Source organism: Flaviflexus huanghaiensis (assembly GCF_014118685.1).
In the GTDB taxonomy this organism is placed as follows: Bacteria; Actinomycetota; Actinomycetes; order Actinomycetales; family Actinomycetaceae; genus Flaviflexus; species Flaviflexus huanghaiensis.
The window spans coordinates 1-57,671 of the sequence record NZ_JACFAK010000013.1 but is presented as its reverse complement, the minus strand read 5'-3'; the positions used below and the strand labels follow the sequence as shown (position 1 = coordinate 57,671).

Genomic DNA, 57,671 nt, shown 5'->3' with positions numbered 1-57,671 from the left:
CCGGTCTGCGCCGCCCACGCGATGAGGACGGGCATGCAGCCTGCCGCTCCCCCCCAGATAATGTTCTGGTCCGTGCGACGTTTGAGGATGATCGTATAGAGGACGACGTAGAGGAGAATCGCGATGGCCGCGAGGGCACCCGCAAGCCAGTTCGTGAACACCCCAAAACCGATGATCGAGATGATGCCGAGCGCGGTGGCGAAGATCGTCGCCGCGCGAGCGGAAATCTCGCCAGTGACGAGCGGACGTTGCTTTGTCCTGTTCATGACGGCGTCGATGTCGCGGTCGAGGACCATGTTGTAGGCGTTCGCAGACCCTGCCGCGAGGTAACCGAAAACGATGCAGGACACGAGCACCTGCCAGCTCGGCCAGCCACCCGCCGCAAGGATGACGGTGGGGATCGTCGTCGTCAGAAGAAGTTCAATGATTCTCGGCTTTGTCAGCGCGATATACGCTGCAACTGTCGAGCGCTTCTTCGTGGTGGGATGGAGAGGCTTCGGAGGACTTTCCGTCGCTACCTCTGCCTTTTCCAGGCTGGACGTCGACCGCTCACTCACTCAAACCACCTTTTCGCGAACACTGGTGTCATACTCTATCGCATCGACACTGGCTACGGCCATACCAAAGGCCGCAGGGTAGAGGGTGGGACCTTGGCCCTGACAGATCTACGTGAGAACTACCCCAATCGCTGAATTTTCGAGATAAAAAGAAGGGCGCAGGTCAGGGCAGTCTAGACTGGCGGTAATCGCCCATAACGATCTGCATCACTAGGAGTCATAGTGGATTCTCATAACTTTACGTGGACCGACCTCGACCAGCGGGCAGTCAATACGACGCGAGCCCTTGCTGCTGATGCGGTCCAGAAGGTCGGAAACGGCCACCCGGGCACCGCCATCTCCCTGGCTCCCGCCGCCTACGTTCTGTTCAACAAGATCATGCGCCATGATCCGGCCGAACCTCGCTGGGTCGGCCGCGACCGGTTCATTCTGTCTGCTGGCCACTCGTCCCTCACCCACTACAACCAGCTCTTCCTCACCGGCTACGGCCTTGAAGTCGAGGACATCGCAGCGCTGCGCACGTGGGATTCACTGACGCCTGGCCACCCCGAATACGGCCACACGGACGGTATCGAGATCACGACCGGGCCGCTCGGTCAGGGTCTCGCCTCCTCGGTCGGCTTCGCCTATGCGACGCGCCGCGAGCACGGTCTGTTCGATCCTGAGACGCCGCTTGGAGAGTCCCCGTTCGACCACTTCGTCTATGTCATCGCTGGCGACGGCGACCTCCAGGAGGGTGTGACCTCCGAAGCTTCGTCGCTGGCGGGCACTCAGAAGCTCGGCAACCTCATCGTCATCTGGGACGATAACCGGATCTCAATCGAGGACGACACGAACATTGCGTTCAACGAGGACGTCCTCGCCCGCTACGCCGCCTACGGCTGGCACACCCAGCACGTCGATTGGACGAATGGCGGCGGTGAGTACAAGGAGGATCCGGAGGCTCTCTACAACGCGATTCTCGAGGCGCAGAAGGTCACCGATAAGCCGTCGATGATTCGCCTGTCGACGATTATTGCCTGGCCCTCCCCGACCGCTCAGGGCACCGGCGCCGCCCATGGCTCCGCCCTCGGTGCCGATGAGATCAGCGGACTCAAGGAGGCCATCGGCTTCGACACGGATAAGAACTTCCAGGTCGATGAGGACGTCATTTCCTACACGAGGGAGAACGCCAAGAAGCGCGCGGCCGAGGCTCGCAAGACGTGGGAGAAGAGCTTCGACGAGTGGCGTGAGGGCGCCGGCGAGCGTGCCGACCTTTTCGACCGACTCGTCAAGGGTGAGCTGCCGGCAGGCTGGGAAGAGTCCCTGCCCGTGTTCGGCCCCGATAAGGCTCTCGCAACACGCGCCGCATCCGGTGCTGTCCTCAACGCTCTCGCGCCCGTCCTCCCCGAGCTGTGGGGTGGCTCCGCCGACCTGGCCGGCTCGAACAACACGACGATGAAGGGTGAGCCGTCGTTCCTCCCCGAGGATCGACAGTCGGAAATGTTCGCAGGCAACCTCTTCGGCCGTACCCTTCACTTCGGCATTCGCGAGCATGCCATGGGCGCGATCGTCAACGGTATCGCCCTGCAGGGCATGACCCGTCCCTACGGCGGCACGTTCCTTGTCTTCTCCGACTACATGCGTCCCTCTGTCCGACTCGCCGCCCTCATGGGAGCACCGTCGACCTTCGTGTGGACGCATGACTCCATTGGTGTTGGCGAAGATGGGCCGACGCACCAGCCGATCGAGCACCTGTGGGCGCTCCGTGCAATCCCGGGCCTCGACGTCGTCCGTCCCGCTGACGCCAATGAGACGGCGTACGCGTGGCGCGGCATCCTCGAGCGCGGCGACCGGCCTGCCGGACTCATCCTCTCGCGTCAGGGTCTGCCCGTCTTTGACCGTGAAAAGCACGCATCGGCCGAAGGAGTCCTTAAGGGCGCCTACGTCCTGTCCGACTCCCCGACCGACAGTGTGGACGTTGTCCTCATCGCAACTGGCTCCGAAGTCCAGCTCGCGGTTAAGGCACAGGAGACCCTCGCGGCCGACGGAATCGGCGCCCGTGTCGTGTCCATGCCGTCGCTCGAGTGGTTCAACGAACAGGACGAGGAGTACCGGAACTCGGTCATCCCGACCGACGTCAAGGCCCGCGTGTCCGTCGAAGCTGGAACCACCTTCGGCTGGGCCGGCATCGTGGGCGATCACGGCCGCAGCGTCGGAATCGACCACTACGGTGCGTCGGCCGATGGCGCGCTCCTATTCGAGAAGTTCAACATCACCGCTGACGCCGTCGTTGCCGCTGCGCGCGAGTCGCTTGCGTCACTCTGAGGAGACAACATGACCAACCTGAAGAAGCTCTCGGATGAGGGAGTGTCGATCTGGCTCGATGACCTGTCACGGTCTCGGCTGACGACCGGTAACCTCCAGTCCCTCATCGACGAAAAGAACGTCGTCGGCGTCACGACGAACCCCTCCATCTTCCAGGCCGCTATCTCGGCCGGCGACGGCTACGAGGAGCAGCTCGCGTCCTTCAAGGGCGGCTCCGCCGAAGAAGCGGTCGAGGCGATGACGACGGATGACGTCCGTGCCGCGTGCGACCTGTTCGCCGAGATCTACTCGGCAACGGGTGGGGAGGACGGGCGTGTCTCGATCGAGGTTGACCCGCGGCTCGCGCGGGACACGGATGAGACCGTCAAGCAGGCGAAGAGGCTGTGGGAGATCGTCGATCGCCCAAACACTCTTATCAAGATTCCGGCGACGCCGGAGGGCCTGCCAGCGATCACGAAGACGATTGCTGCGGGAATCTCCGTCAACGTCACCCTCATCTTCTCCCTCGACCGCTACCGCGCTGTCGCTGAGGCCTACATTGATGGCCTTGAGCAGGCCGCCGAGGCTGGCATCGACCTGTCAACCATCTACTCGGTCGCCTCAGTCTTTATCTCCCGTATTGACGCGGAGGTTGACAAGAGGCTGGAGGAGGTCGGTGGCGATGCTCTCGAGTTGCGCGGCAAGGTCGCGCTCGCCAACGCACGGCTCATGTTCGAGGCGTACGAGGAGATTTTCTCCTCCCCGCGCTTTACCCAGTTGGCAGAGCAGGGCGCGAACAAGCAGCGCCCGCTGTGGGCGTCGACGGGAACGAAGAACCCCGACTACTCCCCTACCCTCTACGTCGACGAGCTCGTCACCCGCGGCGTTGTGAACACGATGCCGGAGGCAACTCTTAACTCCGCATTCGATGGCTCCGTCCTCGCAGGCGATACCGTTCGCGGCGGTTACGACGAGGCCCGCTCGGTCCTCGCGGACCTTGCTCGCACCGGCATTAGCCTCGCTGACGTGACCGACAAGCTCGAAGAGGAGGGTGTCGCCAAGTTCGAAGAGTCCTGGAACTCGCTTCTTGAGACCGTTACGGACAAACTGGACTCGTGACCAATCCACTTCGGCATGCTGAAGATCGCCGGTTACCGAAGATCGCTGGGCCCTCGGGTCTCGTGCTCTTCGGCATCACCGGCGATCTCTCGCAACGTAAAGTCCTGCCCGCTCTCTACGACCTCGCCTCACACGGGCTCCTGCCTCCGTCGTTCGCGATCACCGCGGTCGCGCGGAAGCTCCGTGAGCCCCTTGTCGATATCGTCGAGAGAGCGGTGCGGGAGAACGCGCAGACACCGTTCAACGAGCGGGTCTTCGCCCAGTTCATCTCCGGTCTCGATGCCGTCGAAGGCCAGTACGATGATCCGAACACCTTCGAAAGCCTTGCGAAGCGTCTGGACCATCTCGACCAGCATCACGGCACGGGCGCCAACTATGCGTTCTATCTCGCGGTCCCGCCAGACCTGTTCGACACTGTCCTCACGCAGCTCGGCCGTGCAGGCCTGGCTGATACGAGCAGTGGCTGGCGTCGCGTCGTCATCGAGAAGCCCTTTGGCCACAATCTCGAGTCATCGAGAGAGCTCAATGATCTCGTGACGAAGGTGTTCGATCCGAAAGATGTGTTCCGGATCGATCACTATCTAGGCAAAGAGACTGTCCAGAACCTCATGAGCCTGCGATTTTCCAATGAGCTGTATGAGCCGTTGTGGAACTCGGACCATATCGATCATGTCCAGATCACGATGGCTGAGAACATCGGAATCGGTAGCCGGGCTGGCTACTACGATGGGGTGGGCTCTGCGAAGGACGTGATCCAGAACCATCTCCTCCAACTTCTCGCGCTGACGGCGATGGAAGAGCCGGTGACATTTAGTCCGGACGACCTTCGTCAAGAGAAGGAGAAGGTCCTCGCGGCTCTCGACTTCTATGGCCCAATCGAGGAATCCGCCGTCCGGGCCCAGTACGCAGAGGGGTGGCAGGGCGGCAGGTTCGTCAAGGCCTACCTTGATGAGGCGAACATCGCTCCCGACTCGAAGACGGACACGTACGCCGCTCTCCGGCTCGCCGTTCGGACGAGGCGCTGGAACGGTGTCCCGTTCTATGTCCGCACCGGCAAGCGCCTTGCTCGCCGCGTGACCGAGATCGCGATCGTGTTCAAGAAGCCAAGTTTCCTGCCGTTCGAGCCGCGCGTGACCTCTGGCCAGGAGAACAACACTCTCGTTATCCGGATCCAGCCGGATGAGGGTGTGACGTTCAGGTTCGGGGTCAAGATTCCGGGCCAGGCGTTCAAGGTCCGCGACGTGACGATGGATTTCTCCTACGGCCACGCGTTCACCGAGTACACACCGGAGGCCTACGAGCGCCTTATTCTCGACGTGCTTCTCGGCGAGCCGCCGCTGTTCCCGCAGCAGAAGGAGGTTGAGGAGTCATGGAAGATCCTCGATCGGGCCTTCGAGTACTGGAACACGCTCGACACAATCGACACGTACCCGCCCGGCTCGTGGGGTCCCGCCTCGTCAGACGAGATGCTGGCCCGTGACGGTCGCACGTGGAGGAGGGCCTAAATGATTCTGCACCTGACATCAACGACATCTGCCGATGTCGCAGCAGAGCTCGACTCGCTCCGGGACATGTCCGGCTCTGTCGCACTCGGCAAGGTTCTCACCCTCATCGTCATCGCCCGGAACAACGAGTCGATCGAAGCAGCGCTTGACGCGGCGGATGGGGCATCACTGTCCCACCCGTGCCGCATCATCGCCTACCTGCCCGACCGCCAACCGGACGCGCATGAGGCGACCCTGTCGGCCGAGCTTCGGGTCGGCGGCGAAGCCGGCGTCTCCGAGGTCATTATCCTGCGACCCGAGGGCGGAGCTGGCACAGACCCCGCTTCTCTCCTCTTGCCGCTTCTGCTGCCTGACACGCCGGTAGTCGTGTGGTGGAGCGAAGACGCGCCGACAAACCCGGCGATGGACCCGATCGGTCAGCTCGCCCAGCGGAGGATCACGAACTCAATCGCCAACACGAACCCTGTTCCGGTGCTCAAAGAGCTGGCGACGAACTACACTCCCGGCGACACGGACATGAGCTGGGCCGGATGTACTCTGTGGCGGGGCTACCTCGCCGCTATGCTCGACGAGCCTCCCTACGAACAAGTTGAATCGGTCGAGGTTCAGGGGTCTCTCGAACACGCATCAACCTACCTCATCTCCGCGTGGCTCAGGCTGCGCCTGGATGTGCCGGTTTCTATCACGAACTCAGAGGGCTACGGACTGGAAAAGGTGACGATGAAGAGGGCCTCGGGTGACCTTGTCCTACATCGCGAAGTCGGCGAGACAGCTGCACTCCTACGCAGACCGGGCCGTGCCGACCAGCGAGTCAACCTTGAAACCCGCACGCAGGAGCATCGCCTCATCGAGGAGCTTCAGCGGCTCGACCCAGACGTCGCGTACGGCCACGTCCTTGAAGCCTTCGGCGACGGAATCGTCGACGGGTACTGACATCGGTGGACCCAGACTGGTCCGCCACGGACTGCGCTCCTCCGCCACCGACGATGTGAACGTCGCGGAGGACGCGTTGCACGTCTGTCCAGTCTCCTCACGTGTGGGTATGCCGTCGCTGTGAAGTGTGCTGTGTCCATCTTGTGAGTGCCCGTGTCGGCTTTCGCGCGTGGCCTGCACGCCGTGAGTGCAGCGTCGAACGAGCACGGACTGCCAGTTCCATGCCTGTATGGGCAATGAGTCTGCCCCCGGTCTTTGTTGACCGGGGGCAGACGATGCTCGCCTACGCGAACTTGACGATAAGACCGTAGAGGATGACGCACACACCCCACGTCACTGCGATGGCAACGGTGATGCGATTGAGATTGCGTTCAGCGACGCCCGACGAGCGCATAGCGGTCGACATACCGCCGCCGAACATGTCAGAAACGCCACCGCCCTTGCCCTTGTGGAGCAAGATGGAGAGCACAAGCAGGAGGGATGCGATCACCAGCAGTACGGTGACGATCGTTTTGATAATATCCACGATGTCCTTTCGGTCCGTCGTCCAGTGTAGACGAGCGGGTCGTGCGCGACCTAACCCTTGAAGCGGACGATTTTGGCGAACTCGTCAGCCTTGAGGGCAGCGCCCCCGACGAGCGCACCGTCGACATCCTTCTCAGACATGATGTCGGCGATATTCGACGACTTAACCGATCCACCGTAGAGGATGCGGACGGCGTCCGCGGTCTCCTGGTCGTACAGTTCGGCGACCTTCTCGCGTATTGCGCCGCAGACTTCCTGCGCGTCGGCCGGAGTGGCGACCTCGCCGGTGCCGATGGCCCAGACGGGCTCGTACGCAATGACAAGGTTTTCGACGTTCTCGGCCTTGATGTCCTTGAGAGCACCCTCGACCTGGGCGAGGGTGTAGGAGACCTGGTCGCCGGCCTTGCGGATGTCGAGGCCCTCACCGACGCACACGATAGGTGTGAGGCCCGCAGCGATCGCCTTCACGGTCTTCGCATTGACGAGCTCATCGGACTCGTCGTGGTATTCACGGCGCTCCGAGTGACCGATGATGACATACGTGCAACCGAGGGCGGTCAGCATCGATGCAGAGATTTCGCCAGTGTAGGCGCCTTCATCGTGAGCCGACATGTCCTGCGCTCCATAACCCATCTCGAGCTTGTCGGCGTCGACGACAGTCTGAACCGTGCGCAGGTCCGTGAACGGCGGGCAGACGACAACTTCGACGTCCGCGTAGTCGTGCTTCATGTCTTTCAGTGTCCAGGCCAGCTTCTGAACGAGCTGATTCGCCTCAAGGTGATTGAGGTTCATCTTCCAGTTGCCTGCCATGAGCGGTGTGCGTGCCATAATCAACCCTCCAGGATCGAGATGCCCGGCAGGTCCTTGCCCTCGAGGAACTCGAGGGAGGCGCCACCGCCGGTGGAAATGTGGGAGAAGGTCGCCTCATCGAAACCGAGAGTGCGAACCGCGGCCGCGGAGTCTCCGCCGCCGACAATCGTGTAGCCCTGAGCATCGGACATGGCCTGAGCGACGGCCTTCGTGCCGCCCGAGAATGCCTCGAACTCGAACACGCCCATGGGACCATTCCAGACGATCGTCTTCGCATCGGCGATCTTCGACGCGTAGAGCTCAGCCGACTTCGGGCCGATATCGAGACCCATCTGATCATCCGGGATCGCATCCGCATCCACGACAGTTGCAGGGGCATCCGCCTTGAATTCGGGGGCGACGACGACATCAATGGGGAGAACGATCTCGACACCGCGCTCTTCAGCGGTCTTGAGGTAGCCCTTGACGGTCTCGACCTGGTCCTCTTCAAGGAGCGACGAGCCCACGCCGTGGCCTTGAGCCTTGAGGAACGTGAATGCCATGCCGCCGCCGATGAGCAGGCGATCAGCCTTCTCGAGGAGGTTCTTAATGACACCGAGCTTGTCGGAGACCTTCGAGCCGCCAAGGATGACAACATACGGACGCTCCGGGTTGTCAGTGGCCTTCGAGAGGCTGTCAATTTCCTTGAACACGAGCTGGCCTGCCGCTGACGGCAGCTTTTCAGCGATGTCGTACACGGAGGCCTGCTTACGATGGACGACACCGAAGCCGTCCGACACGAACAGGTCGGCAAGGTTCGCATACTCATCTGCGAGTGCAGCGCGCTCGGCGTCGTCCTTCGACGTCTCGCGGGCATCGAAGCGAACATTTTCGACGAGGGCGATCTGACCATCTTTCAGCTCGGACGCAACCTTCTTCGCGCTCTCACCGACGGTGTCATCCGCGAGGACGACGTCGTGGCCGACGAGCTCACCCAGTCGCTTCGCAACGGGTGCAAGGGAGTATCTCGGGTCGGGTTCGCCCTTCGGACGGCCAAGATGAGCCATGACGAGAACCTTCGCACCTGCTTCAGCGAGCCGGGTCAGGGTCGGCAGGGCAGCGCGAATGCGTCCATCATCCGTGATGGTGTCGCCGTCGAGCGGAACATTGAAATCGGAGCGGACAAGGACAACCTTGCCGCGGACATCCCCTAGGGAGTCAAGAGTCTTCATTTTCGTCCTTCCAAGAAAGACGCCCGCGCCCCGTGTATGGGTGGCGCGGGCGTCAGTTCTTCACTACCTAGTGATCAGAGCTTCTCGCCGACGAGGACAGTGAGGTCGACAACGCGGTTGGCGTAGCCCCACTCGTTGTCGTACCAGGACACAACCTTGACCTGATCGCCGATGACCTTCGTGAGGCCGGCGTCGAAGATCGAGGAGGCCGGGTCACCGGCAATGTCCTGAGACACGATCGGATCCTCGGTGTAAACGAGGATGCCCTTGAGGTCCTCATCCTGCGAACGACGCTTGATGGCGGCGTTGACGGCCTCGACAGAGACCTCCTTCTCAGCGGTGAAGGTGAGGTCGGTGGCCGAGCCGGTCGGAACCGGGACGCGAAGGGCGTAACCGTCGAACTTGCCCTTGAGTTCGGGCAGAACGAGGGCGACAGCCTGGGCCGCACCGGTCGAGGTCGGAATAATGTTCATCGCGGCTGCGCGGGCGCGGCGGAGGTCCGAGTGCGGGCCGTCCTGGAGGTTCTGGTCAGCGGTGTAGGCGTGGACCGTCGTCATGAGGCCGCGAACAATGCCGAACTCTTCGTGGAGAACCTTCGCGAGCGGTGCGAGGCAGTTCGTCGTGCAGGAAGCGTTCGAGATGATGTTGTGCTTCTCGGGATCGTAATCCTTCTCGTTCACGCCGAGGACGAACGTCGCGTCGACGTTCTTGCCGGGAGCGGAGAGGATAACCTTCTTGGCGCCCGCCTCGATGTGGGCCTTGGCGGTGTTGCCGTCGGTGAAGCGGCCGGTCGACTCGATGACGACGTCGACACCCAGGTCGCCCCAGGGAAGGTTGGCGGGATCGCGCTCTTCAAGAGCCTTGAAGGTCATGTTACCGACGGTGATCGAGTCGCCGGAAACGGAGACGTCCTCCTTGAGGACGCCGAGGATCGAGTCATACTTGAGCAGGTGGGCAAGCGTGTCGTTGTCGGTCAGGTCATTGACGGCCACGATCTCAATGTCAGCGCCCGTCTCGAGCACCGCGCGTGTGAAGTTGCGGCCAATGCGGCCAAATCCATTAATACCAACGCGAATAGTCACTCTATTCCTCCTCATGCGCAACTGTTGAGCGCACATATTGTCATATAGGTCTGGGGAAGCGAACCGCTTCATCCTTCACGGTCGACGTAGGCCGGCCGATCCAGCCACCAGTATACAAGGATCGGGGTGTTTCCATACGGGACGAAGGTGATTGGTGAACTATTTCTCCCCCGGCGTAGACCGTCTGCGACGATGCTCGTTCACGGTGTCGACAGTCGTCGGAATCCCGAGTTCTGACGCCCTTTTATCGGCCATCGTGTTGAGCCTGCGGAGTCTGCCAGCGACCGCATCCTTCGTCGCAACGGGGCTCATTCGCTCGCCGAGCAAATTGAGGGAATCATCGGGGTATTGGATGCGGAACTCGCCAGCCTCGCGCAGGTTGTCCGGTACGTCGTCGCCGAGGATCTCAAAAGCTCGTTTGACGCGGATAACGGCGACGACCGCGGCGTCTGCGCTACGACGCATGTTCGCATCATCGAAGTTCGCGAGCCTATTGGCCGTTCCTGTCACTTCCCGCTCGGTTCGCAACTCCTCCCACCGGATGACAGCGTCATTCGCTCCCATTCGGGTGAGCATGGCAGCGATCGCGTCACCCTCCCGAATATCGACTCGATGAGCACCGCGCGACTCGCGGGCTCTGTAGGGGATGGCGAGACGGCGGGCGAGGCCGCCAAGAGCATAGGCGGACTCCAGGCCGGGACAGATGACTTCGAGGGCGGCGTTACGGCCCGGCTCGAGAAGTGCTCCGCGTGCGAGGAACGCGCCGCGCCATGCCGCGGCGGCATCGGCCTTGGATCCACCGACGATGGAGGGCGGCAGGCCGCGGACGGGGCGGCCGTATGTGTCGATGAGACCGATACGGCGGGAGACCCGCTCCCCTTCGCGGCCGATGCGAACGACGTAGTGGTGGGCGCCGCGGGATCCGCTCGCAACCGTATGGAGTTCAGGCTCGACACGGAACGCACGGCTGACGAGCTCGCGCAAGCGCCTGGCCGCTCCGGCATGGCCGAGTTCGGCCTGGAGAGCGACCCTCCCAGAGTTAATGTGGATGCCGCCGGCGAAGCGAAACAGCGTTGCGATCTCGGCGACGGCTGCAGACGCCATGCTGGCATCGACGGCAGCCAGCTCATCTTTGACGCTTGCGGTGAGTGCAGACATTCCGCTGGTTCATCCTTCGCTAGAGATGTAGACGCCCGGCAGGGCTCAGCCATCTTACCGCTTCTGTCGACCGCGCGGCGCGCCCACGTCATGCATCGTCCCCTCGAACGCGTCCCTGAGCGCTGCCGCGAAGCGGAGAGGATCATGGATGGCGGGGTTGTCAGCGGTGTGAACCTGGCGCAAGATGAGGCCCGCACCGATACCACCCACGGCCTCGTCGAGCGAACCTAGATCATCGATCGCTGTCGGGTCGGCGACGACGACGCTCGGCGACAGCCCGCGAGAGTGCTCGACAAAGCTCCTGATGTAATCCCCATGCTCCATGTCGGACGTCTCCGTGTCGGAGGTGAGGTTAAGAGCGAGAAGAATCTTCGCGGGGCTCTCAGCCAGGGCCTTCCGAATATCGGGAAGCATAAGGTGCGGGATCACGGACGTGTACCACGAGCCGGGCCCGAAGACAGCCCAGTCCGCATCAGCGATGGCGTCGAGGACGGCGGGATGTGCGGTGGCGCCTTGCGGGATGAGGCGAAGGTTCTCGAGCCTTCCGGGTGCGATCGCAACTTTCGACTGGCCGCGGACAATCTTCTTGTGCCCCGCTTCGTCAAATTCCGCTTCGATCTCCATCGGTTCGTCGCTCATGGGCAGGACTCGGCCGTGAACGCCAAGCAGCCTCCCAACGAAGTCGAGCCCTTCGGCATTGTCACCAAGCAAGCTCCAGACGGAGGCAATGAGAAGGTTGCCCGTGGCGTGGTTGTTGAGGGGTCCGTCGGTGACGTACCGGTGCTGGAGAACATCGCGCCACATCTGCCCCCACTCCCCGTCATCGCACAGCGCTGACAGTGCCATCCGCAGGTCCCCGGGGGGCAGGATTCCGAGCTCGGCCCGCAACCGCCCGGACGAGCCGCCATCGTCTGCGACCGTGACAACGGCGGTGAGGTTCCCTGTCACGTGACGAAGCGCAGACAGAGTCGCATACAGCCCGTGGCCGCCGCCGAAGGCGACGACGTGGGGACCGCGAGATCCAGTTGGCAACGCCATCACTCCCGTCCGAGGTCGCGGTGAACGGTGACGGCGCGCGAGCCACGGTTGCGCAACCCCTCGGCGATCCGTTCAGACAGCGCGACGCTACGGTGCTTTCCGCCCGTACAGCCCACCGCGATCGTGACGGTTGGCTTGAGCTCCCGTTCGTATCCCTCCATGATCGACGCGATGAGGTCAACGTACTTATCAACGAATTCCGCGACTCCGTCCTGAGAGAGGACATAGTCTTGGACGGCCTTATCATGGCCGGTCAGGTTACGTAGCTCCCCGATCCAGTACGGGTTGCTAATGAAACGGACATCGACGACGTGGTCCGCGTCGAGCGGAAGGCCGTACTTAAAGCCGAAAGACATGACGGTCACACGAGTTGCCAGCTCGCCTTCGGCGGCGACGAGAATGCGCACGTGCCGCGCCAGGTCGTGGACGGACTTGTCGGTCGTGTCGATGATCGTGTCTGCTCTACTGCGCAGCGCTTCCAACATCTTGCGCTCCGCGTGGACGGCGTCAAGGAGCCTCCCCTCATCCTGAAGCGGGTGGGGGCGCCGGACCGACTCGTAACGCTGGACGAGAATGTCATCATCGGCGTCGAGAAAGATGATGCGGTGTCCGATCCCGGAGGACTTGAGGCTATCGAGCACGCTCAGCAACTCAGCGAAAAACTCCCTGCCGCGCACATCGGCGACGACAGCGATCCGACGCACACCGCCGACCGGAGAGATGAGGCCGGTCAGGGCCTTGAGGAGCCGGGGAGGCAGGTTGTCGACAACGTACCAGTCGAGATCCTCCAACACTGCTGCCGTGCGGCTCTTACCCGCTCCCGACATGCCCGTGATAACGATAAGCTCGGGCGCCTGCGGCTCAGGAGCGACAGCTTCCGCCTCCGCACCGGGCACCCACGCGGGGAATGAATCCGTCTGGTCGATGTCTCTCATGGCCCTATCGTGCCAGGTTTGGTCCGGCTTCGGCAGGCTCACCGTGTCGAATCTGTGCCGTCCTCTTCGGAAGGATGGAAATGATCGTAGATGCGTTGTGCAAAAGCAGAGCCGATTCCGGGGGCTGTCGCGAGGTCCTCAACGGTAGCTGTCTTCATCGCAGCGACGGTCCCAAATCGATCGAGTAAGCCCTTCTGTTTGGCGGGTCCGAGTCCCGGTATGGCATCAAGTTGGGAGCGTGTCATCGCCTTCGACCGGCGCTTACGATGATGTGAAATCGCGAACCGGTGCGACTCATCGCGCACGTGCTGAAGAAGATGGAGGGCAGCCGAGCTCCGGGGAAAAATGACGGGAAAATCCTCACCGGGCACCCAGACCTCTTCGAGCCTTTTTGCTAACCCGATGACTGCGACATCAACACCGAGCTCGTCGACAACGGTTTGCGCGGCATTGACCTGAGGTAACCCGCCGTCAACGACAATGAGGTGGGGGCGGTAGGCGAACTTCTTCACCCGGCCAGTATCCGGGTCGATCGCGCCGGATACTGCGTCCTCATCGACATCCCGCGAGCCTTCGACGACGCGCGCAAGACGCCTGCGCAGCACTTCCGCCATCGCGGCCGTGTCATCACGTGCGCCCTCTCCGTTATCGCCGCGGATGATGAAGTGACGATAATCAGACTTGCGGGGCATGCCGTCCTCGAAGACGACCATGGAGGCAACCTGATGGGTGCCCTGGGTGTGCGACACGTCAAAGCACTCGATGCGGAGCGGCGCTGTCTCCATACCGAGCCCATCACGGAGATCTTCAAGAGCTTTGGCTCGCTGGGTGATGTCGCCCGAGCGCTTGATCTTCGCGCGCGCAAGGGCCTGTCGCGCGTTCTCGTGAACGGTCTCCGCGAGCCTGCGCTTGTCCCCGCGCTGGGCGAGGTGAAGATTGATCCGAGCGCCGCGACGCTCCTCCAGCCAGGCCAGCAATGCCTCCGCATCGTCAGGTAGGACCGGCACAATGATCTCGCGCGGAATCGCCGTCGTCGGCGTGTGAGTGCGGTCGTCGACCGAGCGGGCCTGCCCGGCTGGCAGGTCGCGAGACCCGCGCAAGAGCCTGTTCTCGCCCTGCTCGCCATAGACCTGCAGGAGTAGCGCCGTCATGAGGCCCGCATCATCAAGATTCTCGACCCGCTCCGTCACCCATCCGCGCTGGCCACGCACGCGGCCGCCACGGACGTGGAACACCTGGACGGAGGCTTCGAGCTCGTCGGCCACGAGGCCGAACACGTCGACGTCGGTGCGGTCAGGAAGGACGACGGCGTTTTGTTCGACGACGCGAGTGAGCGCTTCGACATCGTCACGTAACCGCGCGGCCCGCTCAAAGTCGAGGGCGGCAGCAGCCTCCTTCATGTCCTTTTCGCGGGCACGAATGTGGCGGCCCGTGTCCCCGTCGAGGAAGCTACAGAGCTCGAGGGCGAGCTCGCGGTGATCTTCGACGCTGATTCTTCCCACGCAGGGTGCGGAGCATTTATCGATGTAGCCGAGCAGGCAGGGCCTGCCGGATCTTTCGGCCTGCCGGAACACCCCGGGTGAGCACGTACGCACTGGGAAGGTGTGGAGCAGGGAGTCGAGAGTGTGGCGGATCGCCCACACCTGGGTGTAGGGGCCAAAGTAGCGGTTGCCACGCCGGTGCGCGTTGCGGGTAATCATCGCCCGCGGATATGTCTCCGCTGTCGTGACAGCGAGGTAGGGGTACGACTTATCATCGCGGTACATAACATTGAACCGCGGATCGAATTCCTTGATCCACTGGTATTCGAGTGTGAGCGCCTCAACCTCGGTGCTGAGCACGACCCACTCGACCCGGCTGGCCGACGTCACCATCTGGGCGGTCCGCGGATGAAGGTAGGCGACATCCTGGAAGTAGGACACGAGGCGCTGGCGAAGGTTCTTCGCCTTGCCGACGTAGATGACGCGATCGTCTTCGTCGATGAACCGGTAAACTCCCGGATCTGTCGGGATGTCCGACGTCTTGGGACGGTAGGTGGAGGGGTCAGCCATCGTCTACCTCAGAAGCGGCGCAAGGAACTGGCCAGTGTACGACTCCGGGACCTTCGCCACGTCCTCCGGAGTGCCAACGGCGATGACATCACCGCCACCGGCACCACCCTCGGGGCCCATGTCGATGACCCAATCCGCCGATTTGATGACGTCAAGGTTGTGTTCGATGACGATGACGGTGTTGCCCTTGTCCGCCAGTCCGTTGAGCACCTTGAGGAGCTTCGAAACGTCCTCAAAATGAAGGCCCGTTGTCGGCTCGTCAAGCACGTACACGCTTCGGCCGTTCGAGCGCCGCTGGAGCTCGGACGCGAGTTTGACCCGCTGTGCCTCACCGCCTGACAGTGTTGTCGCGGACTGGCCGAGACGAACGTACCCGAGGCCGACCGACTCGAGAGTCGACAGGTGGCGGGTGATCCCGGTGACGGGCCCAAAAAACTCGAGCGCTTCCGAGATTGTCATCTCGAGAACGTCTGAGACCGACTTGCCCTTGTACTTCACTTCGAGAGTGTCGCGGTTGTACCTCTTACCGCCACATACCTCGCACGGGACGTACACATCAGGCAGGAAGCTCATTTCGATCTTGATCGTGCCGTCGCCCTTGCATGATTCGCACCGTCCGCCCTTGACATTGAACGAGAATCTGCCGGGTCCGTAACCGCGTATCTTGGACTCGGGCACTTCCGCGAACAGCTTCCGGATCCGGTCCCAGACGCCCGTATACGTTGCCGGGTTCGACCGCGGGGTGCGGCCGATCGGAGACTGGTCGACGTGGATGACTTTGTCGAGGTCTTCCAAGCCCGTCACCGACGTGTGCCGGCCGGGCACGATCCGAGCGCGGTTGAGCTGGTTAGCAAGCGAGTTATACAGAATCGAGTTGACAAGCGTCGACTTACCCGAACCGGAGACGCCCGTGACCGCGACGAAGCACGCCCGTGGGAAGGCAACTGTCACGTTCTTCAAATTGTTTTCCCGGCCGCCGGTCACGACGATCTCCCGGTCCGGGTCGACAGTGCGGCGCTTCTTCGGCACGGGAATGCTGCGCCTGCCAGCCAGGTAGGCGCCAGTCAGAGAGTCGTCCTGCTTGAGCAGGCCGTCATAATTCCCCGTGTAGACGATCTCTCCCCCGTGCTCGCCCGCACCAGGGCCGATGTCGACGATGTAGTCGGCAGCTCGGATGGTGTCTTCATCGTGTTCGACGACGATGAGAGTGTTGCCGAGGTCGCGCAACTTTGTCAGCGTCTCAATCAGACGAGCGTTGTCGCGTTGATGAAGGCCGATCGACGGTTCGTCAAGGACATAGAGGACGCCGACGAGCGCGGCGCCAATTTGTGTGGCGAGCCGGATCCGCTGCGCCTCACCGCCGGAGAGGCCAGCTGCCCCTCGCGCAAGCGTGAGATAGGTAAGGCCAACGTCGATGAGGAAGCCGAGGCGGAACTGTGTCTCCTTGAGCACGGCGTCCGCCACCGCCCGTCGCTTCGCGTCGAGTTCGAGTTTCCCGAGGAACTCGGAGACCTCGAGGATCGACATATGCGTGAGCTCGGAGATCGACATACCGCCGACGGTGACGGCAAGAACTTCCGGCTTGAGCCGCGCTCCCTTGCAGACCGGGCACGGGATTTCTCGCATGTAGGCCTCGTAGCGGCCCTTCGACCACTCTGACTCCGTCTCTTCTCTCTTGCGCTTGACGAAGTCGAGCACGCCCTCAAACCCGGTCGAGTACGTGCGCTCACGGCCCCAGCGGTTCCGGTATTTCACCTCGACTTTGTAGTCGCGTCCGTAGAGGAGAATATCTCGCACGTCCTGCGACAATTCACCCCACGGGGTATCGATGGAGAACCCGACGTCTTTTCCGAGCGCGGTGAGCTGGCGGGTGAAATACGCCTTGTTACCGGCCCAGGGCAGAATCGCGCCGTCTCTCAACGACAGGGACTCGTCCGGCACAACAAGCTCCGGATCCACCTCGAGCTTCGCGCCAATGCCCGAACATTCGGGGCACGCACCGTATGGGGCATTGAAAGAGAATGTGCGGGGTTCGATTTCTTCGAGCGCGAGGACATGATCGTTCGGGCAGGCACGCTTCTCGGAGTAACGTCGTAGCCTCTCCTTATCGCCCTCGTCACGATCCATGCGCTCGACGACGACGAGACCGTCGGTCAGCCGAAGGGCCGTCTCGACCGAGTCGGACAGGCGCCGCGTCGAATCCTTGCGGACAAGCCTGTCGACGACAACGTCGATGTCGTGGCGGAGCTTCTTGTCGAGGACGGGCGGACTATCGAGTCGGATGAGCTGACCGTCGACCTTTGCGCGAGAGAAGCCCTGCTGTTGCAGGTCGGCAAACAGCTGGCTGTACTCACCCTTGCGGCCACGGACGACGGGAGCGAGGATCTGAAAGCGGGTCCCCTCGGGCAGCTCCATGATCCGATTCACGATTTGTTCGGCCGACTGGGAGCTCACCTCCTCCCCGCACACCGGGCAATGCTGAATGCCGGCGCGAGCGTAGAGCAGTCGCAGATAGTCGTAGACCTCGGTGATGGTGCCAACCGTCGACCGCGGGTTCCGGCTCGTCGACTTCTGATCAATTGACACCGCGGGAGACAGGCCGCCGATAAAATCGACCGCCGGCTTATCCATTTGCCCAAGGAACTGGCGAGCATAGGATGACAGCGATTCGACGTAACGGCGCTGGCCCTCGGCAAAGATCGTGTCGAAAGCGAGGGATGATTTGCCTGAACCCGACAGGCCCGTAAAGACAATGAGGTTGTCTCTCGGTAACTCCAGATCGACGTTGCGGAGGTTGTGCTCCCGCGCTCCCTGGACGACAATTTGTTCGGTCACGCGGAACAGTGTACCCGCCCAACCCGGCAATCGAACAAGTGTACTGATGTCGGTTCGCTCCCGGCGTCAATCGACCTTTTCAGGGCGAGAACGTTACCCTTAGTGGCATGCGTACGACATATCACACAGGCCCGGACCAGCCGCCAGTCACGATCGCCCTCGGTGACGTGACGATAACAAAAATGTCAGTCGGATCGATGGACAACAATGTCTACCTGCTGGAGAACCGCAGGGGCGACGCCGTCATCGTCGATGCGGCTGCCGAGCCCGATCGAATCGTCGAGCTGGCGGCCGATAAGACAGTGCATGCCATCATCACAACCCACGAGCATGAGGACCACATCGAGGCCCTCGAGACGGTCTCGCACGTGTTCCCCGAGGCACAGATCGCGGCAACGTCCGCGACAGCGAAAGCGCTTCCCCTCGACACCGATCTCATCATTGAGAACGGCGCCGTCCACGCGTTCGGCGATCTCGAGCTGACGTTCATCACTCTCCGTGGTCACACACCCGAAGGTTGCGCAGTTGTTGTCGGCAACCACATCCTCACCGGTGATTCACTTTTCCCCGGCGGCATCGGGCAGACGCCATCCGACCAGGCGTTCTTCCTCCTGTTCAATGACGTGAGGGACCGGATTTTTGCCCAGTTTGATAACTCGACCGTTATTCATCCCGGCCACGGAGACTCAACGACACTGGGCGATGAGCGCCCACATCTCGACGAATGGGAAGGACGGCGCTGGTGATTTACGCAGCTCTCTACACATACGACCCCGAACGTACCGACATCCACGACGTGCGTCCCGCGCACCGCGAGTACCTCAAGGGACTCTATGAGGACGGGTCTCTCCTGGCGAGCGGTCCTCGAGGTGACGGCGCCCTCCTCCTTGTGTCCGCGACCGATGAGACGCAGGCGCGCCGCCTCCTCGACGACGACCCGTTCGTCACGTCCGGCATCGTTTCGCACATTGACCTCGGAGAGTGGACGGTCGTTTACGGCCCGTGGTCGTGAAGAAGTTTGATCCCTTCATCGTCGCGATCATCGCGGCGCTTGTCATCGGCCTCATCTGGCCTGCGCCCGATGGCGTCCGGGCCGGCATCGCGTTCTCCGGTGACATCCTCGTCGCCCTCTTGTTCTTCCTCTACGGTCTGCGCCTGCGGACAACCGAAGTTCTGTCAGGGCTGACGAACTGGAAGGTGCAGGGCCTCATCTTCGCCTCCACCTATGTCGTCTTCCCGCTTGCCGGACTCGCCAGCCATTCCTTCCTCGTGCCGCTCGTCGGCGAGGGTTTTGCGACCGGGTTCCTCTACCTGTCATTCCTGCCCTCGACCATTCAGTCGTCGGTGACATTCACGTCGATAGCGGGGGGCGACACGGGGGCGGCCGTGTGTGCGGCGACGCTGTCGAACGTCATCGGCATGTTCCTCACGCCCCTGTACGTCCTCGTCTTCATGAACATCGAGGGAGCATCAGCTGGTTCGCTGACAAACGTCCTCACCCAGCTCCTTCTGCCCTTCATTGTCGGCCAGCTCCTCCAACCGAAACTCGGTGACCGAATCAGGCGACATCCGCGAGCGCTTCGCGTCTACGACCAGGGGACGGTTGTCGTCATTGTTCTTGCTGCGGTGCTCGACTCAACAGCAGCGAACACGTGGGACGGCGTGTCGGTGTGGCAGATCCTCGCCCTCATCCTCATCTCGTCCGTCTTGCTCGCGTTTATTCTCGCGTTCACGTGGTACGTCTCCGGCTGGGCGAAGATTAAGCGGGCCGGGAGGATCGCTGTCCTCATGTGCGGGTCGAAGAAGTCTCTCGCGACCGGGTTGCCGATGGCGCAGGCGATTTTCCCTGCCGCCATCATTGGCCCCATCGCCGTCCCCGTCATCGTGTTCCACCAGATCCAGCTACTCGTGTGTGCCGTCATTGCCTCCCGCATGGGACGCCTGCCAGACAATGCATGGTCGCGGCCTTAACAGCCGCTAATCTGACACCATGAAGCCCTTCCTACTCATCGCCACACGCGCCGAGAACAAAGCGGCGGACGACGAGTTCGACCAGATCCTCCGGTTCGGGAATCTCAGTGCATCGGACGTGCACCGGGTTCGCCTCGAGCAGGCCCCTATGCCAGCCCTCGATCTCGACGACTATTCGGGGATCATTGTGGGCGGCAGCCCGTTCACGGGGTCCGAGCCCGAGGAGACGAAATCTGCGACCCAGATCCGGGTTGAGGCGGAGATCGCCACTCTTCTCGACGAAGTCGTCGACCGCGACTTCCCGTTTCTTGGTGCGTGCTATGGGGTGGGCACGCTCGGACGCCACCAGGGTGCGGTTATCGACTTCACGTACAGCGAGCCGGTCGGGGGCACCACGATTCACGTGACTGATGCGGGGCGGGACGATCCGCTCCTTGCGGACATTCCCCGTCAGTTCTCGGCGTTTGTCGGCCATAAGGAGGCCGTGCGCCATCTTCCGGACCATGCCGTTCTCCTGGCGACGTCTGCGGCGTGCCCCGTCCAGATGTTCCGCATCAGGACGAACCTCTATGGCACGCAGTTCCACCCGGAGCTCGACGCCGATGGCATCGCGACCCGCATCCGCATTTACAAGAATGCCGGCTACTTCGCACCCGAAGAAGCCGACACCTTGATCAGAGCCGCGTCTCAGTGGGACGTGACGTGTGCCAATAGGATCATCGCGAACTTCACGGCGCGCTACGCGCGCTCGGCATCGCCGTCATCGCTGCGGCGTGTACCGGGGTTGGAGTAGGCGCCAGTCCCCTGCCCCGTGTCGGCGTCGTCCTGTGGGCTTTCGTCGCCGGTCACGTCTGTCACCCGCTCGCCCGTGTCCGACTCGAGATTCTTCCGAGCCCGTTTTCTGTTGCCCCAGAGGGAAGCAACGACTGTCACGACGATGACGCCAAGAATGACACCGAGCGACACGCTGATCGGCGGCTCCGGGATAACAAGCAGTAGGTCGTAACCATGGAAGGCGTGGATGATGAGCTTGAAGGAGATGAAGCCGAGGATGACGGCTAGGCCGTAGTGAAGGTAAATGAGCTTCTCGAGAAGCCCATCGACGAGGAAGAACAGCTGGCGAAGTCCGAGCAGGGCGAAAGCGTTCGCGGAGAACACGATAAATGGTTCGCGCGTGAGGCCGAAGATCGCGGGAATGGAGTCGAGGGCGAAGATGAGGTCGACGGTGCCGATGGAGACTATGCAGAGGAACAGCGGGGTCAGCCATGACTTGCCGTCGCGGCGGACGACGAGGCGCTGGCCGACGAAGCCCTCGGTCACGCGGAAGCGCTTCTCGGTCCAACGGACGATCGCGTTCGGCTTGTACTGCTCGATCTCTTTCTTCTTCTCGTCGGGGTCCTCGACTCCCTCGCGCACCTGAGCGATGGCGGTGTAGAGGAGGAAGAGCCCGAAGATGAAGAACACCCACACGAACCGCTGGATAAGGGCGTCACCGAGCAGGATGAAGATGAGGCGCATGACAAGCGCCATGACGATGCCGTAGAGCAGCACCTTCTGCTGGTACAGCCGAGGAACTTTGAACGACGCAATGACGATGATGAAGACGAAGATGTTGTCCACGGACAGCGCCTTCTCGACCGTATAACCGCCGAAGTACTCACCTGCGAATGTGGAGCCGTGCCGCCAGAACATGACGGCGCCGAACACGAGCGCGATCGCGACATAGCCAGCGGACCAGATCGCCGCTTCCTTGATTGTTGGCTCGTGGGCTTTGCGGACGTGGCCGAAGAGGTCGACGAGAATGAGAACGATGATGACCGCGCCAAGAGCGAACCATTCCCACGTGTGGACGACCATTTGGGAGGGTGTGGACGGCGCCATCGGCAGGGGAACATGGGTGAGCTGGTGTGCCAGCAAAACATACCTCCGGTCTGTTGATCCGAAGGTCTCTTCCCACCGTTGCCGGTCGCGAACCGAGTGCCGGGGCACCGTGATGGCGGCTCGCTGTTGTCCGGGAATACTCCCCTTCGCTAGCTTCAGAGGCAACTATAGGGGAGAAAAGTCCCAGTTCCCAGCCGTGGGGAGCGCCGGTGAGTATGACATTGCCGACTTGCCTAGCCTGTCGCCGACTCCATCTGGCGGAGCTCTCTCTTGAGATCCTTGATTTCATCGCGCAGGCGCGCCGCAAGCTCGAACCGGAGATTCTCGGCCGCCTGCCTCATCTGCTCGTCGAGTTCAGCGATAAGAGAACGCAAGTCGCCGGTGGCCTGATTCGCCAGACCCTCGCGGGTCTGGGGCAAGGGAGCCGACTTCCGGTAGCCGCCTTCGAGGAGGGCTGCGGTATCGATCTCCTCGCGAGCGAGCATGTCGGTGACGTCCGCGATCTTCTTTCGCAGCGGCTGCGGATCGATGCCCTTCGCCGTGTTGTATGCGACCTGCTTCTCCCGGCGGCGGTTCGTCTCATCGATAGCCTCCCGCATGTTCGGAGTAATTGAATCCGCGTACATGTGGACCTGGCCGGAGACATTGCGAGCCGCGCGGCCGATCGTCTGGATAAGGGACGTGGTCGACCGGAGGAAGCCCTGTTTATCCGCGTCGAGAATCGCGACGAGCGACACCTCCGGCAGATCGAGTCCCTCGCGGAGCAGGTTGATACCGACGAGGACATCGAACCTGCCGAGGCGTAATTCACGCAGCAGTTCAACGCGGCGAAGTGTGTCGACGTCCGAATGGAGATATTCAACCCGGACTCCGCGCTCGGCGAGATAGTCGGTCAAATCCTCCGCCATCTTCTTCGTTAGGGTTGTGACGAGGACGCGCTCGTCACGGGCGGTACGCGCCTTGACCTCGCCAAGAAGATCGTCAATTTGGCCCTCGGTCGGCTTAACGACAACCTCGGGATCGATGAGGCCGGTCGGGCGGATAATCTGCTCGACAACCCCATCGGACTGCTCGAGTTCGTACTTGCCGGGAGTGGCCGACAGGTAGATGGTCTGTCCAATACGCTCGAGGAATTCAGCCCACTTCAGCGGTCTGTTATCCATCGCTGACGGCAGCCGGAAACCGTGCTCAACAAGCGTGCGTTTACGCGACATATCGCCCTCATACATCGCGCCAATCTGCGGCACCGTCACATGGGACTCGTCGATGACGAGAACGAAGTCTGCAGGAAAGTAGTCGAGCAGCGTGTTGGGGGCAGTTCCAGGGCCACGACCATCGATGTGGCGGGAATAGTTTTCGATTCCAGCGCACGAACCGACGTTCCGCATCATCTCTAGGTCGTACGTCGTCCTCATGGAGAGCCGCTGCGCCTCGAGCAGTTTGCCCTGGCGCTCCAGCTCGGCGACCCTCACATCAAGCTCCTCTTCGATCGACTTGATCGCCCTCTCCATCCGTTCCGGCCCAGCGACGTAATGGGAGGCCGGGAAGAGGTGGGCATGGTCGGTTTGACGGATGACATTGCCCGTCAGGGGGTGGAGGAAGGACAGCTCGTCAATCTCGTCGCCGAACATCTCGATCCGGATCGCGAGCTCCTCATAGACGGGGATGATCTCGATCGTGTCGCCCCGGACCCGGAACGTGCCGCGGGTAAAGGCAATGTCGTTCCTCGTGTACTGCATGCTGACAAACCGACGGAGCAGGTCATCGCGATCAATCTCTTGACCAACCTCGAGCCGCACCATCCGATCGACATACTCCTGGGGCGTGCCAAGGCCGTAAATGCAGGAGACAGAGGAAACAACGACCGTGTCTCTGCGGGTCAGGAGCGAGTTCGTTGCCGAGTGACGGAGACGCTCGACCTCGTCGTTGATCGACGAGTCCTTCTCGATGAACGTATCCGTCTGAGGAACATATGCCTCAGGCTGGTAGTAGTCGTAGTACGAGACGAAGTACTCGACCGCGTTGTTCGGGAGGAGCTCGCGGAACTCCGACGCCATCTGGGCTGCGAGCGTCTTATTCGGCTCAAGAATGAGGGTGGGGCGCTGAATCTGTTCGATGAGCCAGGCGGTTGTCGCCGACTTGCCCGTGCCGGTGGCGCCGAGCAGGACGATATCCTTTTCGCCGTTGTTGATCCGCTCTGCCAGCTCCTCAATCGCTGCTGGCTGGTCACCCGAGGGGGTGTAGTCAGAGACAACTTCGAACGGCGCCTCGGCGCGTACAAGGTCAGTCACAGGTCGCATGGTCATAGGCTAGCGCGACCCTTTGGCACTCTCCTAGGGTGTCCCCTCGAAGCGGACTTCGACGTAGGCCTCTGAGTCGGGACGCACCCACACATCACCATGCGGGATGCAGCAGACGTGGCGAAGGTTCGCGTCCGGCGTGCCCGCGGGAACGATGACATCCATGCCCTTGACTCGGGCCTGGACGCCGGTGTGCGCAAGCTTCCCCGTCAGCCGCTCGGCATGCATGATGTGCCGCCCCCTCGCATGTGGGACGTGCTCGCTACGGACATTGTCGTGGAACGTCGTGACACGGTCGATGACCGTCTGGATCTGCTCATCGAGATGAGCGAGTGAACCGCTGTTGTCGATGACTGCGTCCGCGAAAGGCGTCCGCTCCTCGTCGGTGAACTGTGTGCTGATCCGTGTCCGGGCCTCGTCCACGCTCATGCCGCGATGCTCGACGAGACGATGAACGCGCGTGTCATCGGGAGTCGTGATGACGATGAGGAACTGCGGCACGTACCCGCGGCCGGTCTCGATCAGGAGCGGCGATTCTTCGACGACGATCGCATCGGGATCTTCGGTCACATACTGCTGGAATAGGTCCCGCATGCCCTCGTGAACGAGAGGGTGAACGATCGCATTGAGCTCGGCCAGCCGCTCCGCATCCTTGAAGACGATGTCTGACAGCGCCTCTCGATCAACGACGCCGTCGTGGACGATGCCGGGAAAGCGCTGCGCCACAGCAGGAACGGCCGCTCCTCCCGGGGCCGTGAGTGAACGCGAAATCGCATCGGCGTCCATCACCCGCATCCCCGCTTCCGCCAGCCGAGGTGCGACGAGCGACTTGCCCGAGGCGATGCCGCCGGTCAAACCGACATAGAGCATGTGATGATCCTTCCGATCAGGTCGATACCCTCATCGAGCCCCATGTGCTCGCTGGGCGGAATATGGAGGAAACAGGCGTTCCTATGGTGACGATACAGGGAGTACGACAGCGCGTTGCACACGTACGCGCCTGCGCTCAGTGACACGCCAAGACCAGCCCCGGACGCGACGGCATCGACATCCCAGCCGGTCCTCACCGTATCCGGGCCCGCGACGTCGATAAGCTCCCCGCGAGCATGCTTCCCGTCGATATCTGGGATGCGTGACTCACGCCAGTTGACAGCGTGCTTTTCCAGCATGGGCGCCTGCCGCGAACCCGCCACGCCGAGGGAGAGAACAAGCTCAGCATCGGCAAGCAACGCGCCAACATTCGCCACCGCCGCATAGGAGACGGGAAGAATCTCGACGTGGGCTCCGATAGCCCGTCCAGCCGCCAGCGCCAACGTCTCGCTCGGGTTCTCGTCGTGGGCGACGGTCTCGGGCGGCCCGAACGGGCCGAAGCCGGTGAGAACGATCATGCGACTGCTTTCATCTCTTTCTGTGCCACGAGGATACCGCGAGCCGATAGTCGGTCACGGCGCGAAATCCAGCCGTGGGCACGTAAATGGTTGAGGGGACCGCCTCAGCGGTCCCCTCAACCATCTACCTCATCAGTGGCCGGTCAGCTTCTCACGGAGGGCGGCTAGCGCCTCATCCGATGCGAGAGTACCGGTCGACTCAGAGCCGGACGTGTAGGTTGCCGGAGCCTGCTCGCGCGGGGCGGGAGCTGTCTCGACAGCCTCCTCCTCGACCTGGGCGGCGTTCGCAACCTGCTCCTTGTGGGCGAGCCACAGGGCGTAGGCCTGGTTGTACTCGGCCTCCCACGCCTCGCGCTCCTTCTCGTAACCCTCGAGCCATTCGCCGGACTCCGGATCGTAGCCCTCGGGGTACTTGTAGTTGCCCTCTTCGTCGTACTCGGACGCCATGCCGTAGAGCGATGCGTCGAAGTCCTCGGAAGCGGGGTCGACGCCCTCGTTGGCCTGCTTGAGCGACAGGGAGATGCGGCGACGCTCGAGGTCGATGTCGATGACCTTGACGAACAGCTCGTCGCCGACCTTCGCGATCTGCTCGGGCTGCTCGATGTGGCGCTGCGCCAGCTCAGAAATGTGGACGAGGCCCTCAATGCCATCCTCAACACGGACGAACGCGCCGAACGGAACGAGCTTCGTCACCTTGCCGGGCACAACCTGGCCGATGGCGTGGGTGCGTGCGAAGACCTGCCACGGGTCCTCCTGCGTCGCCTTGAGCGACAGGGAGACGCGCTCACGGTCCATATCAACCTCGAGCACCTCGACGGTGACCTCTTGGCCAACCTCGACAACCTCGTTCGGGTGATCGATGTGCTTCCACGACAGCTCGGACACGTGGACGAGGCCGTCGACGCCGCCCAGGTCAACGAAGGCACCGAAGTTCACGATGGAGGAGACTACGCCCTCGCGAATCTGGCCCTTCTGAAGCGTATTGAGGAAGTGGCTGCGGGTCTCGGACTGCGTCTGCTCGAGGAAGGAGCGGCGTGACAGAACGACATTGTTGCGGTTCTTGTCAAGCTCGATGATCTTCGCATCGATGTCGCGGCCGATGTACGGCTGGAGGTCGCGGACCCTGCGCATCTCGACCAGTGACGCAGGCAGGAAGCCGCGCAGGCCGATGTCGACAATGAGGCCACCCTTAACGACCTCGATGACACTTCCGGACACAACGCCGTCCGTGTTCTTGATCTCCTCGATCTTGGCCCATGCGCGCTCCTGCTGTGCACGGCGCTTGGAGAGGAGGAGGCGGCCTTCCTTGTCTTCCTTCTGGAGGACATAGGCCTCGACGCGATCACCGACGGCGACGACCTCATCGGGGTCAACGTCGTGCTTGATCGACAGTTCCTTCGAGGGAATAACGCCCTCGGTCTTGTATCCAATGTCGAGAAGGACCTCGTCGTGGTCCACCTTGACAATGGTGCCCTCGACAATGTCCCCGTCGTTGAAATACTTAATGGTCTCGTCAACGGCGGCGAGGAGCTCTTCCTTCGAGCCAATGTCGTTGACTGCGACCTGCGGGGAGGTCGGCTGCTCGGGCGTAGATGTTGTCATTGAGTTGTAGTCTCCGATGGGACAGTTAATAGACGGACAGAATTGGCGGTTGTCCATTGGACATCCAAGAACCCACACTAACGCCTTAGAACCGTGGATGCCAGGCAATACGGTCAAGAAATTCCGTTCATGTGACGCGCACGACCATGCGTATGTTCTGCCCCCGTGACCAACGCGAACCATATGTCAGCAAGCGTCCGTGGGACACTTGAGATATGGAACCCTATGTCCGACCGAGCTCGGCGATTCCTGACCCTGCTCGCATCGCCCAATACTGGTGGGATCGCAACGCCGAGGACTATCTGCGCGAGCATCCGGCGCTCGGCGAGATCCGCTTCCAGTGGAGCCCCGAGGGCTATACCGAAGAAGATCTCCGGCTACTTCCCGATCGTCCGGGCCGCATTCTTGAGATCGGTGCCGGCGCAGCGCAATGCTCTCGCTGGCTCGCAGCACACGGCCACTCCCCCGTCGCGAGCGATGTGTCGGCGGGAATGCTCAAAGCGGCCGCGGTCCTCAACGAGCGCACCGGAGTCCACGTCCCCCTCGTCCAGGCCGACGTGACAGCGTTACCGTTCGCGGAATCGTCGTTCGACACGGTCTTCACATCGTTCGGCGCGTTGAGCTTCCTGCCCGATCTCACCGCCGCATTTGCGGAGATTTTTCGCGTTCTGCGCCCCGGCGGGTCATGGATCTACTCTGTGACGCACCCGTTCTCCTGGGTCTTCCCGGATTCACCGTTCGCAGCCGATCTCACTGTTATCCGTCCGTATGGGACGGCAGAGGCATACGTCGAAGAGGCCGATGGTCAAGCTGTCTACGCAGAGTTCCCGCACACTGTCGCCGATCACATGAACGGCCTCGTCGGCGTCGGGTTTCTCATCGAGGGCTTCCTTGAGCCGGGATGGAAGGCCGGCACAGACGAGACGTGGGGCGCGTGGGGACCGGACCGCGGTGCGATGCTGCCCGGCACCCTCATTGTCAGTGCGCGGCGGCCCGCCAACTTGGCCCGACACCGACCCCAACCGAAAGCGGGACGGACAGGTCGACCGCGGACTCCATCTGCGCAGTGACGACGTCGCGAACGCTCTCCTCTTCACCCGTGGCGATCTCGAGAACGAGTTCATCGTGAACCTGGAGGAGAACCCGCGAGTCGAAGCCATTCTCGCGTAGCGCGTGGTCGACACCAAGCATCGCAATCTTAATGATGTCAGCCGCTGAACCTTGGATGGGGGCGTTAAGCGCCATCCGCTCCGCCGCGTCACGGCGTTGCCTGTTGTCGGAGGTGAGATCTGGAAGGTACCGGCGGCGGCCGAGAATCGTCGACGTGTAACCGTCCCGCCGCGCCTGTGCGACGACCGATTCGAGGTAGCGGCGCACCGCGCCGAACCTCTCAAAATAGTCGTCCATGAGCTCCTGTGCCTCGGAGCGCTCGATCCGGAGCTGCCGCGACAGTCCGAAGGCGGACAGGCCGTAGGCAAGCCCGTAACTCATCGCCTTGATCTTGTTCCGCTGAGCCGGCGTGACATCGCTCGGGTCGACCCCGTAGACATGGCCGGCAACATAAGAATGCAGGTCCTCACCGTCGATGAAGGCCTGGATGAGAGCGGTGTCGCCAGACTCGTGTGCCATGAGCCGCATCTCAATTTGTGAATAGTCGACTGTCATGATCGACTCGTAACCCGCACCGGGGACGAACGCCTCCCGGATTCGCTGGCCTTCCTCCGTTCGAGCGTGAATATTCTGCAGGTTCGGCTCCGTCGAGGACAGCCTTCCGGTCGCCGCGACCGTCTGCTGGAAGCTCGTGTGAATCCGTCCATCATCCAGTACCGACTTCGACAGTCCCTCAACGGACTGCTTGAGCTTGATCGCGTCGCGATGTTCGAGTAGCTGTCCCAGGAACTCCCGTCCGGCGACCGCACGATCATCCTCACGTAGCGCAAGTTGTGCGTACAGATCTGTCAGTGCCTCTGCATTCGTCGTATAACCCGACTTCGTTTTCCGCGTCGGTGGCAGTCCAAGTTCGTCGAAGAGGACAACCTGGAGCTGTTTCGGGCTCGAGAGGTTGACCTCATGCCCGATGGCGGCATACGCCGACTCCGCCGCCCGGTTCACACGCGAGTCAAACTCGTCGTAGAGCTCGTCGAACACAGACGTGTCGGCGGCAATGCCCACGTGTTCCATGCGGGCGAGGACGGTCATGAGGGGGCGCTCGATGTCATGCAGAAGGTCGGTCGAATCGCGCTTGGCAACTTCTCGCTCGAGAACGTCAGCGAGCGGCAGAAGCGCCCACGCTCGTGCGGCGGGTCCCTCAATGGCACCCCCGCCGAGGGCAAGGCCGAGGTCAAGCTCACCGGCGGTCATATCCGGTAGCGTCATGCCGACGTGACGGACAACGAGGTCGCTGAGGTCGTAGCTGCGCTGGTCGGGGTGAAGGATATAGGCGGCGAGCTCCGTATCGACGTCGACACCGGCGAGCTCAACGTCGAAAGACCCCTTCAACGCATGCCACGCGGCCTTCGCCTCGTGGACCACCTTCGCAGACTCGTCCTCGCACCAGGTCGTCAAGGCAACCGTATCCTCTTCGGACAGCTCGACTCGGTCGGCGACAATGGCGTCACCGGACTCCGATGCGAGAGCTATGAGGTCGACGTCGCCGCGGCGCGGTTGTCCGTTGCCAACGATAAAGAGACCGAGCCGGTGCCCCTCGCGCGCGGATAACCATCGGGCAAGATCACCAGGTGCCGCCTTAACTGGCTGAAGTCCGACGAGGCTTTCCGTTGCCGTCTCGGAATCGCCGTCGGCGAGCGGCAGCTCGGCAAGAACCCGAGACCGCAGGGACGTGAAGTCGAGGGTGTCAAAGAGCTGATGGACAGCCTCACGATCGACTCCCCGAGGTTTGAGTGCATCGAAGGTGACGTCGAGGGGCATGTCCCGCAGGAGCTCGTTGAGCTTCCGGTTGAGCTTGACCTGATCGAGATTCTCGCGCAACGAGACCCCAACCTTGCCACCAATGTCATCGGCGTGCTCGATGATGCCGTCGAGCCCACCGTAGGTCGAAATCCACTTTTGGGCCGTCTTCGCGCCCACGCCGGGGACCCCCGGCAAGTTGTCTGCCTTCTCTCCGACGAGAGCCGCCAGGTCTGAGTACAGCTCGGGCGGAACGCCCGTGCGCTCCTTCACCACCTCGGGTGTCATTTCCAGCATGTGCGACCGCGGCATCGGGTACAGCACGGTAATGGAATCGCTCACAAGCTGATAGACATCCTTATCGCCCGAGGAGACAACGACATCCATGCCTGCCTTCGCTCCCCTGTCGGCGAGCGTTGCGATGATGTCATCAGCTTCGAATTGGTCCTTCGTGATCCACTCGATGCCAAGAGCATCGAGGACCTCCTGAATGAGGGGAATCTGACCTTCGAATTCCTCGGGGAAGTCGGCGCGTCCGCCCTTGTAGGCCGCGTATTCCTTCGTGCGAAAGGTTCCGCCCGACAGATCAAAAGCGACCGCCACGTGCGTCGGCTCGACGTCGGCGTACAGCTTAAGCAAGGTGTTGATGAACCCGTGGATGCCGTTCGTGTACTGCCCCTGAGAGGTGCGGAAGGAGTCCTTCGGGAGGGCGAAGAAGCTTCGGAAGGCGAGCGAGTGGCCGTCGAGGAGGAGCAGTCGTTGATTCACCACTACAGGGTACGTCCCAAGCCCGCCATTTTCAGCCGTCGGCTACTGTGGGCGCATGGACAATCACCTTGAACGCGGTATGGGCGCGCTCGCCGAACGCATCGGACTCGACATCACACACGTTGGTGAGAACACGATGGAAGGGACGCTCCCCGTTGAGGGAAATACGCAGCCCTACGGTCTCCTGCATGGCGGCATGAACGGCGTCCTCGTCGAACACCTTGCCTCCGGCATCGCCATGATGAACTGCCCACCTGGCCTCGTCCCGGTCGGTACCGACCTTCACGTGTCACACGTAAGTCCGGCGACGACCGACAGCGTCCGCGGGGTCGGCACCGTCATCGCACAATCGGCGGGCACGATCTGGGTCAAGGTCGACATCTTCTCCGGCGACCGTTTGACAGCGTTCGGCTCGCTGACCGTTCGCTACGTCAAGCCGCGGACCTAATCAGCTACCCACCTGGTCGATGACGGCATCGGCCACTTCACGCATGGTGAGCCTGCGGTCCATTGACGTCTTCTGAATCCAGCGGAACGCTTCCGGCTCCGTCAGCCCCATCCTCGACATGAGGAGGCCCTTGGCTCTGTCGACCTGCTTGCGGGTCTCGAATTGCTCGGTGAGGCTTGCGACCTCGCTCTCAAGCGAGACAATCTCGTGGAACCGAGACACAGCGATTTCGATGGCAGGAATGAGATCAGCCGGAGTGAAAGGCTTGACGACGTATGCCATCGCGCCGGAGTCTCGCGCCCGCTCGACAAGCTCGCGCTGCGAGAACGCGGTGAGCATAACAACGGCGCACGTGCGGTTCGCAAGAATATGTTCAGCGGCGGTGATGCCGTCCATCCCCGGCATCTTGACGTCCATGACGACGACATCGGGTTCGAGCTCTTTAGCCTTGGCGACGGCGGTCTCACCGTCGGCGGCCTCGCCGACAACCTCGATGCCTGCGTCTGTCAGGGTCTCGACGATATCGAGACGGATGAGCGCCTCATCCTCGACGACGAGAGCACGGTACCTGCGCTCCTCCCCATCGTCGGCAACCTCATCGACAAGGAACTCCAGCTCCTCTTGTGGGCTGTCTTCACTCTTCACCACCGTGGCCTCCTTTGGCACGAAACGGCACAGGGCATGGTCGATGCCCTTGGCATGATGTCTTCCAGATTAGCGGTCTCTCCTCATCGATGAGGAGACTCCCGGGCAGTGTTGCACACACTTCCATGGAAACTCCAATGCTCTGTCCTGGCACTTCCTGACAAAGAACTCAGAACTCTGCGCAATTGGCCGGACAAACGGCCACATCGACGGAGGCATGGCCCCGAACCTCGTAAGGTCCGGGGCCATACTGTACTCCGGGCGGGACTCGAACCCGCACGCCTTTCGGCGCCGCATTTTGAGTGCGGTGTGTCTACCGATTCCACCACCGGAGCAGGGGGTCCGAAACCGAACCCTATGTATCTTACTCCTCTTCGAAGACGAGCGGGCGGTCGGGAATGGTTTCGCCAATCTTGTGGACGCGGATCGTGTTCGTCGAACCGACGGTGCCAGGGGGCATGCCAGAGACGATGACAACGCGTTCGCCGGTGTCCGCCATCTTCCGCTCGCGCAGGATGTGATCGACCTGGTTGACCATGTCGTCCGTGTGCTTGACCTCGGGGACGATCATCGCCTCGACGCCCCAGGACAGTGCCAGAGCGTTTCGGGTTGACTCGAACGGTGTGAAGACAAGGTTCGGAATTGGTGAACGAAGCCGGGAGAGCCGTCGCGCTGTCAGGCCCGAGGTGGTGAATGTCACCGCGAAACGGCAGTCGAGAGCCTCGGCGATGTCGAGCGCCGCGCGAGTGATGACACCGTTGCGGTTGCCACGCAGCCCCTGAAGCGGCACGACCTTGTCGAGGCCATGCTGTTCGGTGTACGTGATGATGCTGTCCATGACTTCAACGCATTCGATCGGGTACTGCCCGACCGAGGTCTCGCCCGACAGCATGACCGCGTCAGCGCCGTCAAGGATGGCGTTCGCACAGTCCGAGGTTTCCGCCCGCGTGGGGCGCGGATTCGTGATCATCGACTCAAGAACCTGGGTGGCGACAATTGCCGGCTTCGACTTGCGACGCGCCAGATCAATCGCCGCCTTCTGCACCGTCGGGACCTGCTCGAGCGGCAACTCGACACCGAGGTCACCGCGGGCAACCATGATCCCGTCGAAGACGCTGACGATATCTTCGAGGTTCTCAACGGCCTGCGGCTTCTCGATCTTTGCGATGACAGGGACCTTTCGGCCTACCTTGTCCATGATCTCGTAGACGTCGTTAATGTCATCTGCAGAGCGGACAAACGAGAGCGCGATGAGATCTGCACCGAGTTTGAGAGCCCACTCGAGGTCGATCTTGTCCTTCTCGGACAGCGCGGGCACCGAGACAGCGACACCGGGAAGGTTGACGCCCTTGTGGTTGGAGACCGGACCGCCGACGACGACCTCGGTGACAACACGGGGCCCTGTCACCTCTTTCACCGTGACGAGAATCTTGCCGTCGTCAATGAGGATGTCATCGCCCGGCTCGCAGTCACCAGGAAGCCCCTTGAACGTCGTCGACACCACCTCCTTATCGCCGAGGATGTCCTCGGTCGTAATCGTGAAGATATCGCCCTTGCGGAGGACGACAGAGCCATCCGCGAAATTGCCCAGCCGGATCTTGGGGCCCTGGAGGTCGACGAGGACAGCGACGGCCTTGCCTGTCTCGTCCGCGGCCGCGCGGACGTTGGTGTACGTCTGTTCGTGATCGTCGTGGGTGCCATGTGAGGCGTTGATGCGTGCGACGTTCATGCCGGCGTCGACCAGCTCGCGCACTTTCTCACGGCTCGATGTGGCGGGACCTATGGTGCAGACAATTTTGGCTCTTCGCATGTAGACCACATTACCGAACATCGGACGCCGATTGCTCTGCGGTCGTGATTAATCGCGACACACGCCCGCTCGCCAGCGCCATCATCAATCCCTCTCGCCCCTCCTCCCAGAACAACGTCATCCCCGCGCACGAACGTGCGCGGGGATGAGAGGAAGCACCTGAGGAGATCAGGCGGTGTCGGAGTCATCCTCCTCTGTGGATGCCCGCCGGTCCTCACCGGTAGCCTCCACCGTCTCCGGCGCAGTCCCGGCCTTCTCGTGCTCGGGGCTTTGACCGTCGAGGTAGATCTCGTCGGTGTAGTCGCTGCGGCGGACAATACTCGTTCGCCAGACAAAGAACGCGGTGGCAACGACGAACATGGCGATCGCAGTCCACACATTGAGGCGCAGGCCAAGGACGATCTGGGCCTCGTCGATGCGGAGGTTCTCGATCCATGCACGACCTGCGGTGTAAATCATGACGTACAGCCAGAACGCCTGCCCGCCACGGAGTTTGAACCGTCTCTCGAGTGCGACGAGAAGGACAGCACCGGCGAGGCACCACAACGCCTCGTAGAGGAACGTCGGATGAAAGGTCGTCCCCGGCGGATATCCGCCAACGATGTTCTCCGGGTCAATCTCAAGGGCCCACGGCAGGTCGGTTGGTCTGCCGTACAGTTCCTGATTGAAGTAGTTGCCGAGCCGGCCAACCGCCTGGGCGATAAGAAGGCCGGGAGCGAGCGCATCAGCGAACGGCGCAATGCGCAATCCCCGTCTGCGCAGGCCGATCCACGCACCGACTGCACCAAGGGAAATAGCGCCCCAGATGCCGAGGCCCCCCTCCCAGATCCGGATGATCTTTGTCAGATCACCGTTCTCGCCGAAGTACGGCCCCGGAGTCGTGATGACGTGGTAGATGCGGGCGCCGACAATGCCGAAGGCAATCATCCACACGGCGATGTCGAGAGAGACATCCTCGGGACCGCCCTTTGCGCGGTAGCGGCGCTCGAGCAGCCACCAGGCGATGACGATGCCGATGATGATCGCGATGGCGTACGCACGCAACGGAACCGGACCGATCATCCAGACGCTCTCAGACGGGGACGGTATCGACAGGGGCATTGGCGGTCACCCCTCGCCGTGGGCGCCGGCGGCGATGTCGGAGGCGAGCGCTCGCAATGTCTTCAGCGACGGGTCATCGCGTAGCGCTTCGATAAGGGCGGAGCCGACAATGACGCCGTCCGCGTACTCAGCGATCTCGGCGGCCTGCTTCCCGGTCGAGACTCCGAGACCGACACAGATGCGCTCAGCGCCGTGCGCGCGAGTGTCCTCGACGAGCTTGCGCGCTCTGTCATCAACCGAGACACGCGCTCCGGTCACGCCCATTGTCGACGCGGCGTAGACGAACCCGCGGCAGCTGTCGGCCACGAGCTTGAGCCGCTCGGGACGGGACGACGGGGCAACGAGGAAAATCTTGTCGAGGTCGTACGTGTCGGCGGCTTCAATCCAGGGCCCAGCCTCGTCCGGGATGAGGTCGGGCGTGATGAGCCCGGCTCCCCCGGCGTTCTTGAAGTCGCGAGCGAAGTCATCGAATCCGTAGCGGAAGATCGGGTTGATGTAGGTCATGACCTCGACGGCCGCGCCGGTCGCTGCGACCTGTTCGACAATGCCAAACAGGTCCTTCATCTTGAACCCCTTCGACAGGGCCTCGTGAGTCGCGGCCTGGATGAGTGAGCCGTCCATACCCGGATCGGAGTAGGGGAACCCGAGCTCGATGATGTCGGCACCAGACTCGACAACGGCAACCGCCGCATCCGCGCTCGCCTGAGCATCCGGATATCCGGCTGGCAGGTAGGCGACGAAGGCGGCCCCGCCCTTCGCTTTCGCAGCGTCGATTTTTTCAGCAGCACCCATCAGTACACCTCTCGCGTTGCAGAGCCGTCGAGCCCGAACCACTCGGCGGCTGTCTCGACGTCCTTGTCACCCCGGCCGGACAGATTGACGAGAATCGTCGAATCCGGGTTCTCCTGCCCAATCGTCATCGCACCAGCAAGTGCGTGGGCGGATTCGATTGCGGGGATGATGCCTTCAGTCCGGGACAGGAGAGCGAACGCTTCCATCGCCTCGGCGTCTGTCACGGGCCGATATTCGACACGACCGACGGCGGCGAGGTGAGCATGCTCGGGGCCAACCCCGGGGTAGTCGAGGCCGGCCGAGATCGAATGGGATTCGAGTGTCTGCCCGTCCTCATCTTGGAGCAAATACGTCTTCGAACCGTGAAGGATGCCGACTTCACCGACCGTAATCGGCGCGGCGTGCCTGCCCGATTCAATGCCGTATCCGGCCGCCTCCAGGCCGACAAGCTTGACGTCCTCGTCGTCGAGGAAGGCGGTGAACATACCGATTGCGTTCGAGCCCCCACCGACGCAGGCGAGGACCCAGTCGGGGAGAGTTCCGGTGAGCGCGAGAACCTGTTCGCGTGCCTCATCGCCGATGATCCGCTGCAAATCGCGAACGAGTGCCGGGAAGGGATGGGGGCCGGCGGCAGTGCCAAAGATGTAGTTCGTCGTATCGACAGTGGCGACCCATTCACGGAAGGCCTCGTTGATCGCATCCTTCAGAGTGTTCGAGCCCTGGCGGACTGACACGACCTCGGCGCCGAGCAACCTCATTCGGGCGACGTTGAGGGCCTGCCGGCGAATATCCTCAGCACCCATGTAGATTGTGCAGTCCAGGCCGAGCAGGGCTGCGGCTGTCGCGGTTGCGACTCCGTGCTGCCCAGCGCCGGTCTCGGCGATAACCCGCGTCTTGCCGAGGCTACGTGTGAGGAGAGCTTGCCCAAGGACATTGTTGATCTTGTGAGAGCCGGTGTGGTTGAGGTCTTCTCGCTTGAGGATGATGCGCGCACCGCCACAGTGCTCCGAGAATCTCGGTACTTCCGTGATGATTGACGGCCTGCCGGAGTACGTCCTGTTGAGCTCTGCCAACTCTTCCTTAAAGGCGGGGTCGATCTTGAGCTTCTCCCAGCCGTCGCTAAGGTCGTCAAGCGCCGCGATGAGAGCCTCGGGGATGTAGCGCCCACCAAACTCTCCAAAGTAGGGGCCGGTCAGGTTCATGCTTCACTCACAATCTTTATCATCTGCTCAACCGCCTGGCGCGGTTCTCCCGACTTCACGAGGGCTTCTCCCGTCAGCACGGCATCGGCCCCAGCCCGCCAGTAGGCGAGCACGTCCTGCGGGCCGGAGACTCCGGACTCCGCCACCTTGATGGCCGCGTCCGGGAGCAGGCCCACGAGCCGCTCGAACACCGACATGTCGACGTCAAGAGTTTTGAGGTTGCGGGCATTAACGCCAATAATCTCTGCACCGGTCTCGGCAGCCCGTCGCGCCTCCTCCTCGTCGTGAACTTCAACCAGAGCCCTCATGCCGAGCTCGCGGGTTACCGTGAGGAACCTTGCGAGTTCCGCATCTGTCAGGGCAGCGACAATGAGGAGGACGAGATCGGCGCCGTGGGCGCGGGCCTCGTAGATCTGATATTCGGTGACAACGAAGTCCTTGCGAAGCACGGGGATCGCCACCTTCTCCCGCACCCTGTCAAGGTCGGCGAGTGACCCGCCGAACCGGCGTTTCTCCGTGAGGACCGAAATAGCGGCCGCACCGCCGGCCTGGTATTCGATCGCGAGAGCTCCCGGCTCCGGGATATCGGCGAGCACGCCCTTCGATGGGCTGGATCGCTTGACCTCGGAGATAATGGAGATTCCGGGACCGACGAGCGCCGGCACCGGATCGATGGCCGGGTCACGCATCGTCGCGTGCTCGATCATCTGTTCCAGCGGCACGTCCGCCTCGCGCATGGCGAGATCTTCGCGGACACCGACGATGATGTCGTCAAGAACTGTCATGACTGCCTTTCGCTAAAAAAAGGGGCGCCGAGGCGCCCCGTCAGTGCCTCGGTTCACTCGTTGTACCAGGCACCACGCTTGGCGGTGTGGGTGAGCCTGTTGGGCTGCCCCTTGCCAGCCGCGCGCAGGGCGAGGCTAACCGCGGTGATAACGGCGATAAGGGCAACACCGATCCAGATGAGGATGGTTGAGAAGACGAGACCGAAGCCGATGACAAGAGCGGCGATGCAAACGCCGATCGCCCATGTCCACCCCGCCACGGTGCGGCCGTGATTGTCAAAGGGCCTCGCCTCGGGCAGACGGTACTTTTCGAGTTCGGGGGTAGACAATGGTGCTCCTTCGTCGTTTTCCTGGGGACAGCTTAACGCGGTTCTCGGGAGATGTCCCCCTTCGACTCCTCCGGTGAGATGAGGAGCTGCGCAATCTGAACCGCACGTATCGCCGCGGCGGCCTTGTTCCGCGTCTCGATGTCCTCGGTCTCGGGCACAGAGTCGGCGACGATCCCTGCACCTGACTGAACCGATGCGGTTCCGTCGGAGATGATCGCCGTTCGGATGGCAATCGCGAGATCAGCATTGCCAGCAAAATCGAAGTAGCCTGCCACTCCCCCGTAGATTCCGCGCCGAGCGGGTTCAAGCGCGTCGATGATCTCGATCGCCCGCGCTTTCGGTGCACCCGACAGGGTGCCTGCGGGGAACGTCGCCGCCAGCGCGTCGACCGCACCGACGTCGTCACGCAACTCGCCTGTCACGGTCGAGGTGATGTGCATGATGTGGGAGAAGCGAGCGATATCCATGAAAGAGCCGACGTCGACCGTCCCGGGTTTGGAGACCTTGGCGAGGTCGTTCCGGGCGAGATCGACGAGCATGACATGTTCAGATATCTCCTTCGGATCCTTGAGAAGCTCATCCGCGAGCTCTCGATCCTCGGCTACTGTCGCGCCTCGAGGACGGGAGCCGGCGATTGGGAACGTCGTCACCAGGCCGTCGCGAACGGAGACGAGCGTTTCCGGGCTCGAGCCGACAACAGAGAAGCTCCTGTCCCCGTCACTGAGGTTGAAGCAGTACATGTAGGGCGATGGGTTGATCGACCGGAGAACGAGATAAACGTCGATTGGGTCCCCATTGAAGCTGATATCGGCCCGTTGAGAGAGGACAACCTGGAAGACGTCCCCGGCGACGATGTGCCGCTGAGCCAGCCGGACCGCTTCCTGGAATTGCTCCGATGTCACCCTCATCCGCGGCGTAGCGGCCGCGTCATCGCCGACCGCGAGCGCACGGGCGGGCTGCGGTACGCTCATCGCTTCCGTCATCTGCTCGACCTTCGTGCGTGCACGTTCGTACGCGGCTTCGGCGCCTTCGGGGCGGCCGTCCCTGTTGACAGCGTTGGCGATGAGCCAGACGACGCCGGTTCTGTGGTCGATGGCGACGAGTTCTTCGGTCAAGCACATGGCGGCATCGGGTGTGCTGTGTTCTGTGGGTGCCGCCCTGCGCAGGGTGGGTTCCCAGTCGTAGAGGAGGTCCCAGCCGAGGACTCCGACAAGCCCGCCGGTGAGCGGCGGCATTCCGGGTAGCGGCTCTGACGAGAGGGTGTCGAGTGCGCTTCGGAGAAGCTCTGTTGCGGGCCCTTCTCGCCGTAGCCCGGCGGGGACGTCGCCCGTCCATGTCGCAGTTCCGTCTCGGGCCGTGAGCGTGGCGGATGAGGAGACTCCGACAAAGGACCAGTTCGACCAGTAGTTCTGTTCGGCGGATTCGAGGATGAAGGACCCCGGCCGACCATCCGCCAGGCGACGGTAGATGCTCGTCGGCGACGTGTCATCGAGGAGGAGTTTGACGGCGACGGGAACGACGCGGCGGGTCCGGGCGAGCCGAAGGAACTGGTCCCGGGTCGGGAAGATGTCGCCCCACGGGATAGTTCCGGGCTCGATGTCGTCAGTCGTCATGGTCGGTCACCGCCTCGAGCGTCCGTCCATCAAAGCAGGATCTCGTGCCAGTGTGGCAGGCGGCGCCAACCTGCTCGACCTGAATGAGGAGTGTGTCCTCGTCGCAGTCGACCTCGATGTCACGCACGTATTGGCGATGACCGGAGGTGTCGCCCTTGCGCCAGTATTCGCGACGGGAGCGAGACCAAAACCAGACACGCCCAGTCGTCCGGGTTCGGTGGAGCGCCTCCTCATCCATCCATCCCAGCATGAGAACCCTGCCGCCGTCATGGTCTTGGATGATGGCGGGAATGAGACCCTGCTCGTTAAATTTCATCGGACGGTAATCCCTGCGCCCCGGAGGCCCTCTTTGACCTGCCCGATCGTCAGCGTTCCGAAGTGGAAGACCGATGCGGCGAGAACGGCGTCAACGCCGATGTGTGCAACGTTGATGAAGTCGTCGACGGTCCCTGCCCCGCCGGAGGCGATGAGCGGAACACTGCAGATCTCGCGCGCCGCGCTCGTCATCTCAAGATCGAAGCCCTTGGTTGTGCCGTCATGGTCCATCGAGTTGAGGAGGATTTCACCAACTCCCCGGTCGATACCATCCTTGATCCACTCGAGCGCGTCGACACCTGCGGAGCGGCGGCCGCCGTGGGTTGTTACCTCATATCCGGAGCTCGCGTGCGCGGCAGTAGATCTCCGTGCGTCGACGGACAGGACAAGAACCTGGCTGCCAAACTCGGACGCGATTTCGGTGAGGAGTTCGGGCCGGGTGAGCGCCGCCGTGTTGACGGAGATCTTGTCCGCTCCGGCTGACAGGAGTCGAGCGACATCATCGACGCTGCGGACTCCGCCGCCGACGGTGAGGGGAATGAAGACCTGCTCGGCTGTCCGGGTCACAACGTCGACCATCGTTCCGCGGTCCTCGACAGAGGCGGAGACGTCGAGGAACGTCAGCTCGTCGGCGCCCTCTGTACCGTAGCGCCCGGCGAGTTCGACCGGGTCTCCAGCATCCGTGAGGTTCTCGAAATGAACACCCTTGACCACTCGCCCGCCTGAAACATCGAGGCAGGGGATAACCCGCAGTGCAACACCCATCTTCGCTCCTTCTGTTTGGTCAAGGTTAGGCTATACGCGTGACGAGGATTCTCACCAACCGCATCGCGGAACTGCCCCGGCCCGCGGTCGTGACGATCGACGGGCTGTCGGGCGCGGGCAAAACATTTCTTGGTGAGGCGCTCTCGCGCGAGCTTCACGCAGCCGGCCTTCACAGCCTTCTTCTCGAAGTGGAGCTGTGGGCACACGGCTGGACCGATCTGGCTGGTGCTGTCGACCGCGTCGCGGGGGTGGTAGCGGGACTGCGGGACGGTCCGGTCGAGACACGGACGTGGAACTGGTGGACGGAGTCCGAAGAGCCGCCGATCCTTCTTAAGCCACGCCCCGTCATCATCGTTGTCGGATGCGGGGCGGGGCAGATCCGCTCACACTTGTCGATCTGGATCGACGCCGACGAGAAGCTGCGGGCCACCCGCGTTGCATCGCGCGACCCCTACGACTGGAGTGAGCACTGGGATGAGTGGGCTCGTCAGGAGCAGGAGCTCCTCCTCCGCTGGGATGCTCGCGCGAATGCAGACGTGAGGTTTCAAGCTACTCCATCGGGCGAGCTCATTCCCGCGCCTGACACGCCGCTCAGCGTGTGATGCTTGCTGGGAGCTCGCGCCGTGCGGACATGTCACCGCATCCAGTGAGCCTCGGGGTTACGGACCGCACCGTGCCCGGCCAGCACCGACGCCGTTGAGAGAATGCCGGTGATCGTCGTGGCGTTGTGGATGGATCCGGCATGAACAAGCCGCACCGCCTCCTCAAGCGGCACCCATGCGTGCTTCATATCGGCCTCCTCTTCCGTCCTTTCATAGACAAGGTCTGTCTCTCGGACATCGCGAGCCAGGTAGACTCGCAGGCTTTCCGACAAGCAGCCCGGTGAGGAGAAGAGGTCGACAAGCACATGCCACGTCGCCGCATCCAGTCCCGCCTCTTCGGCAAGTTCGCGCTTCGCCGCCTCCAGCGGATCTTCGCCGCCCTTGTCGAGCAGACCGGCGGGAATCTCCCATAGGACGGCGCCGACCGGGTGACGGTATTGCGACACGAGGAGTACCTCTGGGCGCTCCCTCATGCGAATGGGAACGATGGCAACAGCACCCGGGTGGGCGATGTATTCCCGCCTAATCGACGTGTCCTGTCCGTCGAGAGTGATGTCGTCCGACACGAAGGAAAAGACTTTGCCCTCGTAGATCGTTTCCCGGTGATGAAGGGTATGGCCCGCGTGCTTGCGGTCAATCATTGTTCCTCCTCGTGGATAGGTCCGTATCGAACACTACCGTCCAGCGGCACGGTCTACGCCGCCCTGTCCCGCAGGAAATGGCGCTGGTCGCTACCCTTCTTTTTGCCGGGCGGCGACGAGCATCTCGTAACGCCGGGCCCACAGTTGCGCGATTTCCGGGTATTGCATCTGTTCGCCAATGCGGTCACGCGCAACCTCGGTCAGTCTCTGCGCGTAGGGCGGGTCGTCAAGAACGCGCCGGACTGCGCCGACCATGCCAGCGACATCGTCGAGTTCAAAGAGGAGGCCGGCGCCATCGAGTAACTCCGGAATACCGCCGGTGCGTGTTGCGACAACAGGCACGCCCGCTGCCATCGCCTCCTGCACAGCGAGAGGCCGCGATTCCCACACGGACGGTAGCGCGAACGCATCGGCGGCGGCGAGCCAGCGGTCGACATCCCCGCGTTCACCCGCGAGGACGAGCGGTGCTCGCGATGAAATCGCGCCCAGGCGCAACTGGTCATCGATGGACATGTCGCCGCGACCGACGAGCACCCACGTGATCTCGTCACGCATCGCTGTCGCCGCCTCAAGCGCGGTGAGGACATTCTTGCGAGGAATGAGGGAAGATACGGTGAGCACGATCGGCCGCATCGGGTCAAGGTCATGTCCAGGGCTTGCGACCTCGGGCAACGTGGCAAACAGCTCATGACGTAACCCGGCCCGCTCCTCGGGCGACAGCCGCGGTGTCCGCAATAGTTCAGGCACCCGTGGGCTCGGCACAAACGACAGCCACGGACGCTTCGCGCCCGCCTTCTTCACAAGATCGATGAGGTCGGGTGAGGTCACCGCCACCGCGTCGGCAAGACGGACGCCGAACGACTCGGCAGACTGACCGAGAAGCAGTCCCATTTCAGGCTTCGCATGCCAGGTGACGACGAATGCGGGGCGATGACGCTCGGTCAGCAGGGTGGCCGCGAGCAGCCCTCCGCTACGCCCGTGCGCGTGAACGACGTCCGAGTTGCGGACGAGTCGCTTGAGTAAACGAAGCTGTGTACCCGAACGCCTGGCTGGGATGTCGATTGCGTCCCCGACATCGTGATTCGCAATGACATCGGAATTAGCTACAACGAGCACGTCGTGTCCGGCGAGCCGCAGGTGACGGGCCAGCCGCGCGACATGGTTCGCCATGGCGCCATCCCCTGACAGCATGACCTGGACGATGTTCACGGCGGACCCTCACTTGTGGTCGGACCAGGCGCCGACCCGCCATGTCGTCGGATCGGCACGATAGGCCACAGCGACGGGCACCGCGGCCGCGACGACTGCACCCGCAGCCCCTCCCCCGATCGCCGGGAGAATGCCCTCCGACAAGCCTAGGATAAAATCGCAGGCCAGGCGCCCAAAAAACGCCGAGACAGACGTGATGGCGACGATGAGGACGACAGTGCGCGGTAGTCCATCGGTCACGGCCGGCCCCACCATGTGCCTCACCGCCGCGACCCCGGCGATACCCGCCATCGTCATTCCGACCGCCACGGCCGCCGCGAGGATGAGAAGAGTCGTCTGCCGGCCACCTGCGACTGGCACTGCGACGAGCACACCAAGCCCGGCCACGCCCCAGCCAAGGAGACTCACTCGAAGCGCCCACCCAGGGCAGTCCACCGCATAGAGCACCCGCGACGTGTGGTAGAGGAGCGAAAATCCGACGACACCGAGCGCGAGGACCGAGACGACGTCGCCGAGCTCCGGCATGTCGTACACGACCGTGAAAAGCTCCTGCGCTGCTGGTGCGACAGCGATAAGGGCGCAGGCTCCGATCGCAGACACAGTGACGATGAGTCGGATGGAACCAGCGACAAGGCCGGGCAGTCCGACCCGACCGGGGACGGCTGCGCGCTTCGAGATCCGGGGGAACAGGGCTGTGGCGATGGGGACAGCAAGAATGGCGTAGGGAAGGAAATACAGCGCAAGCGCGTACCGGAAAATCGGGTACGAGCCTTCCCCACCGATATTGTTCGCAACGAGCATGACGAGAACAATTGCCGTCTGTTGCGCAAGCAGGCCGCCGAACCCCGCCGATGTCATCGAAAGCGCCTGCCGTCCCACTCCATCGGGAAAACGGAATGTGGGACGAAGAGAGACGAGACGGAGGACCGGAATGAGCTGTGGGAGAGAGAAGGCGACAACCCCGCCTGTCGTCCCCCATCCGAGCCACATGAGGGCACGTGTCGGCACGCTCGCGGGGTCCGGCTCGCCCGCCCCTCCGTTCAGCCAGAACAAAGCAAATGCACCGATGACGACGACCGAGGACAGCATGGGGGCAAGCGCGGGGAGGACGAAACGGTGGTGCGCCTGGAGGATTCCGCTGAACACGACGGACAACCCGTACAGAGGAACCTGGACCGCGAAGATACGGAGCAGCACCGCTGCGGTGCCGACGACCGTCTCATCACGGCTCGTCAGGAGCCCCTGCGCGATCGGTTCAGCCGCCACGACGACAAGGAGTGCGATGGGGAGCCCGACTGCTAGCACCCACGTCAGCAGTGCGCTCGCGGTCCGGTTCGCCTCATCCTTATCGCCACGTGCAATGCAACGGGAGAGGAGAGGGACAACGACGCCGGCGAGCGCTCCGCCCGCTGCGACTTCGAAGAGAACGTTCGGAACATTGTTGGCTGTCGAGTACGCATCGGCGACAGGAGTCGCGCCGAGCACCCACGATTCGGCGACGGTTCGGCCGAAACCGACGATGCGGGACAGGAGGGTGAGGATGGCGATGACGCCCGCTGCTCCCGCAGCCGACGCCATCAGCGATCGTGTCGACACCTACCGGCCCCAGCCGTCGATTGCTCTCAGAACTGGGTTCGTGTCAATAACCCGGGAGAACGACACCTTCTCGGAGACAAGCACAAGCCCGACCGCCGCACCCGCCCCAAGCGTCCGAACGAGCCGTGAAGGATGAGCCGTGAGAGCCGTCCCGAGCACGGCTCCCAGAGCGTTCGCACCCAGGTCCCCAAGCATCGTCTCTCGAGCCAGATCGTCGCGCACTGTCCCCGCTACTGCGCCAAGAAGCGCCGCAGTGAGCTGCGGAGAACCACCGGGAGTGACAAGCGCCGATCCGAGGGCAACGGCTTTGTGCGCTCGGCCCGGGCGCAGGTCGAGAAGATTGATGAGATTGGCGGTGGCGGCGATACCAACTGCTCGGACCGCGACATCCCTCGGACGGCGAGAAAGGAGAGATGCCGCTAGACCGGCACCGGCACCGATGACTGCGATCTTCACGACGCCGGTCGAGACCCGACCCTCGCCGAGGAGCTTAAGATGTCCAGCGAGCCCCTTCGCTGCGGGCAGTCGTGACTCGCCGTGGTCATCGATGAAACCTGCCACGGCCCCAGCGGAGCCGGCGATAAGAGCCGCGTTGCGGACGGGGGCTGGGGCACATAGGGAACCGGTGACAGCGCCAGCGGCGGCCATAAGACCTCCCACGAGGCTGACGGTCTTTCCCTCATGGTTCGTTCGCTCCCAGAACCGTCCTCGCGGCACCGGGATACGGCTCACAAGGAAACTGGTCGCACCCGCACGTGCTGTCACGGGACGGCCGTCTGATCAGCCCCGTCCGTCGGGTCTTCCCCGCCTGTCCCGTCGCCTTCCTGTGATGTACCGTCACCGGGCGCTGGTCCTGCGAGTTCGATCGGCGCTGAGGTACCAAGAACCCTGTCGGCTGACGGCGCGATTCCCCAGTTCACAGTGCTACCTGTCAGCTCCTGTGTGAGGGCGAACGGGATATTGATGAGCGCGGTCGCGTCCTCAGGGGAGTCGACCGTTGATATGGGAAGCCCGCCATCTCGTATTGCCTCAAGCAGGGTCCCCTCCCCACCCTTTGCCGTCAACACCATCGGGGTCTTAAGAGAGCTGAGCACTTCGATTGTGTTCGCCATGTTCGTATCGTCCGGCGGCTCCGTTTCTTCGACGACCTCCTCCTCAGCCGGGCCAATGACGAGGATCGCGGTCGCCGGGCCGGTGAGAGTATCGGTCACCTCGATAAGAGCGGTGTCCTCTGACTGGTAGAGCTCGGCGAGCGTCGCCGCGCCAGCGTCGCTCGCAGCGGTCGTCACGATATAGTCCAGGCCGCGAGCGAGAGTTCCCAGCGGACTGTCGGCGGGCTCTACATAGCTACCGAGCTGGCCAGCGAGTGCATTGCGGTAAGCGGCGCGCTCTGCCGAGAACATATTCTCCGTCAGTGCAACCGTTCCCGTGACGGTCGCCCCGGCGGCGGTGAGTGTGGCGACCTGCGTCTCGCGCACAGAATCTTCTGTGCCGGGTAGCGTCACGACGACAACTGTCTGACCGTCGAGGGTGCTAGCCACCATGTCGGGGGCGAGGGATTCCAGGCCCTCCCGGTAGGCCGCGGAACGGCTTTCCGCGTCTTGGGCGACGATGCGGGCATCGTCCCTCGACTGCCGTAGCGATTCGACCTGGTCGTTGAGCGCGGAGCCGATGGAGTTCTGTAGCGGCCCGGCACCGAGAACGATCCCGATCGCGAGCGCCATGAAGACAGCGATGAGGGAGACGAGGTGGTAACGGAAATCAACCATGATGTGCTTTCACTCAGCGGAACAGGTTTGCGAACCAGTTCCCGATGTCGAAGAACCAGGCCTGCGTGAGCCCGAGCGCGGTTTGTCCGACGTCGGTGGTCGTCAGGGCTGCCGCCATAGCGAGAACGCCCGCGATGACGAGAGCAAGGAGCTGCCAGGTGGAGATGCGGGACTGATAGAGCTGGGACGCGCCTTTTGCGTCGATGAGGCGGCCCCCCACTTTGAGCCGGGTGAGGAACGTCGACGCCATGCCTTCGCGTCCCTTGTCGAGGAATTCGATGAGAGAGGAATGGGTGCCGACAGCGACAATGAGCTGGGCACCTTTTGAGTCTGCGAGGATCATGGCAGCATCCTCACTCGTTCCCGTCATGGGGAACACGATGTAGGGCACTCCGAGCTCTTCAACTCTCTTAACCCCGGGGGCGCGGCCGTCGCGGTACGCGTGGACAATGACTTCCGCACCTGAGTTGAGTGCCCCATCCGAAACGGAGTCCATGTCGCCGACGATGACATCGGGCCGCATTCCGAGCTCGAGTATCGCATCCGCTCCCCCGTCGACTCCGACAAGAACGGGCCGGTAGTCGCGAATGTAGGAGCGCAACGACTGCAGGTCATCCTTGTAGTGGTATCCGCGGACAACGATGAGCACCTGGCGACCGTCAAAATCCGTGCGGACGGACGGGATTCCGACGGAGTTGAGGATGAGGTCCTGCTCCCGCTCGAGGTAGGACATCGTGTTGTGAGCGAAGGCCGACAGTTGCACCGATATCCCTGCCCGCGCGGCCTCCATCTTTTCCGCGTTCAGTTCCTGCGTTTGCCATTCGCCTTCGGCGATGAGGTCGTCGCCCCGATAGACTGCGCCGGACCCATCGACCCGGACTGCGTCCCCCTCGCGGACGTCCATAATTTGCGAACCGAGGTCATCGATGAGGGGGATGCCTGCGTCGAGCAAAATCCCCGGCCCCATGTTTGGATAGCGCCCGGACGTCGATTTCGCGGCGTTGAGAACGACAACGGGCTGGCATGCGACGAGTGCCTCGGCCGACACGCGGTCAAGATCCTCATGGTCGATGACGGCGACGTCACCAGCCGCCAGCCGTTTCGTCAGGTTCTTCGTGCGCGAATCGATGCGCACATGGCCGCCGAGAACATCAGGTTCGGCGGGGGCGGGTCGACGGCGGAACTTCCAGGTCACGTCTCTATCGTCCCACGGTCGACTGCGAAAGGAGATCAGCGGCATGTCGACGTGCAGAGTCGAGGTCGGCAGAGCCCGATAGCATCCGTGCAAGCTCTGTCACCCGGTCCGAATCCGCGACAGAACGCACTTCTGTCGCGGTCTCGCCGCGAACGACAACGATCTGCCGGTCCGCCCACGAGGCAACCTGGGCGAGGTGGGTGACAACAATCACCTGGGCATGCTCGGCCAGTGCGGCAAGACGGGCACCGATGGCCTTCGCCGCTTCCCCGCCCACGCCGGCATCGATTTCGTCAAAAACAAAGGTCGGTGGCACGTCGGGGGCAGACCTCGACAGAACAAGCTCGATGGCGAGCATGATGCGGGACAGCTCGCCACCCGACGCTGACGTCGATAGCGGAACGGATGTGGCGTGGGGGTCTGGTCGGAACATGAACGTTACCCTGTCTGCACCGTCCCCCTTCGGCTCGACCTTCTCAACATCGATGGAGATTTCTGCGCGGCCAAGCGCAAGCTGAGCGAGCTCTCCGTTGACTTCGTTCGCCAGGGTGCTGGCAGCGATGGTGCGCGCCTCGTGGAGGGCGTTCGCGCGTTGCTCGACTTCGGCTGTTGTCTGCTCGACTGCAGCTTCCAGTTCGGCCGCCCGGGCCTGGGGATCGTCGAAGGCGGCGAGCATGGTTCGCGCGCGTTGCGCCTCGTCGATTGCGTTGTCGATGTCCATCCCGAGCTTCCTCGAGAGCGACCGTAGCTGGGCTCTGCGGGCGTGGAGCGCGTTCAGATCCTCGTCGGTCTCAAGCCCAGCCAGCATCGTCCCGACCGCGGAGATGAGATCCCTCGCCTCGGCCTCAGCGACCGCGGCTCGAGCGCTCGCCTCGGCCGCACCGGGCTCCTTGAGCCCAGCCAAGCCAACCGCCGCCCGTCCAAGAAGATCGGCAGCGCCCATCACCATCTCCCCGTCGCCAGAGAGGGCGCCCAATGCGCTGCGGAGACCGCTGCGGGTCTCTTCGATCGAATCGAGCCGTTCGATTCGTAACTTCAGGTCATCTTCTTCGCCCTTCTCGGGCTCAACCTCGTCAACAGCATCGACGAGCGCGGTCAACGCAAGTCTGCGCGACGCCATGTCCCTCGCGTCGGCGCGGAACTGCTCCATCTCCGCCAGTGCCGTCCGGTACGCACGCCACGCCGTGCTATAGGCTTCGAGCGCGGTTTTCGTCGCCGTTCCACCGGCACTGTCAAGGGCCTGAAGCTGGGCCGCTGCGGTGCGGAGCCTCATCTGCTCGGACTGGCCATGGATCGTGACGAGACGCCCGCCGATACTGTCGAGCACAGAGCGTGGCACGCTACGCCCGCCAAGAAAACACCGCGAGCGCCCTTCCTGAGGAACCTGACGTGCGACGGGGATTTCTGTTCTGCCGTTCTCCGTATCCAGCTCGGCCCCTGTGTCGGTCGCCTCCCTCACGACATCACTGCCACTGGGGACATCGAAGATGCCTTCCACGAGGACCCGGTCGGCTCCGCGGCGCACCTTGCTCGCATCTGCTTGAGCGCCGAGGAGCAATCCGAGGGACGTCAGGAGCATTGTTTTACCTGCCCCGGTTTCTCCGGTGATGGCCGTGAGATTCGGCGCGAAGGAGATGGCAGCCTCTTCGATGACGCCGAGGTTCTCGATGCGAACCTCGGCGATCACTGCCGACCCCGATCTCTCCACCCTCGCACGGGCAGGCCGAACTTCTTAACGAGACGACCAGAAAACGGTGTGTCATTGAGGCGCGCAAGGTACACGGGATAGTCAGACTTACGGGCCGAGATAAGACTCCCAGCGTCCACCGGCAGGTTCCGTCTCCCATCGCATACGAGGACAGCACCCGCCGAGTGCAACGCGACCTCCAGCTGGGAACCTGGGCCAACGACGAGAGGTCGTGTGAAAAGAGCATGGGCGGCAATGGGGACAAGGAGCATAGCTTCAACGTCAGGCCACACGACGGGTCCGCCAGCTGAGAAGGAATAGGCGGTCGATCCTGTTGGGGTCGACATGAGAACCGAGTCGCAGGAGAACGACGACACTCCCCTGCCATCGACACCGAGACTCACGTCGATCATCGGGTTGCCGTGCTTGTCGAGCGCAGCCTCGTTGAGAGTCCACGAGCTCGCACGCGTCCCGTCGGAAAGGGTGACGTCGATGTCCATCGTCATCCTTCGGTCTAACGTCCACTGCCGCTCAGTGATCTGTTCGACAACGCGGGAAAGACCCTCCGGTTCGACTTCAGCAAGAAATCCGACGTGGCCATAGTTGATACCGACAATGGGGATCTCAGTGCCCCGGGTCAACTCCGTCGCAGATAGGATCGTGCCGTCACCGCCGAGGACGACGACGATCTGAGCGTCGCCGAGCGGGCCGCTTCTGCGAACATCGAAGCCGTGCCGGGTCAGCTCCGCTTCGATACTGGCTGCCGAGTGCTGAGCATCGGGTCGATATCTGTGGGTTACGAGATAGATTTCGCGCGTCATCATCCCTCCTTCGACGTGACTCTACCGAAAAGCGCTGGCGCTGGGCCGTTCATCACGGCGCTGTGGACCGCAGTCTGAAGGTCGAGCTGCGGGTCCGGGTGGCCTCGTCTCATCGACAGGAAGTACTCTACGTTCCCGGCTGGACCCGGTAGCGGGGACGCCGCGACATCTGCGATATCAAGGCCGAGGCCGATTGCGCACTCCGCTACCTTCAGCACCGTCTCGACATGGTGATCAAGGTTCCGAACGACGCCGCCGTGGCCCAGCCTGCTTCTGCCGATCTCAAACTGGGGCTTGACCATGAGGAGAAAGTCGGCGTCTTGTTTGCAGGCTGCCACGAGCGCTGGAAGCACGAGCGTGAGAGAAATGAAAGACAGATCTCCCACCGCCATGTCCGGAGCGGGAGCCACGTCTTCTGGGGTCAGTTCGCGCACGTTCATCCGCTCCATGACCGTGACGCGCGGGTCTTCTCGTAGTCGCCAAGCGAGCAACCCATATCCGACGTCGACGGCGAGGACCTCGGCAGCCCCTCGCCGCAGGAGCACGTCGGTGAAACCACCCGTGCTCGCCCCGGCATCGAGTATGCGCCGCCCCTCGATGTGAGGGGCACGCTCACCAAGTAGGTCGAGCACACCTGCGAGCTTATAGGCCCCGCGGGAGGCGTACCTGTCAAGGTCGGCGTCGTCAACGACGATTGCCTGCGCCGGGTCGACCTGACGGGCTGGCTTCGTCACCGCCGCACCGTCGAGCAACACGCGGCCGCTCTCAATCAACCGCTTTGCGTCGTCCCGTGATTCGGCCAGCCCGCGTCGCACAAGCTCCGCGTCAATCCGCCTCAGCCTGCCCACTAGCCCTGAGCCCTGCTCAACGCCTCTGAGAGCTCTCGAGCGATCTGGTCGAACCGGCCCGCAGCAGCCTCGAGACTCGAGCTGTCCTCCGGCTCCTCTGGCATAAGGTCCTCAACGATCGCTTCGAGATCGCGTCCCGGTGTCGCGTCCATGGAATCAGACGACGACGAGGTCAGTGATCTGGTCCGAAAGCGCGTCACGGCTCGTCCCCGCATCGGCCGCAGCCCAGCAGGCTGCAACAACGCAGCGGTACAAGTCGAGCGACGCGTCGGACAGAGGGTGAGATGCGGTGAGGACCCCGCCGGTGACCTCGGCCCATTCATCTCCGAGCACAGCCCGCCGCCCCTCGAAGGCCGGAGCCTCGTGGGTTTCGTTAAGTCCGACGAGCGTTTTCGCGAGGTACGTCGGTCTCTCCTCGGGAACGGCGAGGGCGACGTCGCGCTCATCGCTCACACCAGTGAGGACGTGGAGCGAGTCGACTCCTGCCGCGACCGCGCCGCGAATGTCGGTGTTGAGTCGGTCGCCGACGGCAAGGGGCCGCGTTGCGGAGGCACTCAGCGCGGCCTGTTCGAACACTTTGGGCAGAGGCTTGCCGGTTGCGAGAGGCACGACGCCTGTCGCATGCTCCACGGCCTTGACCAGCGCGCCATTGCCGAGCATGAACCCGCGCTCCTGTGGCAGTGTCGCGTCGAGATTGGAGGCGATGAAGACCGCGCCTCTGTTGATTGCCAGCGCGCCCTCAGACATGAGCTCCCAACCCACACTCGGGTGAAAACCCTGGACCACAGCGGCCGGATCTTCGTCGGCTGAGTTGACGGGGGTGAATCCCTTGTCAGTCAACGCCTCGACGAGACCCTCCCCGCCAATGACAAACACCTTGGAGCCAGCCGGAATCTCTTCCGCGGCGAGCTCCGCGGCCGCCATCGCGGCGGTGTAAACCTCGGAGTCTTCGGCGGGAATGTTGAGCGAGCGAAGATGCTCACCGATAGCGTGCGGAGTGCGGGCAGCGTTGTTCGTCAGATAAACGGCAAGCTGTCCCCTGCCCCGCGCTTCAACGATCGATTCAGCCGCACCGGCAACAGGTTCGTTTCCGCGGTAGCACACCCCATCGAGGTCATAGATTGAGACGTCGTATGCCTCCGACAGGGGTGTAGCTGACGACTTCAAGCTCAACGGTCCTCCTCGTCCTCTTCGATCTTCGCACCGACTTCGTCATCGACCCTGTCAAGCTCCGCCTCAAGCTCAGGATCACGCTCGCCGGTGTCGAGCGCTGTGATATCTGCATCCATCGGCGCGGCCACGCCATGCCCAGCCGCCTCGTCGTCAAGGTTCACCGGCAGGTCACCCTGGTCGACGAAGTCGTCCGGCTCCGCATCGTCAATGAAATCATCGGGGTCGACCTCGGGATCGCCATCGGCGTCGTATGGAGAAGCGTATCCCGCTCGGACCTCGTCGAGGTCGTCCTCCCCAACCGTCTCCAAGTCGTGGATATCGCGATCCTGACCGTCTGCGTTCAACCCATTGGATCGTTCCATGTTGTCCTCCTCATTCATCGCGTCATCTTCCACATCGGACAAGACCTCATCATCAGACGTGCCGTCTTCGACGCTGACTTGTGTCGGCCGGCGCAAATCGGCGAACCGATCACTCTCGCCGTCCTTCAGCACGTCGATGTCATCCTCGAGCTCTTCTTCGGTCTGCGGGCTCTCGAGTTGCTCGAGATCGTCCTCGTCCTCCCACTCATTGTCGAAGAACTCTGGGTCTGTGTCATCGGTATCTTCGGCGGGAACCGGCTCGTCGTATACCTCGATGGTCTCCGACTCCCAGAATGGCGCCCACTTCGCTTCGATCTCTGCCGCCTCGTCCGCTCGACCGAGCTCCTTGAGACGCTCAACACGGACGAGCTCGACGGGGACTCTCATCTCGTCAGAGAAGGTGTCGACCTTGAGAGACTCGATGAGTTTCAATCCGAGCTCGGACTGGTCGAGGTCGGCATACGCTCCGGAGATGACGAGTGCGAGCTCAATCTGTGCGGATGGCTCAAGCTCCTGAATATTGATGTCCTCGAGGTATTTGATGGCGCGCTCCGGCTTACCCATACCGCGCTCACAATCAGCCTCGAGGTATGCGTGGGAGATGTCGCCTGACATGCGACGGTAAGTCCGGAGCTCTCGCAAAGCTTCGCCGTACTTTTCGTTGGCGTATGCCGTCAGACCTAACGCCTCGCGCACAATATCAATACGAGCAGCGCGACGGTACGCTGCCTTCGCATGCTCGTAGGCGAGCTCGGGGTTGTCATCCATGAGCGAGCCCGCCATGACCAACTGCCGGGCAACACGATCGGCGTTGTCCTTATTCAGCGACAAGAGGTGACGACGCGCCTCCCTGCTCAGATCCTCTGCAGTGATTTCGTCCGGGACATAAGGTTCTGGGACCTGGTCCGCGCGTCCCGCGCCAGCCCTCGGGGCATGCTGGCGGTCCCCGGAGCCGCCCCTGCCATCAGAACCGCGTCCGCTGCGATCGTCAAAGCGCCGACGCCCGTCCCGATCATCAAACCGTCGACCGCCACGATCACCACGATCGTCGAACCGGCGGCCACCACGGTCATCAAAGCGACGCTCGCCGCGACCACCACGATCATCGAACCGGCGCCCGCCACGGTCATCAAACTTACGACCACCACGATCATCCCGATCGAACGAACGCTCACCACGCTGCCCAGTCCTGCCATCGCCACGATCATCAAACCGCCGACCGCCACGATCACCACGGTCGTCAAAGCGGCGGCCACCACGGTCATCAAACCTACGACCACCACGATCATCCCGATCGAACGAACGCTCACCACGCTGCCCAGTCCTGCCATCGCCACGATCATCAAACCGCCGAGCGCCACGATCACCCCGATCGTCAAAGCGACGCCCCCCACGATCGTCAAAACGATCCTTACCGCCACGAGAATCACGGCGATCATCAAACCTGCGCCCGCCCCGATCGTCCCGATCGAACGAGCGGTCACCACGGCCGCCACGATCGTCGAACCGGCGGCCTCCACGGTCATCAAACTTACGACCACCACGATCGTCCCGATCGAACGAACGCTCACCACGCTGCCCAGTCCTGCCATCGCCACGATCATCAAAGCGCCGAGCGCCACGATCGTCCCGATCGAACGAGCGGTCACCACGGCCGCCACGATCGTCAAAACGATCCTTACCGCCACGGGAATCACGGCGATCATCAAACCTGCGCCCGCCCCGATCGTCCCGATCGAACGAGCGGTCACCACGGCCGCCACGATCGTCGAACCGGCGGCCACCACGGTCATCAAACTTACGGCCACCGCGATCACCACGGTCATCGAACCTACGACCACCGCGATCGTCGTAGCGGCGCTCCCCACGGCCGCCACGATCGTCCCGATCGAACGAACGTTCACCACGCTGCCCAGTCCTGCTGTCGCCCCGATCCTCGAAACGGCGCCCGTCACGATCACCACGGTCGTCAAAGCGACGCTCCCCGCGGCCATCTGTTCGATCCTTACCGCCGCTACGGTGATCGCGGCGGTCCCCCGTTCGTTCCTGTGAGCGCCGGTCGCCTTGGCCGCCACGGCCCTGCGAGCCGTCGCCAGTATGGGATCCCCGGCGCCTGTCGGATGCTGACTGCCACGAGGAACGGCGGTCACCTGATTCGTCATCAAAGCTGTTGGACATGGGAGATCTCCACTCATTCAGTTCTCAAAGGGCGGCCCATACGGCACGCAATACAGACAAGACTAGTTCATCTGGCGGAACCATCGCGCTGTGGACATGTGTAGTTTCAACCACCGCGACATGACGAAGGCAGGCTCGTCGAGACCTAGATCTCGGCATGGCGGGTAGGTTTCACGGATCTGCAACCTCTGACTTTGGTCGTATTCGTTATGCGCGGGGCGGAAACGCGGGCGGTCGCACGAGAGCGGCCCCCTGCATCGCAGGGGGCCGCATCACATAGAAAGACGGAAATTACTTTGCAGCCTCGTGGTCGACAAGCGCGTGGATCGAGTCACGAACCTTGGGGAAGAGTTCCATGTAGCGCTCCAGGTAGAACTGGTACTGCTCGTGGACGTCCATCCGCGGCTCGATGGTCTCGCGCACCTTGACCATGTTGTCAGCTGCTTCCTGCAGGTTGGCGTAAATGCCAGCGCCGACAGCTGCCATCATCGACGAGCCGAGTGCCACCGCATCGCCAACCTCGGTCAGCGTGATCGGGACACCGGTCACATCCGAGTGCATCTGCATGAAGCTACGGCCGCGGGTTGCGCCGCCCGCTGCGACGATCTCCTGCGGCTCGAAGCCCTGGTCGCGCATGACCTTGAGGTTGTGAGCAGTGCCGTAGCAGATGCCCTCCTCGATCGCCTTGTACAGGTGCTCCGGGCCGTGCGACAGGGAAAGACCGTAGATGGCTCCACGGGCCTTGCCATCAACGTACGGAGTACGGTTGCCCTGGAAGTACTCGTTAACGATGAGGCCCTCGGAACCCGGGGGGATGTCCGCCGACTTCATGTTGAGCACGTCGTAGATGCTGAGGCCAGCACGATCCGCAGCTGCGACCAGGTCCGGTGTGAACTTGTCCTTGAACCACTTCATGACCGAGCCGGTTGACACCTGACCACCCTCGACCGTGTACTGGCCGGGGACCACGCCGTCCGTGTAGGAGCCGAAGAAGCCAGCGCCGTGGATCGGCTCAGCAGACTGGCCGGTGATGACGTGAGAGGAGCCGGTGATGAGGGCGAGCTTGCCAGCGTTGACAACACCGAGACCGATCTGGCCGGCCCATGCGTCAGCGGCGCCCTGAGCAACCGGAATGCCGGCCACAAGGCCGAGCGTGTTTGCCATGCGCGGAGACAGCGTGCCGATCGGGGTACCGAGGTCGAGGACGTTCTCCGGAAGCTTGCCGAACACGTCGCCAATGCCGAGGTGCTCGTACAGATCGACCGGCCAGCCGCCCTTGTCACGGTTGTAGTACATGCGGTGCGCAGCGGTGTTAATCGAGATCGACCACTCGCCGGTCAGCGTGTACGTGAGCCAGTCGGTCGCGTCGACAATGCGGAACGCCTTGTCGTAGGTCTCGCGCTCGTTTTCCTTGAGCCAGGCGGTCTTGAACGGGTACCACTCGGCAGATGCGGGGGCGGTGCCGTTGCCGTTGTAGAGCTTGGCGACGGTGTCGATGTCAGCAATGCGGCCGGCCTGCTCTGTTGCGCGCACGTCCATCCACATGATGGCCGGACGCAGTGCCGTGCCGTTCTCGTCGAGAGCCACGACGGTCATCGTCGTCGCGTCGTACGAAATGCCGAGAATCTTTGACGGGCTCACGCCCGACTTGTCGAGCACCTTGTGGCAGGATGCCGTGAGGCAGGCAAGCCACTCGTCGGGGTGCTGCTCCGCCCAGCCCGGCCGGGGGTGCGTCGTCTTGTACGGTGTGGCAGCGAACGTGATGGGGGTGCCCTTCGTGTCATAAAGCGCGACGCGCACGCTCTCTGTACCGAAGTCAATACCCATCAAGTAGCCATCGTGTGATGCAGTTGTGTTCGTCATTGAACGCCTTTCCACTGGGGAGGCCGGAATCAAATCGAGCTGGCCGTCTAGTTAGCTCTCAGCGCAGCAGTTCGCCGCTCCGAATTCCATCTCAGCGTGCCCGACCCTGGGCTCGCTGAAGCAAAAGTTTACACACTTGACGTCGAAATCACCAACTTTTTTGTGAAATTCCCATGAACATATGTGCCAGCCGGTCACGGTTAGCGCATTTAGTCCCCTCATGCCACATGTCGACACCAGATTCCCACCTCGCAGCGTTGCCGTTGTAAGAGACTTCCGCTTGTTCACTCAACACACCACCAGGGCGCACACAAGACACCAAGATCAGGGACATGGCAGCTACCACCTCATCGGGCCAGCACAGTGGAGTACGAGGGCGAGGTTACAACGTCGTCGGCCCACACGCGCGGCGGATCAACGACAGTGGCAGATGAGATCGATGCCACTCAAACCGAACAGCACACCCACTACGCGATGCTCGTTCCTTCGCAGCCGAATGTGCACATGGAAGACGCTTTTCATGCGTTGTATCCAACGAGGGCTGGCACCGTCACAGAACAAGACAACTGGCTGGTCAAACGTTGTCGCAGGTATCGCGGCCGAGTCTGACACCCTCAGCGAACCGCCAACTAGGCAGTGGACGTAGACGAGCCGGGACCCGTAACCAAAGGACTGCAAGCGGACACGACCAGGAAATCCGTGTACGCCAGTATTCAAACCGACGACGTCCTTGTCGCTGAATGTGTGGAGGGCCCGGGACTGGTGTCTCGGGCCCTGCACGGGGGTGTGTATGGCGGCGGTGTCCTACTCTCCCACACCCTCGCGAGTGCAGTACCATCGGCGCTGGTGGGCTTAGCTTCCGGGTTCGGAATGGGACCGGGCGTTTCCCCACCGCTAGAGCCACCGCCAAACATTTTTGGGGTCACATCGTGTGTGGTCGTATGTGGTTATGGGCTGGTCACGGGTGGGTTGGGTGGTGACCGTACAGTGGACGCGAAACACGCAGTTCGTGTGACACAAAGGGATGTGTCTTGTGTGTGTTTGTGAATTTTTTGGCCAT

General features: G+C 62.5%; 51 protein-coding genes, 1 tRNA gene and 1 rRNA gene (1 of these 53 running past the window's edge). 11 read left to right on the top strand and 42 right to left on the bottom strand.

The annotated features are described in order from the left end of the window. Positions 1–557 carry the 5' portion of a heme o synthase gene (locus tag H7E91_RS09515; protein WP_206680409.1) on the bottom strand. 406 nt of this gene lie to the left of the window's left edge, so only the first 557 of its 963 coding nucleotides appear in the window; its start codon is at positions 555–557; its stop codon lies beyond the left edge, outside the window. A 219-nt stretch (positions 558–776) separates the two neighbouring features. Here H7E91_RS09515 and tkt point away from each other — a divergent pair, with 219 nt between their 5' ends. Genes tkt through H7E91_RS09495 form a run of 4 tightly spaced genes read left to right on the top strand, consistent with a single transcriptional unit; the run spans position 777 to position 6,400 of the window. Beyond that, positions 777–2,864 (top strand): transketolase, encoded by a 2,088-nt coding sequence (tkt, locus tag H7E91_RS09510; protein WP_182354884.1) that lies wholly within the window; start codon positions 777–779, stop codon positions 2,862–2,864. Between the two features lie 9 nt (positions 2,865–2,873). Then, positions 2,874–3,962: a transaldolase gene (gene tal, locus H7E91_RS09505; RefSeq protein ID WP_182354862.1), complete on the top strand. Its 1,089-nt coding sequence runs from the start codon at positions 2,874–2,876 to the stop codon at positions 3,960–3,962. After that, the gene (gene zwf / locus H7E91_RS09500; protein WP_182354861.1) at positions 3,959–5,467 is read left to right on the top strand and encodes a glucose-6-phosphate dehydrogenase; all 1,509 of its coding nucleotides are present in this window, start codon (positions 3,959–3,961) and stop codon (positions 5,465–5,467) included. Before tal ends, zwf begins: the two co-directional genes overlap by 4 nt. Continuing rightward, entirely contained in the window at positions 5,468–6,400 is a 933-nt protein-coding gene (locus H7E91_RS09495) for a glucose-6-phosphate dehydrogenase assembly protein OpcA (protein ID WP_182354860.1), read from the top strand. 283 nt (positions 6,401–6,683) lie between these two features. Here H7E91_RS09495 and secG read toward each other — a convergent pair whose 3' ends face one another. From secG to uvrA, 9 genes are all read right to left on the bottom strand, one after another. Continuing rightward, positions 6,684–6,926: a preprotein translocase subunit SecG gene (gene secG / locus H7E91_RS09490; RefSeq protein ID WP_182354859.1), complete on the bottom strand. Its 243-nt coding sequence runs from the start codon at positions 6,924–6,926 to the stop codon at positions 6,684–6,686. A 50-nt stretch (positions 6,927–6,976) separates the two neighbouring features. Then, on the bottom strand, positions 6,977–7,753 hold the full coding sequence (gene tpiA, locus H7E91_RS09485) for a triose-phosphate isomerase (RefSeq protein ID WP_194309228.1): 777 nt from the start codon (positions 7,751–7,753) through the stop codon (positions 6,977–6,979). Positions 7,754–7,755: 2 nt separating this feature from the next. Continuing rightward, the gene (locus H7E91_RS09480; RefSeq protein ID WP_182354858.1) at positions 7,756–8,946 is read right to left on the bottom strand and encodes a phosphoglycerate kinase; all 1,191 of its coding nucleotides are present in this window, start codon (positions 8,944–8,946) and stop codon (positions 7,756–7,758) included. Positions 8,947–9,020: 74 nt separating this feature from the next. After that, complete coding sequence (gap, locus tag H7E91_RS09475) at positions 9,021–10,028, bottom strand: type I glyceraldehyde-3-phosphate dehydrogenase (RefSeq protein WP_182354857.1); 1,008 nt, start codon at positions 10,026–10,028, stop codon at positions 9,021–9,023. 159 nt (positions 10,029–10,187) lie between these two features. Continuing rightward, complete coding sequence (whiA, locus tag H7E91_RS09470) at positions 10,188–11,186, bottom strand: DNA-binding protein WhiA (protein WP_182354856.1); 999 nt, start codon at positions 11,184–11,186, stop codon at positions 10,188–10,190. Positions 11,187–11,240: 54 nt separating this feature from the next. After that, positions 11,241–12,224 (bottom strand): gluconeogenesis factor YvcK family protein, encoded by a 984-nt coding sequence (locus H7E91_RS09465; protein WP_182354855.1) that lies wholly within the window; start codon positions 12,222–12,224, stop codon positions 11,241–11,243. Continuing rightward, positions 12,224–13,159 carry an RNase adapter RapZ gene (rapZ, locus tag H7E91_RS09460; RefSeq protein ID WP_182354854.1) on the bottom strand — a complete coding sequence of 312 codons (936 nt, stop codon included), beginning with the start codon at positions 13,157–13,159 and terminating at the stop codon, positions 12,224–12,226. Before rapZ ends, H7E91_RS09465 begins: the two co-directional genes overlap by 1 nt. 38 nt (positions 13,160–13,197) lie before the next feature. Next, complete coding sequence (gene uvrC, locus H7E91_RS09455; RefSeq protein WP_182354853.1) at positions 13,198–15,210, bottom strand: excinuclease ABC subunit UvrC; 2,013 nt, start codon at positions 15,208–15,210, stop codon at positions 13,198–13,200. A 3-nt stretch (positions 15,211–15,213) separates the two neighbouring features. Further along, positions 15,214–18,045: an excinuclease ABC subunit UvrA gene (gene uvrA / locus H7E91_RS09450; RefSeq protein WP_182354852.1), complete on the bottom strand. Its 2,832-nt coding sequence runs from the start codon at positions 18,043–18,045 to the stop codon at positions 15,214–15,216. A gap of 107 nt (positions 18,046–18,152) precedes the next feature. Here uvrA and H7E91_RS09445 point away from each other — a divergent pair, with 107 nt between their 5' ends. Genes H7E91_RS09445 through H7E91_RS09430 form a run of 4 tightly spaced genes read left to right on the top strand, consistent with a single transcriptional unit; the run spans position 18,153 to position 20,809 of the window. Beyond that, positions 18,153–18,791, top strand: coding sequence for an MBL fold metallo-hydrolase (locus tag H7E91_RS09445; RefSeq protein WP_182354851.1), 639 nt, complete (start codon positions 18,153–18,155; stop codon positions 18,789–18,791). Next, a complete protein-coding gene (locus H7E91_RS09440) occupies positions 18,788–19,057 on the top strand; it encodes a YciI family protein (protein ID WP_206680408.1) in 270 nt (89 codons plus the stop codon). Before H7E91_RS09445 ends, H7E91_RS09440 begins: the two co-directional genes overlap by 4 nt. Then, positions 19,054–20,016, top strand: coding sequence for a bile acid:sodium symporter family protein (locus H7E91_RS09435; RefSeq protein ID WP_338401786.1), 963 nt, complete (start codon positions 19,054–19,056; stop codon positions 20,014–20,016). Before H7E91_RS09440 ends, H7E91_RS09435 begins: the two co-directional genes overlap by 4 nt. A 19-nt stretch (positions 20,017–20,035) precedes the next feature. Continuing rightward, entirely contained in the window at positions 20,036–20,809 is a 774-nt protein-coding gene (locus H7E91_RS09430; protein WP_182354850.1) for a glutamine amidotransferase, read from the top strand. Here H7E91_RS09430 and H7E91_RS09425 read toward each other — a convergent pair. The 5 genes from H7E91_RS09425 to rpsA all read right to left on the bottom strand — a co-directional run bounded on the left by H7E91_RS09425 (position 20,755) and on the right by rpsA (position 27,187). Then, positions 20,755–21,873, bottom strand: a complete 1,119-nt coding sequence (locus H7E91_RS09425; protein WP_182354880.1) for a TerC family protein — start codon at positions 21,871–21,873, stop codon at positions 20,755–20,757. The two genes, H7E91_RS09430 and H7E91_RS09425, sit on opposite strands and share 55 nt — an antisense overlap. Positions 21,874–22,130: 257 nt before the next feature. Further along, entirely contained in the window at positions 22,131–24,197 is a 2,067-nt protein-coding gene (gene uvrB, locus H7E91_RS09420; RefSeq protein ID WP_182354849.1) for an excinuclease ABC subunit UvrB, read from the bottom strand. A gap of 33 nt (positions 24,198–24,230) precedes the next feature. Beyond that, a complete protein-coding gene (gene coaE, locus H7E91_RS09415) occupies positions 24,231–25,067 on the bottom strand; it encodes a dephospho-CoA kinase (protein ID WP_182354848.1) in 837 nt (278 codons plus the stop codon). Next, entirely contained in the window at positions 25,049–25,585 is a 537-nt protein-coding gene (locus tag H7E91_RS09410; RefSeq protein WP_182354847.1) for a pyroglutamyl-peptidase I family protein, read from the bottom strand. The genes coaE and H7E91_RS09410 overlap by 19 nt, the downstream gene beginning before the upstream one ends. A gap of 132 nt (positions 25,586–25,717) precedes the next feature. Further along, on the bottom strand, positions 25,718–27,187 hold the full coding sequence (rpsA, locus tag H7E91_RS09405; protein WP_182354846.1) for a 30S ribosomal protein S1: 1,470 nt from the start codon (positions 27,185–27,187) through the stop codon (positions 25,718–25,720). Between the two features lie 215 nt (positions 27,188–27,402). Here rpsA and H7E91_RS09400 point away from each other — a divergent pair, with 215 nt between their 5' ends. After that, positions 27,403–28,257 carry a class I SAM-dependent methyltransferase gene (locus H7E91_RS09400; RefSeq protein WP_182354845.1) on the top strand — a complete coding sequence of 285 codons (855 nt, stop codon included), beginning with the start codon at positions 27,403–27,405 and terminating at the stop codon, positions 28,255–28,257. On the opposite strand, the gene polA is transcribed toward H7E91_RS09400, so the two are convergent. Then, a complete protein-coding gene (gene polA, locus H7E91_RS09395; RefSeq protein ID WP_182354844.1) occupies positions 28,166–30,865 on the bottom strand; it encodes a DNA polymerase I in 2,700 nt (899 codons plus the stop codon). The two genes, H7E91_RS09400 and polA, sit on opposite strands and share 92 nt — an antisense overlap. Positions 30,866–30,917: 52 nt before the next feature. Here polA and H7E91_RS09390 point away from each other — a divergent pair, with 52 nt between their 5' ends. Further along, positions 30,918–31,310 (top strand): PaaI family thioesterase, encoded by a 393-nt coding sequence (locus H7E91_RS09390; protein ID WP_182354843.1) that lies wholly within the window; start codon positions 30,918–30,920, stop codon positions 31,308–31,310. Here H7E91_RS09390 and H7E91_RS09385 read toward each other — a convergent pair whose 3' ends face one another. The 11 genes from H7E91_RS09385 to hisF form a co-directional block, all read right to left on the bottom strand. After that, entirely contained in the window at positions 31,311–31,925 is a 615-nt protein-coding gene (locus H7E91_RS09385; RefSeq protein WP_182354879.1) for an ANTAR domain-containing response regulator, read from the bottom strand. Positions 31,926–32,208: 283 nt separating this feature from the next. Continuing rightward, a tRNA-Leu gene (locus H7E91_RS09380) sits at positions 32,209–32,290 on the bottom strand. A gap of 29 nt (positions 32,291–32,319) precedes the next feature. Further along, on the bottom strand, positions 32,320–33,765 hold the full coding sequence (gene pyk, locus H7E91_RS09375) for a pyruvate kinase (RefSeq protein ID WP_182354842.1): 1,446 nt from the start codon (positions 33,763–33,765) through the stop codon (positions 32,320–32,322). 168 nt (positions 33,766–33,933) lie between these two features. Then, entirely contained in the window at positions 33,934–34,866 is a 933-nt protein-coding gene (gene lgt, locus H7E91_RS09370; RefSeq protein WP_182354841.1) for a prolipoprotein diacylglyceryl transferase, read from the bottom strand. A gap of 6 nt (positions 34,867–34,872) precedes the next feature. Then, positions 34,873–35,658, bottom strand: coding sequence for a tryptophan synthase subunit alpha (gene trpA / locus H7E91_RS09365; RefSeq protein WP_182354840.1), 786 nt, complete (start codon positions 35,656–35,658; stop codon positions 34,873–34,875). After that, on the bottom strand, positions 35,658–36,860 hold the full coding sequence (trpB, locus tag H7E91_RS09360) for a tryptophan synthase subunit beta (protein ID WP_182354839.1): 1,203 nt from the start codon (positions 36,858–36,860) through the stop codon (positions 35,658–35,660). The genes trpA and trpB overlap by 1 nt, the downstream gene beginning before the upstream one ends. Beyond that, positions 36,857–37,645: an indole-3-glycerol phosphate synthase TrpC gene (gene trpC, locus H7E91_RS09355; protein WP_182354838.1), complete on the bottom strand. Its 789-nt coding sequence runs from the start codon at positions 37,643–37,645 to the stop codon at positions 36,857–36,859. The genes trpB and trpC overlap by 4 nt, the downstream gene beginning before the upstream one ends. 53 nt (positions 37,646–37,698) lie before the next feature. Beyond that, a complete protein-coding gene (locus H7E91_RS09350; RefSeq protein ID WP_182354837.1) occupies positions 37,699–37,974 on the bottom strand; it encodes a hypothetical protein in 276 nt (91 codons plus the stop codon). Positions 37,975–38,006: 32 nt separating this feature from the next. Further along, entirely contained in the window at positions 38,007–39,587 is a 1,581-nt protein-coding gene (locus tag H7E91_RS09345) for a chorismate-binding protein (protein WP_182354836.1), read from the bottom strand. Next, entirely contained in the window at positions 39,577–39,903 is a 327-nt protein-coding gene (gene hisI, locus H7E91_RS09340; RefSeq protein ID WP_182354835.1) for a phosphoribosyl-AMP cyclohydrolase, read from the bottom strand. The genes H7E91_RS09345 and hisI overlap by 11 nt, the downstream gene beginning before the upstream one ends. After that, positions 39,900–40,667, bottom strand: coding sequence for an imidazole glycerol phosphate synthase subunit HisF (hisF, locus tag H7E91_RS09335; protein WP_182354834.1), 768 nt, complete (start codon positions 40,665–40,667; stop codon positions 39,900–39,902). Before hisF ends, hisI begins: the two co-directional genes overlap by 4 nt. A gap of 38 nt (positions 40,668–40,705) precedes the next feature. Here hisF and H7E91_RS09330 point away from each other — a divergent pair, with 38 nt between their 5' ends. Further along, the gene (locus tag H7E91_RS09330) at positions 40,706–41,269 is read left to right on the top strand and encodes a nucleoside/nucleotide kinase family protein (protein WP_182354833.1); all 564 of its coding nucleotides are present in this window, start codon (positions 40,706–40,708) and stop codon (positions 41,267–41,269) included. 32 nt (positions 41,270–41,301) lie between these two features. Here the strand turns inward: H7E91_RS09330 and H7E91_RS09325 are convergent, their stop codons facing one another. The 15 genes from H7E91_RS09325 to rrf all read right to left on the bottom strand — a co-directional run bounded on the left by H7E91_RS09325 (position 41,302) and on the right by rrf (position 57,519). After that, on the bottom strand, positions 41,302–41,910 hold the full coding sequence (locus H7E91_RS09325) for an NUDIX domain-containing protein (RefSeq protein ID WP_182354832.1): 609 nt from the start codon (positions 41,908–41,910) through the stop codon (positions 41,302–41,304). Positions 41,911–42,000: 90 nt separating this feature from the next. After that, positions 42,001–43,119: a glycosyltransferase gene (locus H7E91_RS09320; protein ID WP_182354831.1), complete on the bottom strand. Its 1,119-nt coding sequence runs from the start codon at positions 43,117–43,119 to the stop codon at positions 42,001–42,003. A gap of 9 nt (positions 43,120–43,128) precedes the next feature. Then, entirely contained in the window at positions 43,129–44,715 is a 1,587-nt protein-coding gene (murJ, locus tag H7E91_RS09315; RefSeq protein WP_182354830.1) for a lipid II flippase MurJ, read from the bottom strand. Then, the gene (locus H7E91_RS09310; protein ID WP_182354829.1) at positions 44,716–45,447 is read right to left on the bottom strand and encodes a hypothetical protein; all 732 of its coding nucleotides are present in this window, start codon (positions 45,445–45,447) and stop codon (positions 44,716–44,718) included. A gap of 29 nt (positions 45,448–45,476) precedes the next feature. Then, positions 45,477–46,484, bottom strand: a complete 1,008-nt coding sequence (locus tag H7E91_RS09305) for a copper transporter (RefSeq protein WP_182354828.1) — start codon at positions 46,482–46,484, stop codon at positions 45,477–45,479. 13 nt (positions 46,485–46,497) lie between these two features. Next, entirely contained in the window at positions 46,498–47,679 is a 1,182-nt protein-coding gene (gene steA, locus H7E91_RS09300) for a putative cytokinetic ring protein SteA (protein WP_338401784.1), read from the bottom strand. A gap of 4 nt (positions 47,680–47,683) precedes the next feature. Then, positions 47,684–49,366, bottom strand: coding sequence for a DNA repair protein RecN (gene recN / locus H7E91_RS09295; RefSeq protein WP_182354826.1), 1,683 nt, complete (start codon positions 49,364–49,366; stop codon positions 47,684–47,686). Further along, positions 49,363–50,187 (bottom strand): NAD kinase, encoded by an 825-nt coding sequence (locus tag H7E91_RS09290; RefSeq protein ID WP_182354825.1) that lies wholly within the window; start codon positions 50,185–50,187, stop codon positions 49,363–49,365. The genes recN and H7E91_RS09290 overlap by 4 nt, the downstream gene beginning before the upstream one ends. Further along, positions 50,187–51,035, bottom strand: coding sequence for a TlyA family rRNA (cytidine-2'-O)-methyltransferase (locus tag H7E91_RS09285; RefSeq protein ID WP_182354824.1), 849 nt, complete (start codon positions 51,033–51,035; stop codon positions 50,187–50,189). Before H7E91_RS09285 ends, H7E91_RS09290 begins: the two co-directional genes overlap by 1 nt. Then, positions 51,035–51,187, bottom strand: coding sequence for a hypothetical protein (locus H7E91_RS09280; protein WP_182354823.1), 153 nt, complete (start codon positions 51,185–51,187; stop codon positions 51,035–51,037). The genes H7E91_RS09285 and H7E91_RS09280 overlap by 1 nt, the downstream gene beginning before the upstream one ends. A gap of 4 nt (positions 51,188–51,191) precedes the next feature. Continuing rightward, a complete protein-coding gene (locus H7E91_RS09275) occupies positions 51,192–52,202 on the bottom strand; it encodes an HAD-IIA family hydrolase (protein WP_182354822.1) in 1,011 nt (336 codons plus the stop codon). 2 nt (positions 52,203–52,204) lie between these two features. Continuing rightward, positions 52,205–53,401 (bottom strand): hypothetical protein, encoded by a 1,197-nt coding sequence (locus H7E91_RS09270; RefSeq protein WP_182354821.1) that lies wholly within the window; start codon positions 53,399–53,401, stop codon positions 52,205–52,207. A 23-nt stretch (positions 53,402–53,424) separates the two neighbouring features. After that, a complete protein-coding gene (locus H7E91_RS09265) occupies positions 53,425–54,732 on the bottom strand; it encodes a hypothetical protein (protein ID WP_182354820.1) in 1,308 nt (435 codons plus the stop codon). A 307-nt stretch (positions 54,733–55,039) separates the two neighbouring features. Next, positions 55,040–56,611 (bottom strand): FGGY-family carbohydrate kinase, encoded by a 1,572-nt coding sequence (locus H7E91_RS09260; RefSeq protein WP_182354819.1) that lies wholly within the window; start codon positions 56,609–56,611, stop codon positions 55,040–55,042. Between the two features lie 791 nt (positions 56,612–57,402). Further along, positions 57,403–57,519: ribosomal RNA gene (gene rrf / locus H7E91_RS09255) — 5S ribosomal RNA — on the bottom strand. Positions 57,520–57,671 lie beyond the last annotated feature (152 nt).

Bases quoted from the DNA above. Each gene is read 5' to 3' on its own strand.
- H7E91_RS09305 (WP_182354828.1), bottom strand. From the start codon at position 46,484: ATGGTTGATTTCCGTTACCACCTCGTCTCCCTCATCGCTGTCTTCATG.
- trpA (WP_182354840.1), bottom strand. From the start codon at position 35,658: ATGGGTGCTGCTGAAAAAATCGACGCTGCGAAAGCGAAGGGCGGGGCC.
- trpC (WP_182354838.1), bottom strand. From the start codon at position 37,645: ATGACAGTTCTTGACGACATCATCGTCGGTGTCCGCGAAGATCTCGCC.
- whiA (WP_182354856.1), bottom strand. From the start codon at position 11,186: ATGTCTGCACTCACCGCAAGCGTCAAAGATGAGCTGGCTGCCGTCGAT.
- rapZ (WP_182354854.1), bottom strand. From the start codon at position 13,159: ATGAGAGACATCGACCAGACGGATTCATTCCCCGCGTGGGTGCCCGGT.
- H7E91_RS09400 (WP_182354845.1), top strand. From the start codon at position 27,403: ATGGAACCCTATGTCCGACCGAGCTCGGCGATTCCTGACCCTGCTCGC.
- H7E91_RS09495 (WP_182354860.1), top strand. From the start codon at position 5,468: ATGATTCTGCACCTGACATCAACGACATCTGCCGATGTCGCAGCAGAG.
- trpB (WP_182354839.1), bottom strand. From the start codon at position 36,860: ATGAACCTGACCGGCCCCTACTTTGGAGAGTTTGGTGGGCGCTACATC.
- tal (WP_182354862.1), top strand. From the start codon at position 2,874: ATGACCAACCTGAAGAAGCTCTCGGATGAGGGAGTGTCGATCTGGCTC.
- H7E91_RS09345 (WP_182354836.1), bottom strand. From the start codon at position 39,587: ATGACGACTGACGACATCGAGCCCGGAACTATCCCGTGGGGCGACATC.
- lgt (WP_182354841.1), bottom strand. From the start codon at position 34,866: ATGCCCCTGTCGATACCGTCCCCGTCTGAGAGCGTCTGGATGATCGGT.
- H7E91_RS09260 (WP_182354819.1), bottom strand. From the start codon at position 56,611: ATGACGAACACAACTGCATCACACGATGGCTACTTGATGGGTATTGAC.
- rpsA (WP_182354846.1), bottom strand. From the start codon at position 27,187: ATGACAACATCTACGCCCGAGCAGCCGACCTCCCCGCAGGTCGCAGTC.
- H7E91_RS09445 (WP_182354851.1), top strand. From the start codon at position 18,153: ATGCGTACGACATATCACACAGGCCCGGACCAGCCGCCAGTCACGATC.
- hisI (WP_182354835.1), bottom strand. From the start codon at position 39,903: ATGAAATTTAACGAGCAGGGTCTCATTCCCGCCATCATCCAAGACCAT.
- H7E91_RS09265 (WP_182354820.1), bottom strand. From the start codon at position 54,732: ATGACGAATCAGGTGACCGCCGTTCCTCGTGGCAGTCAGCATCCGACA.
- hisF (WP_182354834.1), bottom strand. From the start codon at position 40,667: ATGGGTGTTGCACTGCGGGTTATCCCCTGCCTCGATGTTTCAGGCGGG.
- H7E91_RS09480 (WP_182354858.1), bottom strand. From the start codon at position 8,946: ATGAAGACTCTTGACTCCCTAGGGGATGTCCGCGGCAAGGTTGTCCTT.
- uvrC (WP_182354853.1), bottom strand. From the start codon at position 15,210: ATGGCTGACCCCTCCACCTACCGTCCCAAGACGTCGGACATCCCGACA.
- H7E91_RS09410 (WP_182354847.1), bottom strand. From the start codon at position 25,585: ATGATCGTTCTCACCGGCTTCGGCCCGTTCGGGCCGCCCGAGACCGTC.
- H7E91_RS09465 (WP_182354855.1), bottom strand. From the start codon at position 12,224: ATGGCGTTGCCAACTGGATCTCGCGGTCCCCACGTCGTCGCCTTCGGC.
- H7E91_RS09425 (WP_182354880.1), bottom strand. From the start codon at position 21,873: ATGGTCGTCCACACGTGGGAATGGTTCGCTCTTGGCGCGGTCATCATC.
- pyk (WP_182354842.1), bottom strand. From the start codon at position 33,765: ATGCGAAGAGCCAAAATTGTCTGCACCATAGGTCCCGCCACATCGAGC.
- tpiA (WP_194309228.1), bottom strand. From the start codon at position 7,753: ATGGCACGCACACCGCTCATGGCAGGCAACTGGAAGATGAACCTCAAT.
- H7E91_RS09290 (WP_182354825.1), bottom strand. From the start codon at position 50,187: ATGACGCGCGAAATCTATCTCGTAACCCACAGATATCGACCCGATGCT.
- H7E91_RS09390 (WP_182354843.1), top strand. From the start codon at position 30,918: ATGGACAATCACCTTGAACGCGGTATGGGCGCGCTCGCCGAACGCATC.
- H7E91_RS09280 (WP_182354823.1), bottom strand. From the start codon at position 51,187: ATGGACGCGACACCGGGACGCGATCTCGAAGCGATCGTTGAGGACCTT.
- uvrB (WP_182354849.1), bottom strand. From the start codon at position 24,197: ATGCGACCTGTGACTGACCTTGTACGCGCCGAGGCGCCGTTCGAAGTT.
- coaE (WP_182354848.1), bottom strand. From the start codon at position 25,067: ATGCTCTATGTCGGTTTGACCGGCGGCATCGCCTCGGGCAAGTCGCTC.
- H7E91_RS09325 (WP_182354832.1), bottom strand. From the start codon at position 41,910: ATGATTGACCGCAAGCACGCGGGCCATACCCTTCATCACCGGGAAACG.
- H7E91_RS09430 (WP_182354850.1), top strand. From the start codon at position 20,036: ATGAAGCCCTTCCTACTCATCGCCACACGCGCCGAGAACAAAGCGGCG.